Below are 57,671 nucleotides of genomic sequence, written 5' to 3' on the forward strand. Positions count from 1 at the left end.
TCTTGAGCTTCTTCTCCAATAATCGAATCAATTCGCTCACTCAACATTTTTGATTCGAGTGCGCGCGATATAGTTACTCTAAGGCGTTCTATATCTAAAGGTTTTTCGAGATAATCATAAGCTCCATTCTGCATGGCTTCAATTGTTGTTTGCATATCATCATGAGCGGTAATAAGAATCACTTTGATATTTGTATCAATTTCCTTTGCTTTTTTTAAGACTTCTAACCCGGATAAATTCGGCATTCTTATATCAGAAATAATTAAGTCGGGCTGATTTTCTTGTAAACATTTTAATCCGGAATTCCCATCCTCGGCAGCAAAAACATTATAACCAATTCTTTTTAAATAATTCGTCAATGTTTGACGAATTGATTCGTCGTCGTCAATTACTAAAATTTTTTGGTCCATTTCTAAAAGGAAGTTTTATTTCAAAAATTGTTTCACCTGCTTTTGAAGAAATCAATCTTAATGTTCCGCCATGCTGTTCAATTATTTTTTGAGATAAAGATAATCCAAGACCGGTTCCCGATGGTTTTGTAGTGAAAAAAGGATCAAAAATTTTATCTGTCTCTTCAATTCCGTTTCCATTATCTTTAACATAAATCAAAATCTCATCTTCATTTACTTGTGAACTCAAATGAATTATCCCTTCATTTACAATTGCATCGATAGAATTTTGAACTAAATTCAACAACACCTGCTTAAATTTATCTGAATCAACAAATATCTCTACATCATCGGTTTCATTTATGAATGTAATTTGTTTGTGCAGATTTTGTGCTTTTGTAAGTTGAAATATTTCTTCGCTGAACAGTTTCAAATTTACTTTGGATAAATTCAGTTCAGATGTTTTTGAAAATTGCAGAACTTCTTTTACAAGTTGAGTTAATCGATTTGTCTCTTTCTTAATAATTTCAAGGCATTCCTTATCATCATCATTTAGACTTAATGTTTGACTTAAAATATCCACATTCATTTTAATTGATGTTAAAGGTGTTTTGATTTCGTGAGCAAGTATTGCAGACATTTTTCCCAAAGCTGCTAATTTTTCTGAACGCAGCATCTCGGCTTCTAATTTCTTTTTGTCTGTTATATCTATTTCAACAAATAAATAACCCTTTAACTCAAAATTAGGTGAAAATATTTTTGTGACCGACAAAAGCAAATCCTTGATCTTTTTATTTTCCAATTCAATTTTAATTTCACCAATAAAAACATTCTTAGTATTTACCTCTTCAATAATTTTTTTGAATAATTCTGATGATTTGTGAAATTGCAATACATCAATTGAGGAATGTCCTAAGTTTTCTTTTGGTTTTTCTAATATGTTATAAAATTGAGTGTTAGCTTCAATGATTTTGAAATTGGTATTTACAATAGCAATTGCTGCTAATGATTTTTCGAATGCATTTAATAGAAGTGATATTCGTTCTTTATTCTCTGCAAGTTTAATATCGTCTTGTTTTAATTTCTTTGACATATTATTAAAAGTTTCAGCAAGTTCTCCAAATTCATCATTAGAATTAATATTTACTTTTAAGCCATAATTACCTTTCTGAATTTCTTGAGCTATGTGTTTTAATTTATTCAACGGCATTGCTATAAATCGTGTTATAATATAAGCCATGCTTATACTTACCAACACACCGCTGAATATTTCCACAATAAAATGGCGCTGCAATTCCTGTAATGATTTTACTTCAAAAATAATTCTGGTTAACGGAATTACAATCATCAAAATTATTATTGGCACAATAATAACCGCAGAATAAAACAATTTTTTTGTTACTGAAAATGACTGCAGTTTTTCAGTTACAACAGGGAACATATTAAATTTTCCTAAAGCAATTACAGTCATTGATACAACTCCAACAAGAAAAGCTAATTGACTAATTTCTACTAAATAGTAAAATCCGAGATACCATGGGAGAAATAAACCAAATATAAATGCAACAAAATTTGATAAAATCAACCCAAACATTATAGACAATATTTGCAATCTTTTTTCCCGATATTCCAAAGAAATAATTTTTTTTGTTAAGATGTAAATTGAGAAGCCGAGCAAAAACAAATACCAGATTAAAAAAGATGGATATATACTGCTGTAATGAGCTTCATAAACTGGATGATGTGCATGGGATTCAATTATTAAATCGCCATTCCAAAGCAATATCAATAATACTATCGATGGTATAATCAAAATTAGTTTCAGTGAGAGAATCATTTTTTTATTCTCTGGGAAATAATAAGAAAAGAAAGACAATGCAAGAACAATTAATAAAAGGAATGAATGACAGGACCTGTCGAACACTGTAACATCACTCGAACTTATAATAAGAAAATGAACAGCATGAGAAAAAAGATAACATACTACCAGAAAAAGAATTAAAATAAAAAGTCTGCTTGAAATAGTTCCTTCAGAAGTTGAATAAATTATAAATATTAATCCTAATGCAGATATAATTGAAGTTGCAATAAAAATGTAATCCCAGAAATTACTCAATTATTTACACCGTTATTTAATTAATAGTTAAAAAATTTATCAGATTATAATTACTACAAAAAATAAATGTCAATGTAATTTTCTTTTATTATAATTGAAGCAATATTTATCTGAACTTACTATAAAATTACAATTTTTATTTATTATAATCACAATACATATTTATTCATCAAAATAGGAGCTAAGTATTTTCTTCGGATAGAACGTAATCATAACCGAGTTGATTTTTGCAAATGTGAATTAGAGAAATAATTATTACCAATAATCAATACAAATTTGCTAATTTTATAAGAAGAGCTTAAAAGAAAGAAATGTGAAACTATTGTTCACGTAAAAAATTATATAAATAATTGTAAAGTGAAATTTATTTCGTTAATTAATGCTAAAATAATTAGCGATATAAATTTTGCATTACAACAAAAATTTTTATACATACTCATGTTAGTAATGATTGAAAATTTTTAATCATCTTATTTCTAATTCTCATTAAAGCATAATCCAATATACCTGAACAGTTTTATTTTTTGATTTTTCTGATTCAAATGTAAAATTCTTCAAATCAGAAAGAGAAAATTCTTTCTCTAAAACACCGCCGCAATTTTTAATTGTCTTGCTCGACGCAATATTGTCTTTGTAGCAAGCAAGCATTACTTTCTTTAAACCAATTTCTCTACAGTAATCCAAAGCTTTCATCAAAATTTTTGTGCCATATCCCTTTCCTCTTTCTTCAGGTCGAACCCCAAAGCCAATATTCCCTCCGTATAATCGTAAAAAATCATTCAACTCATGTCGAATATCGACAAAGCCAATTAATCTTTTGTCTTCTTTTCTAATGGCAAGAAAAGTTGAAGAAACGACCCAATTTTTATTAACGGTTTCTTTTTTCGAATTATCAACAATTTGTTTTAGCCAGGTACTATATTCCAACTTTTCAACAAGAGCTCCACCGTGAATTTCAAATTCATTATTCTCTTGATGCTCTTTTATAAAATCAACAATTATTTCTTTATGTTTTTTTTCAGGTTTTATTAGTTCTATTTCAGCCATATATTTTTAATATTTTATAAAAAATAGCTATTAACACCTAAGTATATGTGCAACAAGAATTTGTTTAATAGTTCACCGTTCACTGATATAAACAATTAATCGGGCTGTAATTTTTTATATCTATTAAAGGCTTTATAACATATAAAATTTATTATTCATTTGTGCTAATTCAGATTAAAACTTTTTTGCTAAAAAACATCTTACTTTCTTTAATTATAACAATAACAGCAAACATCATTAACAATACTGTCTGTATTACTTTGCTGTCAGGATGAGTGGCAAATATTTCATTTGAAATATTTGCAGATAAATGAAATACAATCGTTATAAAAATATTTCTATTTGTTTTGTAATATAACCAATTCATTATTATAACAAATACAAAGAGACTAAAAATAAAATTAATTGAATACAACAAACCTATAGCAACAACATTGCTATGATAATATCCTTTAATGAAAGATAAAGGAATATGCCAAATAACCCAGTATACAGAAAATACAATGGAGGTGGTGAATAAATTAAACTTACTTCTCAAAGCGTCCGTCCCATACGAATGCCATGCTAATTCTTCAACTATTGGGGCAAAAATTAAAATAAACCATGGAGATAATAACACTGAAGTAAAAGTTGGGGAACCTGAAATATAAAACTGATTAATGTTGTAACCGAATAATAATGATATAAATTGCGATACAACAATTGATGCAAAAATCAGAAAAAAAGCTAATGCGGTATAAATAGGACTGAATTCATTTGGATTGAACAATCGATTTTTGAAGTCGGAGTATAATTCGCTTTCAGATATAAGCAAATATAATGCAACAAAAAATGGAGCCAACAACCCCAAGATACCTAAAACTCCTTGTACTATAATTAAATATTGGTTAATATCCTTTAGGTGACTTATGTATGCAGCCCCAAACCATAAAGTCCATGGAATAACTAAGGATAGCCCGTAAAAGAAAATGGGTCTATTGTACCTTTCAATGATTTTAGTATTCATATTTTTTCTTAAAATTAATTGTGAAATTTCTCTTATTCCCGTAATCATTGTAAAACTTAAAATTGTGTTTTTCAATTATATCTATTAATTCTTCCATGCTCATTTTATCAGGGTCACCTGCAAGTTCAGAAATTGAAAGAATACCATCTGGTTTAAGCATTCTGTAAAATTCTTTTATATATGATTCTTTATTTTCCACTTCTCCTATTACAGCAACCATGTAAATTATGTCAAAAAAATTATCGCTAAAACTAAATGTCTCTCCATTGCATAAATAGTATTCAACATTTTCAAGTTTTCTTTTCATAAATCGTTTTTTTGCATAATCCAACATCTCTTGCTGAATGTCTGCCAAAAAAAGTTTACCGGCAATTAATTTTCTTGCAACAGGAAGACTGAAGTACCCGGGACCTGACCCCACTTCCAGGACAAAATAATTTTCTCTTAGTTCAAGTCTTTTAATTAATTGCTTTGGTGAGAGAAAGATATTTCGCAAAGGGAAAAGAAGTGTAAAAGCCCATTGGTAAGGAAAAACACCCTTTGTTGCAAATCTTTTTATTATTACCTGATTTTTATTTTCTGTTTTCATATTCCTTCGGGTCTTTCTTCAACGCTATGTTTTTGTATAGCATGGAACACAACAGCTTGCGTGCTTGAAATATTTAGTGTTGCAAGTTTCGTTCTAATCTGCTAACACAAATATGAATTGCAAAAATTCTAAATTAGTATCAACAGCATATACTTTCCCTGCTTCACCTACTATTTCTGCAAATCTTAGTCAAAAATAACCACCACCTGCACTTATATCAGCAATATTTTGTTCGGATTTTAATCCTATGACCTCTAAAATTTCATCAGGTTTATTTCTCAGGTCCGATGCTTTTTTATTAATCATTTGTGCTTTAAGATTTTTCATTATTTATCTCATGCAATTTTATTTTCAATGCAACAACTTTAACTGTTGATAATTTTTGAATTGTCATAGCTTAATTGCAAAGACTATTTAAATGAAGTTGATACAATTATGCAACAATTAACTGTCAATTTGACGCAGTAACTCCGAAATTGTTTTCTAAGAAGAAAGGTATTTCCTCAATTTATTTTAGTTATTGAGCAACCAAAATTCGAGTGAAAGAATAAGAATAACCCCTTGAGAATAAATTATATACTTTTCTTAAAACTCACTCATACCTTTATGCAATATAAATTTATTTCGTACGCAATTTCTCCCATACTTTATCTATATCAACTTCAATTTTGGGCAGATTAGGCCAGGTGTTTAAACCATCATCTTTGAATCTCGGGAGTAAATGAAAGTGGAAATGAAAAACTGATTGTTGACCATCTTTTCCGCTTGCATGCATTAAGTTCATACCAGTCGCATTGATTTTATGTTTATACTCTTGTGTCAATTTCTGTGCAACTCTAATTAGCTCACAAAGAATGTCTGATGGAATATCATATAAATCAGCATAATGCTTTTTAGGTGCAATTAGAGTATGTCCATAAACTTCAATTTTCTTAGGCAAAAAACAAATCACATTTTCATTTTCATAAATGATTTTCGCTGGTGATTTTCTATTAACAATCTGGCAGAATATACAATCGTCCATAGTTTATTACTTAATGAATAAATTTATATCACATTTCTTTTTCCAATATAAGAAATTTCCAAAGGTAAATTGGACATAACAATTAAAAGCATTTATCTATTATCATCTTTTATAAAAGTTTAACAATTTTATTCATCATTCTATAAATAAATTGCTCAGTCTTTTTACTATAATTTTTAATTGGTTTTCTATCTGTTTATTGTCTTTATAATTAATTATATGCAAGGGACAATATTCACTTACCATTATTTTAATACTATTTTATGAGCATCATCTTATTAACCAAAAATTTATCCCCAACCTGAAATGTATAAAAGTAAATTCCACTTGTGAGTTTTGAAGCATTGAATTCGACATTATACTTTCCTGGTCCTTTTATCTCATCAAGCAAAGTAGAAATTTTTTGTCCAAGTATATCATAAACATTTATAGATACTCTTTTAAGTGTTGAAATTCGAAAACTAATAGTAGTTGTCAAATTAAATGGATTAGGATAATTTGAAATAGAAAATTCATCTAATAAATTATTATTTTCTTTTAAGTCTGTTTTAATACCAGACGAAATAATTGAAGGCAGTTTTTCAGGTTCATCCAAGAAATATTTATATGGAACTTCTAAATTACACATAGCAAGAGTATAAATATTGCTGTTCATTAGGTAATTGTTAAGTAAAAATCCTGCACCAGGAATTGAACTATAATCAGAAAAAACTGCTTTACCAACATTTTCAAAGTAATTATTTTCTACATGCACACAAGCACCCATTCTTGAATTAATCGCTGTGTTACAATTTTTATAATAATTATTAAAAATATGCGCCTTGCCAAATCGTATGCTCGGAAGTCTTGATTCACAGTTGTAGAAAAAGTTATGATGAAAAGTAACTCGAATTACAGTATCTGCGAATTGCTCATCCCCTGAACTTATTAAAATTGTTTTATAATGGTCATGAAACGAAGACCATGAAACGGTTATAAAAGAAGATTCATTTTTAATATCAAGCAATCCATCGTAATAATCTGTGCCATGTTCTCTATCGGAAAAAAATTCACAATGGTCAATCCATATATTTTTTGATTTGCCATTTATCTCAATTGCATCCTGAGGAGTTACATGAGATATAGTAATATTTTTAATAATTACATTTCTTGCATTATTAATTGACAATCCAATTCCTTTCAAATATGCAACATTGCCAATACCTAATAAAGTTTTATCAGATTTTACACTAATAACATCATTGCCTTCAATTCTTCCAGAAAATTTTATTACATAAGGTTTATCACTGCCAAGATAATTTTTAAGTTCTTCAAGTGATTTTGCTTCAACTGTATCACCAAGTGCACCACCAATTACTGTGTATCGAGTTCCTTTATCATCTTGAACTGTTGCATATCCAATTAAATTGGTATCTGCTTTCATCCCAACAGGTAAAAATCTTGCAACAGCATTAACATTACTTTTAATAGCAAAAGTAAAAATTGAATCTGAGCTTGTTTCTTCACCAGTCCAGCTTTCAAAAAAGAATCCCGGCTTTGAATGTGCAATAAGGGTTACAATTGTTCCTTCATCATAATAATTTTGAATCGGGAAATATTCTACAGTGCCCCATTTTTCATTATTACTTTTTACAGAAAGAATATATGAAGGTGTACATAGTGCAGGTTCAACTCCATCTCCAATTACTTTGAAATAATCATAATTTCCCAATCCATTGGGAGAATAAGATTCTATCCTGATTTTGTGATAACCCGATTTCAAAAAAACTTGAACTGGGGTTGATTCTGTCCAGGAATCCCATTTGTCACCAGTGCGCGGAAAATAAATTGTATCTATAACAACATTCCCATTGATTAACAATTTTGCATTTCGTTCCTGAGTGCTGCCGCTTACAGCATATCTCCATATAAATAAAAAATTACCATCTTTTATTACATTAATTTGCCAGCTTATACTTTTGCCAATCCCTAAATCAGTATCTGCATAACCAGTTCCAGTATAACCGGATACACTTTTGGCAATTGTCCCATCAACAGAACAAAATCCTAATTCATTTTCTTGAATAATAATTTCCTGTTGAGCAAATAAAATTTTGTTTATCAGTAAAAATAGTAAGATGATTTTATCTTTTACTTTCATAAAACACCAATGTAATTCTATTACAAGTTTTTAAATGAAAATTTTTTCTAGAACACTGATGGCACTGCTGAAACAGATTTGAACAGATTAAATCAAATAAATTCAATAATCTGTTTTCTTTATATGAAAAAAAAATTTTGTTATTTCAAATACATTGCTTTAATTGTTTTTGTATTGTTTTCATTTTCTATTCTTATAAAATAAATTCCAGAATTCAAATTGAAATCATCTGCTTTCCATACAAACGAATATGTCCCGGCTGTTAAATATGAATTTAACAATTCTGCAACTAAATGACCGAGTAAATCATAAACTTTGATTCTTACATTGCTGTTTTTAGGAATATTAAACTTGATAATTGTCGAGGGATTAAATGGATTTGGATAATTTTGAAATACTTGAAAATCATTTGAAATACTTTCATTTATTTTAATTGAAGTTGCATTATTAAATTCGAATGCACCTAAATCAGGTGCAGTTCCATAATATGGAAGTCCCACATCAACTCCAGCATCAATGAATTGAGAATTCGAAGTAAGATGCATATACTTAATATCTGGCAAACTGCCATCTGATTTTCTTGGGGTAAATGCTTCTGATGGGTCAATACTAACAAAATCACTTTCAGAAATCTTAAATGGACTTAACCAGCTGTTCTTTTCCTGAATTGCAAAACTTCCGAGTTCAACCGAACCATTTAATGAAATACAATTTTTTACAATTAATGATTGCCCGGTATTTAATTGTCGTGTTATTCTGTAGTTTGCACTTTTATTCCCAAATCCTGTGCAGTTTAATAAAGTCATTGAACCTGCATTATTGTTTTGATCAAATCCTTTAACTTTGTTATTAAAAGCAAGACAATTTTTCAGTATAAAATGATGCATAAGATTTTGACTATTACTATTATCTCCTCCACCCATTTTAAATCCATTACCATTTCCTTTACTTGCACTTCCATCTTTACGATATCCATTATTAAAAGTCCAGCAGTTTTCAAGAATTGTTGTTACATCATTTGCACCTCTTAAATAACCATCCCAGCCATCATCGGAATTTTGCCAGGCTCTGCAGCCATAAAAATAATTATTAGTTCCTACTGTAAGTTTTGGGGCAAATCCATCCGCATCTCCTTCATCATCAGGGTCAAGATTATTAAATGAATCACAATTAATTATTTTATTATTAGAAGCACCATTGCTAAGCTGCAATCCTGAATCCCTGTTTTCATAAAAAGAGCAGAATTCAATGATATTGTAAGAACCACCATTAATTTCCATTCCATTATCACCCGCACCTTTTATATCAAAACCTTTGATATACCAGTAATTAGCTCTTAAACTTATTCCTCTATTGCTGCCACTAAAACTCATAGAAGAAAAATCAAGAATAGGTCTTTCATTTTTATATGCGAATAAATAATACATTTTTTCTGAGGTGCCAGATTTTGATGAGCCAATACTTATAGTAGAAGTAAGAGAATAAATTCCACTTCGCACATAAATAGTATCGCCAGGCACAGCAACTGAAATTGCTTTTGTAATTGTTTTGAATGGTTGTTCTTTTGTACCTAAATTATTGTCATTACCATCGGTAGATACAAAAATTTGTCCTTTTATATTAAGAGTAAAAGAGATTAATAAGAAATAACTTAGTAATAGTTTTACAAGTAAACGCATAATACACCATGTTGTTTATAAAATGTCAAATTATAAAAATTAGACCAGCAGGAAGAACTTTATTTTCTTCCATACTGGTCTAAAACTAATTTAAGCAGATAATTACTTCATCAACATCATTTTCTTTGTGCTAATAAAATTATCAGCTTCTAATTTATAGAAATAAATTCCGGAAGGAAGATTTGAAGCATCATAAATAATTGAATGAATGCCAGCGTCCAATTCGTTTGAAATGAGGGTAGCGATTTTTTCTCCAAGAGAATTATAAATTGATAATCTTACAAAACTTCTTTTGGGAATTGAGAAAGAAATAGTAGTAGATGGATTAAAAGGATTAGGAAAGTTTTGGTATAATTCAAAACCAAATGGTAATAAAATAGATTCATCTACTGAAACAGCAGTTTCCGTTTTACCAATTACTTCAATATAATTCAGGCAGAAATATTTTGTAGTACCACCTGTAGTAGAATACCAAGGAAATATCCTCATAATGAAAGAGCTGCCATCATTAATTTTTTCACCAATTTTAAAAACACGAACATAAGCAGCACTGTCACGTATATCATTTATAGGGGCAGATGTAGTATCAATAATTCTTTTTGTAGCAAAAGACGGATCAGTATCCCAGTAAACATTAGCATGCATATAAGCACGTGTTCCATAGCTACCCATTCCATATTTAACAGTATCTACAATTAAATTATTTCCTGGTTTTGGTGTAACCTTAAATTCAACATATTTATCGGAAGAAGGAGCTGTTTCATTTGGCCATTCTGCACCATCTTTATACCATAGTCTAACAGCAGGACCAAAGCTACTGCCAGTATAATCTCTAACAGTTAAACCGCCCTGAAGCACAACATCATTAGCAGTAATTTCACCTTTTAAAGTTGTGACTGCTAAGTCTACTGTAAGCTCCCACATAACATATGCTCGTTGAGCAAATAAATTTTGTGTTATAAATAAACATAAAAAACAGATTATTGTAATGAACTTTTTCATATTTCCTCCAATTTGTTTTTTTAATTTAGTTTTTGCTTCTCATATTTTATTAAAAAGCAACAGTTAAAGAAAACCTATTCACACCATCAAAATATTCAGTTGCAGAATATGAATAATTAATATCGAATTTAATTCCTCCAATTGATTGAGTAATACCAAGACCACCAGACCAGCTAAAAATGTCATGATTACTTTCGTACCCTGCACGTAAAGAAACCATATTCATGTAAGTATATTCGAGGCCGGCATTAACTCTGTCTGTATAATTATTTGGATGAATAAATTCTGTTGAAACAAGAATAGTGTGGTCTTGTGAAATATTTTTATTGATTAAATCCATAATATTCATCCCAAGTCCAACTGCAAATGCAATTGGAAGAGGTGAACTAAAACTTTGATATCGAACAAAAGTCGAAAAATTTCTCATTGACATTCCCAATCTTAATGATTCAATACCAGGGAAATATTTAATACCCATATCAAATACCCATTTGTTTGCTCGATTATCACTAACATTTCCTGCTGCATCTACAAATTGACCTAATTGCTGACCAACATATTTGGCAGTTCCACCAATTGAAAATTTTGGACTAATTTGTTTTACATATGTTAACCCAAATGCATAAGCTCCAACATTTTTTACATCTCCCGTAAGAATATAATTATCTAGACTTATACTTGCAGCATCTACAAGTGCAGTGCCTCTGATTGTTCCATAATCAACTATTAAAAAACTTAAAGCAACTGAGCCGTAACTTTCACCATTCCATGCAACTGCACCAGCAAGATATTTAATATCAGCAAACCATTGTGTTGATGAAACAAAAGCCTGATATTTGGAATCCATCTCTGTTAATCCAGCAGGATTTGAAAAAACACTTTCAACACCTTTGCTTAAAGCTGTATAAGAATTTCCTATTGCAGCTGCTTTAGGAGATACTGCTATTTGTAAAAAGTTCATAGTGGTTTGACCAGTCTGTTTAAGGTCAACTCCTCCCTGTCCTGTTGTTTTCATATCAACCTGAGCTTTAATACTCATGCTGATGAAAGAAATTATTACGAAGATTTTTATTAAACTTTTCATTAATAAATTCTCCTTTTTTATTAACGAACTACAACAAGTTTCTGATATGATACATTTCCATCTGGCGTTTGAAATACTACTATATAAATACCGCTTGCAATAGTTTGACCTCGTTCATTAGTCATATTCCATTTATCAAAACCACTATCCTGATTATGCTCGATAGTTTTTACAAGGTCTCCTGTCTCTGTAAATATTTTAATTGTTACTGTTTTTGGCAATTCATAGAAAGATATCTGCATATTAGATGGATTAGTCCATCCATAACCTCGAATCTTTGGATCATTATAATTATACGGATTTGGAACTATAACAATTTTATCCAACTCATTTCCAAGTCTCGCCTCTCCTTTTACAGGTGTATTGTTATAGAAATAAACTCTTCCACTATAAATAGTTTTACCTCTTTCAGTGGGATGTGCATTAGGGTCATTTGGTGAAATTTTTGCTGCTGCCTGTACATAATAGAAAAGATTTGCTCCTACACGAATTTGAGTATCTGTAAATGTATGAACTGCTGCTTTATCATTTGCATTAGACCTGTAGATTTCCTGATAGTAAGTTGTATCTCTATCAGATACTTTTTTCATTATTCTGTATCCATCGAAATTACTTAAAGCTTCAGCTTGTGGGTCTGACCATTGAATTGTTACTCCTGAACTCGTTCCATTTATAGTTACTGTAGTTGGAGGTGGTGGTGTCATTGGTGCATTATAATTATGCAAAAAATTATATTTTGCTCTACTTACAGTTTTATGAACTGAATCTATTCCAGTACTTACCCATCTATCCTTCTTTTTATCTGTTTCTGTTGCCCCTGCTGGAAATACAAAATTACTCGGGAAATAACCAGTAACCGGATTTGGCAAATTTGGCGGATCTTGTAAAGTATTAGTTTGATTTTTTGTATCGTTCAACCATTTTTTACCAACCTCAACTGCTTTTTCTCTGCTTATTCCTGCAACACCGGTAACTTTTACAATCCTAATTTTTTGTCCAGGTGCAAATGTATAAGGTCCATAACACTTAATCATACTTTCAAATGTATTTGCCTGTGCACTTATTCCTGTTTCTCCTCCAGGAGCTTCTTTACCAAGTTCATCAAGATTTTTTCTGTGATGTCCAGGTCGTACATCCGGTCCTGTCATATCTTCACTTTGTAATAATGTTCCATTAATTAGATTATAATAAGATGCCCCATCAGCTACAGGGTCATAAGTAGGAGTAAACAAAGGTAAGTTAAGATTATTTTGCATATTAGCTACACTTGTAACCATTGGCTGATTCATATCATCCTGATCATTAGGATCAATCGGTCCAATATAATTTGGGGTTGGATAATATGGTTGTTTTGATGCATGTATTGTTGCCATAAATGTAAAATCTTTATCAAGTAATCTTCCTCCTTGTTGAGTTAGAGGTTGACCTATTCTATCTCCTTGAACTTCAGGGTCATCTGATGAGTAACAATAATATACACGTAATGAATCTGTTACTCTTGCGCCGTAATAATGATACCACTTTCTTGGTGAATTATTATTTGCATATTGGTCTATTGTTGCTATTGATGGATTTGTTCCATCTGCTCTTTGCAACTGATATTCTCCATCATGAAGAAAAATATAAAAATTAGTGAAAGTAATATTTGTGTCGTTTGAAAATGTATAATCAATAACAACATAGTTATCATGATATTGCTGTGACCAAGCTAATACCTTTTTTTCTACAGTGACTCCACATGAATATTTATTTGTTACTGTTACAGTTTGGTCACTTGTACCTATACATTTTGAAGGGTCTATTATTACACTTCCAAGGTCATTTTGTGGCGGTGTTGTTGTACTACCTTGAGATGAAATTGTATAGTTCGGGTTTGCATAACGGGCATAATTTTTCAGTGGTACTACAATTTTGCCATTTGGTTGGTCTTTTCCTATTGGAGAAAATACTGCTGGCTTTCCATTCCAGTTATCAGTAGCTATTGCGGCAAAACCTCCAAAGTATCCTTCTGTACCTTGAAAGCGGCAACCATATGCACCGTAATCTGCAAAAAGATTTAGATTAGAAGCTCCATACGAAATTCCTTTATTACCTCCATTTGCAGCTACCGCACCCCATATTCTGTTTACTCGCACCAATGCATCGGTTTGTGAATAAATATTATTTGATATTATTAAACTTATAAGGAATATTATAATCATCCTTTTAGTAATAATTATATTATTCATTTTCACTCCCAATTTTTATTTATTATTGTTTGACATCTTTTTATTGCTCTTAGAAGTCAAACCTGATTCCAAACCAGATAGACCTTGCATATCCATATGTAAATATGTCAACATTGGGGTCATTAATCCATGGTTTATCTTTTGACCTCATATCCCCAATGTGGTCTTCCTGAACTACTTCTCCTTTTTTATGTTCAATTCCCCATTGGTCTACTACATCTTTTGTATATACGTATCCAGGATATAAATAATTTCCTTTTGTTTCGTCTCTGATTGGATCCCAGTATGGATTTGCATATTCTTTAAGATGTAATGATGCCATATAAGCTTCAAAGTCGGAACCTGATGCTGAACCATTTCCTCCATAAAATGCATAGTTATACATAAAGATTTTATTGTTGAATAAATTATTTACATCAAGATATGCTGTGGCTTTAACAAATCCAATATTAAATGTTTTACTTAATCTCAAATTAACCATCCAGAAATTAGGCCATCTAAATTCGTTATTAACTCCTTCCACATTTCGAGGGTTATATCTGAAAATATTTCCAAGTCGCCAGTGTGGCAATATGCTTAAATTCCATTCCCCCAGCAAATATCCCCATTTTGAAGGAGAACGTAAGTTAATGTTAGCTTTTACTTCAGGTACTGGATCTGGTCTTGAAGGATCTGCATATGTGAATGCGCTTGGTGCATTGTTCGATGATGGATCTTCAAACACTGCATTCCTTCCTGTATTGCCTCCACTTGCGTATGTATATTGCATGTTCAACCAGCCAGTTAGATACTCACCAACTGACTTTGTAATCTGAAGTTCTAAACCTTGTATTGTTCTATATCTGTCGTTTGTCCTAAATCTATATGTTGGAATTCCTGTTGTTGTTGGTGTATATGTTAATACTCTTACTTCCCCTGTTACATCTTTATAATATCCTGCTATATGAATTAAATATTGGTCAAGTAAATTGTAGTCAACTCCTAATTCATATTGTATTGTTTTTGTTGGTGCAAGATTAGGATTCCCTAACTGATATAATCCTCCTTTCTTATCATCATATCTAAAATCATACATGAACAATTCACTCAATGGAGGTAAACTTCTGAAATGTCCATAGTTAAAATAAAACTTTGCTCTTTCTGTAATAGGAAATGCTATCCCAAATCTTGGACTTAATACAAGATGGTCATCAACAGGTTCTAGTAAGGGTTTTTTCCCTTCAGCAATTAATTTGTTGTTTACCTCATTCCATCTTTCCCAAATAATTGACCTACCTGAACGCAGAATTTCTAAATAGTTTTGTGGTGTCCATGTAGGTGCTGCAAAAGCATCTGCGTTCCATGGGTCACCTGTAGGCCATTTCAAATCTCCAAAACCATAATAATCCATACGTATTCCAATATTCGCTACCATATCTTCAAATGTTATCTCATCCTGTATGTACGCTCCAAATGTTCGTGGCTCAACTTTGAAATTATATTCATACATACTTAGTGGACCTTGGTTTGGCCAGTATGACCATCTATCGTTCTTCAAATTAATGTAATTAAATTCTAATCCAGCTTTAATAAAATGCATTTTTGTAATCTGACTTCCAAAATTAAATTTCATTCTTAATTGTCGAGTTAATGAATTATCATAAAAACATCCACCTTTACTATCAAATCTTTCAGCTAATCCTGGCACTGAATAATACTGGTCAAAAATAAATCCATCAATCGTATCCTGAGATTGTCCTACATTTAAAATTCTTCTTCCATATGGCATTTCTGTAACTGGTATCGGCCCTATATGTGTAATTACTGATAAATCTCTTGTCTGTGTTGCATTTATATCTTCTTTAGTTGACTGATAGCTTATAGTAAAATCATAAAAAGTTTTGGAGCTTATTGCATGTGTAAGATTGGCCCCAATTAAATAATTCTTTTGAATCCATGGTTGAAGCATTGTCGGATACCAATAGTAAATAGGCCCATAATTTGAGCCATAAGCAACAAATAATGGAATATTATTTTCAGGCATTAATGCTCCACGGTCAAGACCTTGATATACTGATGAACCAAGGTCATTAGCTGTTGCTAAGTTTGGTATCTCACTATCAGCTCCTCTTGCAGGATTCATCCCTTTTTGATAAGTGTATACTCCTGTAAGCTTAAGTGTAATCGAATTAGTTATATTAGATTTTAATGCTAACATCGTTGAACTGCTAAAATCAAAATCTAATTCGAGTGGTTGTATATAGGTCTGTCTCTTTGTTACATTTGAAAGATAAAAAGTTGCATTGCCTAAAGCTTTACCAATAAATGGAACTGGTCCACCAAATCCACCATCAAAATTATAATCTCCATATTTACCTTCTTTATTTGCATGACGAGCAAATAAACTCATTAGATTCTGGTCTGTAACTTCATTACCTACATTTAATCCCTCGGCATTAAGGTCTCGTATTACTTTGTTTAACTTTTCAAAGTCTGGCATTACCATATGCATCCATGCATCATATAGATAAAGGTCTACAGGTGTTATACCTTTATTTTTCCATGCAGCTGGAAGTGATTTGCTATTTATCTGTATCCAACCTGCAAATGATGGATATTGTGTAAACTGTTGCTTTTGATAATTATCAATTATTCCTCTTTTTACTGCTTCATTTACTCCTATAAATGCTATCTCTGGGTCTAAATGTGGACGTAAATAATTATTCATTGGGTCATATAGTGATGGACCAAATCTCTTTAGATGTGCCGGTGAACGGGTGAAACTAAATGTACCATGATATCCTTCTGATGTACCATATTTTGTTGCAACATTTATTACTCCCGAACGGAAATCTCCATATTCTGCACTCATACCCCCAGCTTTAAGAGATACCTGCTCTACTGCACTTGTTGGTATTAATGATTCTGTTTTTCCTACTCTTGCATTAACAAATGTTAATCCATTAATTACTGTTCCTGTTTCCGATGGTCTTCCTTCTCTAATGTTCAAATAATCTGTTCCGGTAATACCTGCTTGCGTTGATATAAAATCCTGTAATGTTCTTACTCCTGCTGCTTCGCTTAATTGTTTGTTGTCAATTACTATCTGAGAACTTGAAACTTCTTTATGGAGAATATCTCTTTTAGCTGTAATTACAACTTCTTCTCCAACTATTGCTGTCTGCTCAAGTTGAAAGTCAACCCGGGTTGTTTGATTCTGCGAAACAATAACATTCGTCAGCGTTACTTTGTTTGTCCCTACCATCGAAGCTTGAAGTGAATACGTCCCCACAGGAACATTTACAATAATATACTCTCCGTTTTCATCTGTTGCCGCTCCCATGTATGTTCCTAATATGACAACATTAACTCCTAACAGGGGTTCACCATTACTTTTGTCAGTCACTTTTCCAATAATTTTACCTTGTGCATACATTATCCCGGAAAACATTAGTAAAAATAGTATGCTTAAGGTAAAGAGATGACATTGTAGATTTTTTGTCATGTTTACTCCTCGATTATTGTTTCAAAGTGTCATTTATTACGACAGATAACAAATTAATTCATTTAGGGGAATGACTAAGTATTTATATTTTCTATTGAGCAATATGTTATTAGCCTCAGATAGAAAGAGAATTATTATAAAAAATAGTAAAATCATCTATATTAATATATTATCAATAAAGTAAATGTTTACTTAATTGCTGACTTAACTTGCCAATTTTTTTTATAATTGTCAAGCTATTTTTATGGAGCTGTGTTTGAAGGATTAAATATGGATTAAGCGATTTTTAAATTATAAGTTAATTTTTTTGTCTAGTGAGTTCGATAGCCATTTTAATTATCATTAAAAAAATCTCAAAAAAGAATTACTCAACCTCCATGCATAGAATATTTATATTCCAGTTAGACTCGTATTTTTATAGCAAAAATAATTTTTATCTCTTATTCTTATTCAATTATTGTTATAAAATTTTTTTGAGAACCTCTTAATAAGTAAAACATTTTTATCTAATACTCGCATATAAATTCAGTTGAACTTTCAAATATCATTTTTTAATAAAAAAATCATTCAATAAATTCTCTTACATCAACGACAATCATATTTGCTTTTAATGCTGCTTCAATTCCAAGTTCACCATCTTCAAAAACCTGACATTCCTCAGGCATAACATTTAATAGCTTTGATGCATGTAAAAATAAATCTGGTGCTGGTTTTGGTTTGATTGAATCATCAGCAGTAAGAATTGCATTAAAATATTTTTCTATTCCAATAATTCTTAATTCTTCATGAACTATTTTTTTAACTCCTCCTGACACAACTGCCATTGGGAATACATTTTTATATTTTTCAACAATATCTACAACTTCTTTTATTGGTTTGATTTCATGAATGTTATTCATAAAGTATTCATGTTTTGCAATAACAATTTCTTCTGGTTTTAGATTATTATAATTTGTTTTTAGAATTTCTATGATATCTGTTTCTTTCATTCCCTTTTTTGAAAAGAAAAATTCATAATCAAAAGGGAGATTAAATTTTTTCATTGCATATTCCCACGACTTCATATGCAAAGGCATTGAATCGACTAATGTTCCATCACAGTCAAAAATCAATGCCTTTGCTTCTGGATAAACTGGAATTTTTTTCATAATCATGAATAATATTTTTCGTTCCAGAGTAATTCCTTTTTGAATTCTGAAATATTTGTTGAATCGTTTATCAATAGAAATTCAATATTTGCTATTTCAGAAAAATCTTCTAAATATTCTGATGAGATAGCTTGACTGAATGCTGTGTGATGAGCTCCGCCAGCTAATATCCAGGTTGTTGCTGCAACTTCAAGATTTGGTTTTGGAATCCACAATACTCGTGCTACAGGTAATTTTGGTAGCGGTTTTGATGAAATTACTTTTACTTCGTTGACAATCATTCTAAATCTATTTCCCATATCAATTAACGAAGCATTTAATGCTTCTCCTTCTTTGACATCAAACACTAATCTTGGCGGGTCATCTTTACCACCAATGCTGAGTGGATGAATTTCCAATCTTGGTTTAGTTGATGACAACGATTCACAAACTTCAAGCATATGAGCACCTAAGACCATCATATTATCAGGTTCGAAATGATAAGTGTAATCTTCCATAAATGATGTCCCGCCTTGAAGTCCAGCAGACATTACTTTCACAGCTCTTACTAATGCTGCAGTTTTCCAGTCGCCTTCTGCTCCAAATCCATAACCTTCTGCCATCAATCTTTGAACTGCAAGTCCAGGCAATTGTTTTAGCCCATGTAAATTTTCAAATGTTGTTGTGAATGCTTTAAAATTTCCATCCTTCAAAAAATTTCTTAAACCAATTTCAATCTTGGCAGCTTCTTTTAAGTTGGAATACTTCTTTCCATTGTTTTTTGCGTTTGGAGCAACTTCATATTTATCAAAATATTCTTCAATAAGTTTATCAATTTCATTTTCATTAACATTATTTACATATTGAACAAGATCACCTAAGCCATAGCCATTTACAGAATAGCCGAAACGAATTTGAGCTTCTACTTTATCTCCTTCAGTTACAGCAACCTCACGCATATTATCACCAAAGCGAGCTATTTTTGCACCTTGAGCATCCTGCCATGCTGCAGCAGCTCTCATCCAAATAGAAAGTTTTTTCTGAACAGATTCATTCTGCCAATGACCTACAATTACTTTTCTTTTCTTTTTCATTCTTGAACAAATAAAACCAAATTCTCTATCGCCATGAGCAGATTGATTGAGATTCATAAAATCCATATCAATTGAATCCCATGGAATGTCTCGATTAAATTGAGTATGCAGATGAACAAAAGGTTTTATTAAAACATTTAATCCGCCAATCCACATTTTAGCTGGAGAGAATGTATGCATCCACATTATCAAGCCAACACAATTTTTATTGTTGTTAGCTTCAAGACATAAATCATAAATTGCTTCGGGTGTTGTTAAAACTGGTTTAAAAATAATTTTAAATGGAAGCTTATTAGATTTATTAAGTTCATCAACAATTGTTTGAGAATCCTGTGCAACTTGTTTTAATGTTTGTTCACCGTAGAGATGTTGACTTCCGGTGATAAACCAGGCTTCGTAGTTTTTAATGTCAATCATGTTTATTCTTCCTATTTTTTGTTAAAATTTTTTTGACCATAATAAGCATTTGGTCCGTGCTTTCTTTCATAATGTTTTTTTATAATGTGATTTGGTAATGTTTTCAATTTAGGATTTATTAATAAAGAACCAAAGGCTAATTGAGCAACATATTCAAGAGTTTGTGCATTTTTAACTGAATCTATTGCATCTTTCCCCCATGTAAAAGGTGCATGACCTGCAACTAAAACACCAGGAGTTTCTGCTGAATTTAATTCTCTAAATCTTTCAATTATAACTTTGCCTGTATTTTTTTCGTAGTTTGTTTCAATTTCTTTTTTTGTTAAAAATCTTGTTACTGGGATACTTCTATAAAACGTATCTGCATGGGTTGTGCCATAGCAAGGAATTTCGCAATTAGCTTGAGCAAACATTGTTGCATACAAACTGTGAGTATGAGTAATTCCTCCAATTGATGGGAATGCTTTATAAAGCTCAATATGAGTTGGAGTATCAGAAGATGGTCTTCTTTTACCTTCAATTATTTTCCCTTCAAAATCAACAACCACCATATCATCAATTTTCATCTTATCATATTCAATTCCACTTGGTTTAATTACAATCAATCCTTTAGAACGGTCAATTCCACTCACATTTCCCCATGTCTGGCAAACTAATCCATATTTAACTAAATATAAATTAGCTTTCAGTACTTCTCGTTTTAATTTTTCAAGCATGATATTTCACCTTATTTAATTCATAATAAAATCATCATTATAAAAATGAATTTTATCATTTTATAATCTATAAGAACAACACAATGAACTATATAAAAATTCATCATCTAATGTTATAATTTCTTTTATTAATTAATAAATTTTTTTATTCTATCGAAAATATTTTATTCAAACGAATATCCTGCGATGAACTGCCAACAAGAATTTCCCATTTGCCCGAATAAATTGAAAAATCATTTGTTCTGTTACAATAAAAGGAAAATTCAGAAGCAGGGATTTTGAATGTAAGAATTTTACTCTCTCCTGGTTCTAATGTAATTCTCTGGAAACGCTTTAATTGCTTGATTGGAACTTTGAAATTTGCATTTATTGCACGAGCATACACTTGAACAACCTCATCACCTTTCATATCACCTATATTTTTGATTGTAAATTGAAGCTCTAATTCATCATTTCTTTTGATACTGTCAGAATTAAATTTCAAATTACTGTACTCGAACTTTGTGTATGAAAGTCCATGGCCAAATGGATAAAGAACAGGTTTATCAAAATACATATAAGTGCGCGGATTATTAATTAAGTCATAATCCCACATTGGTGGAAGTTGATTTGTTGAAGCATAAAATGTTACGGGTAATTTACCACCTGGATTAACATCCCCAAATAAAACATCTGCAATTGCATTACCTCCTATTTCTCCACTATACCAAGCTTCAATAATTGCTTTTGCTTTAGATTCAGTTCCTGCTAAAGCCAAGGGTCCACCATTAACTAGAACAATAATAATATTTTTATTAACCGATGCAACTTCATTAATCAAATCTCTTTGAACTTGCGGTAATTCAATTTCTTTTCTATCCAATTCTTCCTGCGAAATACCTGGTGAAATTCCAAGAACAAGAATAACAACATCATTTTTTGCAGCAACTTCCTTAGCTTTGTGAAAATCTTTTTGGCCTAAATCCCAAGTTAATCTTGCTGTAGCTCCTAAAGTATTATCAAAATATTCTAATACTATATTATATTCTTTACCTGGAATTAATTTGACTTCAGCACTGATTGGTTTTTCTCCATGTTCTGTCCAATCATCAATTATTAATTTCCCATCTAAATAAAGTCGTGTTCCATCATCACAACTTGTCCCTATATGATAAATTGTATCAGGTGGAATTATTTTGCCTGACCATCTGACTGAAAATTGGTCTTCTGGAATACCAGGGGCAGGAGAATTAGTACCAAAATTAAAATCTATTAATGAGTCAATTCTTGTAAGAACAGGTTTACCTGACAAATTCATATTATCGAAATATTCTCCTTTCATTCCTCTTTTATTTGTTCCTTCAACAATTGAAAAATATTCTTCTTCTATTGGTCTTAATAATCCACCACCAATATCACATCCTTTCACATATTCTACCTTTATTCCATGTAATGATGCTTTCTTTTTTATACCATCTAATGGACTTACTAGAATATTTGGGAACCCACTATAAATTCCTAATTGAGCTACATCGGCATTGGGACCAATCACTGCTATTGATTTTACTTTTTTATTATTTAAAGGTAATATTCCATAATTTTTAAGAAGAACAATTGATTTCTGAGCTGCTTCGAGTGCAAGTTTCCGGTTCTCTTCACTATCCAATTTATCTTTTGAAATAGTACTATAAGGTACATATTCAGGAGGATCAAATTCACCTAATCTAAATCGAGCAGAAAGAACTCTCTCTACTGCAATGTTAATATCTTTTTCATCAATTAATCCTTTATCTAAAGCTTCTTTAAGATATCTTTTGTATTCATTGCCACAACTTAAATCGCAGCCAGCAGTTAAACTTCTTGCAACTGCTTCAGCTCCTGTATTAAAGAATTTATGTCCATACAACATATCTGAAATTGCACCACAGTCTGATACAACAAATCCTTCAAATCCCCAGTTGCGTCTTAAAAGGTCAGTCATTAAAAAGATATTTGCGTTACAAGGAACTTGATTAAGTTCATTGTAAGCTCCCATTATTGAATAAGCTTTACCTTCAACAATTGATGCGCGAAAAGCTGGAATATAATATTCATACAAACTACGCATATCAACATCTGAAGAACCTGTGTGTCGTCTTTCCTCCTCATTATTTGCAATAAAATGTTTAGGAGTAGAAACTGTTTTTAAATAATAAGGATGGTCTCCCTGCATGCCTTTTACAAAAGCTACAGCCATTCGAGAAAGCAAATATGGGTCTTCACTATAAGATTCTTCATTGCGTCCCCATCTTGGGTCTCTAGCAATGTTAATTGTTGGACTCCAATAAGTTAAGCCTTTACCAATAATTGAATTCAAAGCTCGTGCTTCATCTGATATAACAGAAGCTACACGATAAATTAGTTCTGGGTCCCAAGTTGCTCCAAGTGCAATTGCTTGAGGGAAGGAAGTAGTTCCACTTGCTAAGACCCCATGCAATGCTTCATTCCAGTAATTATATTTAGGAATTCCTAATCGTGGAATTGCATCTGCTTCATTTACTAATTGTGAAATCTTTTCATCAATAGTCATTAAATTTATTAAATCAGAAAGTCTTTCTTTATAAGAATTTGGTTTAAAAACATTTACTACTACAGAACTTTTTAATAATTCTTTTCCTGATACATCTTTTGCTGAAAGATAAATTAAATAATAACCTGGCCGTGGAAATATAACTTCAGTTTCTAAGTTGTACGGATTTTTAAATACAACTTCTAAATTCTGTGGACAAGTCCATTCAACTCTCAAATCTTTTGGTAAGACACTTCCTTTTAACAAAGTTGAGTGAGTCTTTTCCCAATTAATAATTTGATTGCTACCAGCATTAATTGATATATCCTGGCTAAAAATTGGATTGTAAATTATAAATAGAAATATTAATGCAGTAGCTAACTTTTGTATTGTTTTGCTATTCATAAAACCATCTCCAATAATTTTTATATATTCTTTATAACTATTTGAACAAAAGAATGTGCTGGAAATGAATAAGTGATTTTATTTCCATTTATTTTGATTTCTTTATATATTGGTAAATAATCTTTTTGCTTATCAAAAGTAAAAGCTTCTTCGAGAGAATCAAAATTAATTATTGCAGCTTCTGCTTTACCTTTAAACAAACCTGAATTATTAATGATATCAGCAGTAATAGCTTTATCTTTATGTCTGTTAACAACATTAATATAAATTGCATTATGTTCTTTGTTAAATACAGTTGTAACATCAAGGTAAGGTATACCTTTATTTTTTTCTGTATTAAATGTATCACATTCTACGTACGTGTCAATAGAATATCCAAGACAATTGTTTGAAAATAATTTGAATGTATAGAACAGTGGTGTTTTGAAAGTACCTTTTTCTCTGTCACTTCCCAAAAGCGAGGTAAGCATCGTAAAGTTAGCCATCTTCACGATATCAGCATGTCTTATAAAAGAGTTCAAGCATTGCGCTATTGGAAGAACTGTTAAGAAATTTCTTCCGAAAATACCCCATTCATCCACTGCAATGGTAATTGGATTTTTGAATCCCTTCATGACTTTTGCAGCATCGATGAGAGAAGCTGTTACTCTGATCTTCTCTTCAAAATCCATCGCACTTTGTCCCATGAACGTATAATACTCATCCGATCTTTCCCAATAGCGATGAATGGAAATGAAATCGATTACATCACCAAGTCCCGTCAGCACCTTCCAGTTCCATTCAATCCACTGATTCGTGGGTTCGTAGTATGATGAACCAGAGGCAACAAATTGTATTGATTTATCTACCGATCTCATCGCTTTAACTGCTTCTCGTGCAATTTTGACATAATCATCTGCATTTTTATGCCCAAGTTCCCACGGAGCGCCATCTACTTCATTTCCTAAGCCCCATATTTTGACCCGATAGGGTTCAGGATGCCCGTTTTTTGCCCGAAGGTCAGAATAATAAGTCCCTTTTGGATAGTTACAGTATTCAACCCACTCACATGCATCCATGATTGTGGCAAGACCCAAATTGACGCAAATGACATTTTCACTCCCAATGGCTTTGTTTAAAGCAATCCATTCATCCGTGCCTACTTGATTGGTTTCCAAACCTCCCCAGGCTAAATTGATTTTCACTGGGCGTTGGTCTTTTGGACCTATACCATCCTTCCAGTTATAGCCCATAACAAAATTGCCGCCTGGCCAGCGGATGTTCGTGATTTTCAATTCACGCATTGCTTCTATGTAATCTTTACGAAAACCGTTCTCATCAGCAAGCGGGGATTTGGGATCATATAAATTGCCATACAATGTGCTGAAAAAAACAGTGTCAGGTAATCCCATTCGCCTCCCACTGAAGTTAATAGGTTCCATAAACACACCGTAAATTTTGGGATCGATTTCACCAATCTTTCTATCGATATCAATCTTGATTTTTGCTGTTTGAGCAAATAATGATGAAAATAGCACTAACGAAACAATAATGAATTTTTTCATAGTATGTCTCCCTATTTCTTAATGATTTTTTCTTTGTTACCATTGTCAACGAAATTTTTTCATCTTGGCATAATTTTTACTATCACTCTTTTATATCGTGATAAAGGAGGATTCCCCTTGTCCGTCACTCTCAGAATAAAATGAGCGGTTTCTTCCTTTTCAACCTTTGGAGCGATTACCCAAACATGACAGATATTCTCGGCTGAATTAATCTCAATCAATTTTTTATATGAGCCTGCCTCAGGATAATGGAACCATAAATAACTGAGATTATCTCCATCAGGATCATACGAGCCACAAGCATCCAGTTTAAAACCTTCACCTGATTTTACTGTAATTCTTTCTGAATGATTCAAAACAGGCAAAGGTGGATGATTGGCTTCTTCGTAACTTTTTATACACAAATCCATGCGTGCAGCAAAATCATTTTGAAAATCATCTCTCCATCGCCACAGCGTTACTTTATTGTCTGTAAATGTAATGGTATCTCTTCGAACCGTTCTTCCATACTCGTTAAAGATGTATGGAGTATAAGTATCGACTGCATTTGTCCAAATTTTTCTTGTCTCAGGTTCAATGGGAACTCCAGAACTTCCTTTTTTAATGTTTTTAAAATCAGGCATATATAGTTCATAGCGACCACCCCATCCTCCCCAATCTGGATGTTCGGGCTCGTTCAATCCGTTGGGTATTAATGAGAGCCATGAGGGTGTATCGCCTTCCATTCCATAGGCTACGTCTGGATATACTGCGCCAAGAGGTCCATGACCCTGTTGAATATTGTGTGATATCCAGCTATTACTTATCGTTTCGTTATTTATTCCTTTAACAAAAGTATTTATTGCATTCCAGGTTGCGTTTCCATAGTCATCGCCCGGACTAACAATGTAAAACAGATCAGGAAAATTTTTTCTAATCCAGATCCCGCTATCATCCTGATCGGATATGGTATAAACCCTGAGCTTTGCAATAAGTCTCTTTGCTTCTTTTTCGGTTTTTGTATTTTTGATTTTATACAATGCCTGTGCGAGCGTGTTAACACCGCCCCAAACGCAAATCCATAATGGCCGTTCATCGTTTTCTTCCAGTGTCTTAATGATCCATTCAGAACCTTCTGAATCATTGCCCTCACCTACTGCCAGCATTCCGTATCTAGGCAAGCCTACCTTAACCAATTTTAAAAGCGTCTCTTCGCTGGGAAAATTGAGATCGTGTTTTAGAAGGTTGGAATACACTTTCCCGTAAGCTTTTATAATTTTCTTAATAGATTCGGGATGTACCTCTGTTTTGAGCCAACATGAGGTGGTAGCAATTATTCCTTTGATATCAATTTCATTCGAATATAAAAGTAATCTTACCAACGACTGCGTATCATCAGGATCGGCTTCAATATCAGTGAGTATAATAGCCCGATGCTTTTGACTGGGTTGTGGAAATGAAGATTGATACGATAACATCAGACAAAGAAATACTAAAGTAAAAATTGTTCTCATCGTTACTGAGCTCCCTGTGCTATAATTAGTTATAAGATTAATGTACTGGGACTTTTATTTCATCAACATAAATTTTTTTATTTCAGAAAAAATTCCAGCTTGCATTTTGTATAGGTAGATTCCACTTGCCAGATTGGAAGCATCAAACTGAATCTCATAATGACCCTGTGGTTTGAATTCATTCACAAGCGTTGCAATTTCTTGTCCGAGCAGGTTATAAATTTTGATAGTGACATGGCCTGCTTCTGGCAATTTATAATTTATGTTTGTAACCGAGTTGAATGGATTGGGATAATTTTGTGATAACTCATAATTCATAATTGGTCTTACATTATTTCTTTCAACGGCTGAAGATGTTTGCTTAAAAATCAATTGAGAAAAGTGATAAAGACCATATTTCCATACTGTCCAATCATGCCCTGCACCTTGTACCAAGTTATAAATATGTGGTACATTATGCTGTGTAAGATAGTTATAGACTCCTTGGCTGATGTTAAGCAATCCATCATTGGTCCCGCAAGAAATCCAGAGTTTGAATATGCTGTCTTTTACAGCTGCAGGATTTGGGACAAGTGTTGCGGGTGCTTTTGTGTTTGGCGCAGGAGAAAATGCGCCTACCCAAGCAAATGTGTCGAGATGAGCCAACCCAAAATTAAGCGCTTGACCACCTCCCATTGAAAGTCCCGCAATAGCCCGGCTTTCCCTACCTGTTAAAACCGAATAATTCGAGTCAATAAACGGAATTAAGTCATTCAGGAGATCGAATTCGAAAGTCTCGAATGCTTTAATTTTTTCAGGGTCAAATATATTTCCTACTGGATCGTCATTCGCCATTGCACGGCCATTGGGAAGTACCACGATCATTGGCTCGAGTTTTTGTTCCGCATACAAGTTGTCGAGAATAATATGGGGGCTTCCATAATTGTACCATTCTCGTTCATCACCGCCAATGCCATGCAACAAATAGAGCACATTATATTTCTTATCTTGCGAATAGTCGGGTGGCGTGTAAATCAAAGCTTGCCTATTTACACCCACTGTTGTTGAATAATAAATTATCGTTGTTATCTTACCATGAGGAATGTCGCGTTTATATGAATCATATCCTGAAGGCGGCGGAGGATATTCATTTGTTTGCGAGTAACCATTAATGAAAAAGATTCCACAACACACAAAAGCAACTATAGCACAAAATTGAAATCTATTACTCATATTTACTCCTTTAATAATTTCTTTCTATAATAAAAATGTTTTTTGTTTTAAAAAGTCCATTACTTTTCATCAAAAGTCGGAATGCGAATAATAGTTAATGAATTCCCAGGAAAAGTTCGGTTTAAAACCGTACCCGATAATTTTACCATTTCGGTCTTTGGCAAAACTTTAGTAGGTTCTTCAAGTGAATTTTCATCCAATGGACTTTTAGAAGTTAGAAAAATAACTTTCGCTCTATTCGAAAGATTTTTTGCACCCTTTAGTTCAATTTTGGTTTTTACAGGATTATTGGCAGTATTGACTACTTTTACAATAATATCACCCGATCTTTCGTCATACGATGCACTCGCACATAGACTCTTTGTATTCGCTTGTATATCGGATAATTCCTGAACAAGTTTTCCATCGAGGTAACCTTTTGCAGTATTTCCTTGGATTTCTATTCTTACATCATACCATCGATTCGGTTCAATAGTGCCATTAATACTTTTTGAGTAGATTCCTATTTCCATGTAGTGAACTGAGTTATTCCAACCGCCTAAATCCCAGCGTAACCTTTCTGTATTGCTCCTGTTACGAAAATAAATCTGGAAACCATTTTCCCCATACAATTTGCGCGCTTTCAGTGTAACCGTGTAATCGCTCCAGTTTGTATCGCCAACAAAAGCAGTAACGTGAGGAGCAATGGCTGATTGTCGCAATACACCATTTTGAACCGACCATTCTCCTCTTCCGGTTTTTCTCCATTCATCGATGTCTGAGAAGTCAGTTTCAAACAATAACTTTCCGTCAGGAGTCCAAACTTTGAGATCCTTAAATTCTGCCGCATTATTCCATGTGCCCAGTCCAATACATCCTTTTGAGTGAGGCGGCTCAAGCGCTGGTGCATCCTCGATAGTTACCGGAAGTAAAGTCGTGCCCTGATTATTGGCAAACATTTGTTGAACATAATAGCTTGGAAGTCCATACCAACGATAGCTATCGAAATTAATTAAATTGATTGGCCACGATTTGTGATTCACATTGCAGAAAAGGGGAGCATACGATGCCATGACCACTACATCTGAATTGCGCTCCATTCCGATCATAAAAGCAGCTTCACCGATAGCACCTCGAAGGTTGCCATTTCCAGTATTTTGTGTCACTGCATATTCACCAACAAAAATTTTTGGCCCTTTTCTGTCATAGCTATCATATCGATTTGCATTCCATATGAACCAGTCGGGATTACTGTAATAGTGCTCGTCAACTATGTCAGGCACTGGATCGGTTGGATGGCTTCCTGCCCACTCGTTGGCTATGATTTGGATCTCAGGATATTTCTCACGAATCGCTTTTACAAAAAGCGCCCATCGTTCAGCATAAGGTTCCTGCCCATTCTCATTTCCGATTTCAATAAATTTTAGATTGAACGGTTCAGGATGTCCATTCTTTGCACGCAAACTTCCCCAAACTGAAGTGATTGGCCCATTGGCATATTCAATCGCATCCAGTGCATCCTGTATCCATTGTCCCATTTGATCCATAGGAACAATTTCTTTGTGAGATATACCTGCATTAATGCAAAATACAGGCTCAGCACCAAGATCCTCTGCCAATTGCAAATATTCATGGAACCCCAAACCATTCGTTGCATTGTAGCCCCACAAATTCCATAGGGAACTGCGCGTATCAATATTGCCTATTGTATGTTTCCAGTTGTTCATGTGCAGGAAATCATCGCCTTCCACCCAGCAACCTCCAGGGAAACGTAAAAATCCAGGCTTCAACGCATTCAATGCTTCCGCAAGGTCAATGCGCAATCCATGATTCTTCCAAGTTTTATCTGGCATCAAAGAAATCATGTCCAAATAGAGCTTGCCAGTTGCCTGCGATGAAATCTCTAAATGGGCTTTTGGATCGGTTTTCGATGGGATTAATTTGAGTGAATAGTACTTCCAATTCTCATCAAAACCTTCTATTTCCCCCAAAGCCAACACACTTCCATCTTGAGCTACAATTCGAACAATGAGTGAACCCTGGAAATTATCAGGTGAACGAGCAGACAACTTAAATGTGTAGCTATCACCTTTAATCAGGTTCATTCCCCAATAACCTTCGTTCTTTAATGTAAAGGATCCATTTGCTTTAATAAGGAGTGATTTTCGATTAAATGGATTAAGTGGTGGAACGGGTGGTCTTGCCTGAACATTTGCGGTAATAACAGAAGCTGTACTTTTTCCATCGACACTTTCGAACTTCCAGAACTGAAGCGTGTCTGCATCTTCGAAAGACCGATTCCGAACCATCTCAGGATAAAGCCCCCCATCAGCAGAAAGATTGATGTCTTCAAAGAAAATTCCAAACAAAGTAGGAGGAATACGATGACCTGGCTTATCGACTTCTACAATGATTTTGGGTTCTTTTGCATTAATTATTTGTGTACTAGAAAAAAATATGATTGAAAATAAAACCAAAAATACCATTGAATGTTTTTTTCCGTTCATTGTTCGCTCCTTTTTAAGATAAAGAATATTATCAAGACCTGTTTCATAAAATATTATTCTATTTCTTCAAAAACCATTTTGTCTACATTAAAGTAATCGCCATCAAAAACGAGCCTGAGCACATGTTCTCCGGCATCGAGTTTTACTTCCTTCCTTATTACCTCCCACTTCTGAAATCCTGATGTGTTGGGAATTGAAAAAGTGCCTGTGATGTCTTTCCCAGCGCATTCAAGATGCATCTTTCCACTGTCAAAAGCGGATGCCACATAGAATGAAACCTGATAGGTTGCTGATTTTTGAACAGTGACTGTGTACGATAAAAACTCTCCTTTGCTTATCCACCCAACATTGTAACCACCCTCGGAGCATTTTTCGATATCAACACCTTCTTTGAATCGATACTCCCCACCTTCGTTTGCATCATTTTTATCGTAGTAAGCATCCCCTGGACAACCAGTATCAAAATCTTCTGCTTCAATCATACCTGGAATTGTGTGTTGTTTAAACGGCTCTTGTTTTTGCTCACATACTTCCAGCAGCTTCCAACCAAAAAAGGAACCATCTTTTGAATCAAGTAAGTTTGCTTCTCCTCCATCCACTACGGAAGCTTTAACGGATAGCATCAGATTTGGAAATTTTTTATTTGTAATTTTCAGCAGCTCATGATACGAGTGGTCGATCTTCCAGAGCTGATTGTCTTTGCCTGTAAAATCGGAAATCATCAGCTGTTTGCCATCTGCAGCGCACTGGAGTACTTTATTTTTTTCTGCCCGATTTGAAATTTTATAGATGCCCTTTCCGACTGATTCTAATTTCCATTGGTTTGCAGTATTTTTTCTTTGTGTTGTAAGTTTGAGTTCTGAACCAAGCACTAAACTTCCTGCGTTGCTTTGAGGAATGAGATAATAATGAGGTGTACAATCAAACTCGGCATATTTATCAAGCGGAGGGATTTGACCTTCGAAGTTGAATTTTATGACATAGGCGAGTTCATCGAACCAATTTTCTGGCAAATCGATTATCAGTCCATCCGGGGTTTGCCTAAATTGTAATGGAATGTATTTATTCTCTTCACTCTGCAACATGACAACTGACTTTAAATTTTTGAGGTTAATCCTATCCGAACCCAAGAGAGCGAGCTTTATTTGCTTCTGGTTTTTCTCCCAGCCTAGGAGAATGGCATAAAGTGTTGTGTGATCCTTTGAGCGGGTATAACGAATGTCTTGTGCTGTTCCTTGGGCTGGAGCTAAAAATACCCCATGAGCAGCTCCCATTTTTGTGGGACCTTCGCCATACATCTCCCATGCACGCGTGGAGTAAATTGCTTCGCCGTATTTTTTTAACCAATTCCCAATGGTCAAGAGTATATCCTTTTGTTCCTGAGGTATAGTGCCATCTGCTTTGGGTGAAATATTGAGGATTAGATTTCCATTTTTGCTCACTTTATCGATAAGTGAATGAAGAATTTGTTTGGCTGAGTAATACGTCAATCCTTCAGTATAGCACCAGCTCGAAGCGCTGATGGCATCATCAGAAAGCCAGTAGTAATCGGTAAGATCACGTGGACCTCCTCGCTCGTAATCTAATAACGCGCACTTTGTATTTAAGCCATCTTTAAATGTAGCAACCACTTGCTTGTTCCATTCGATAGCTTTGTTGTAGTAATAGGATAAAAATTCCAAAAGAATAGGCTGGGAAATCACATGCAAATTAAAGTCCTGATAAAGAATATCCGGCTTATAATTGTCGATAATCTCTTTGTGTTTTGCTAACCATAAAGCTTCGTTTTTTTCTTTGCCCTGCTGTCCGTAGAGTATTTGAAGCTTGGGGTCGTCTGTTTTAGGAACAGGATCGTAGTAACCTGTTATGTTATAAGCATGATGCATAGAAAGGAACAGTTTCATGTTTCTTTTACGGATAGCTTCTGCCAGGAGTTCTACCAAATCGAGTTTTGGACCCATCTCTTTTGCGTTCCAGGGATTCACGTTGCTTGCCCACATGGAAAAGCCATCGTGGTGTTCAGCTACGGGCCCGGCAAATTTGGCACCAGCATCGGCAAATAATTGTGCCCATTCTTCTGGATCGAAATTGCCACCTTCTGATTTCAGTTTCGGTGCAAATTGAACAAAATTGCCCTGTTTATCTTTTGCTCCCAAAATAAAGTAATGATATGGCCACTCGCTAATATCACCGTACTTTTCTTTATGATGTTTATTTTCGGCAGAGCCTTGAATATACATACTTCTTGGATACCATTCATTTGCAAAGGCTGGCACTGAATAAACACCCCAATGAAAATAAATGCCAAACTTTGCATCTTTGAACCATTCGGGAACTGGATTTACTTTCTCTAACGATTCGAATGTTGGCTGATAATACCAAGTTGTATTAACAAATTGATTCGATGGTTGAGAAACAAGATGGACATAAAAAAGAAGTAGGAGAGAACAAAGTTTCTTTGTTTTCTTCATGTGCTTTCTCCAAATTAAAAAAGATAACTAAGAATATTATTTAATTGCATTCATTTTCAGAGTAATGTTATGGTTATAACTTCAATATTCAATGCATTGCTCTGTCCAAGTCGGTCCATTGATGTAGAACATACCATTCTTGTAATGCAAAGGTTCGATTCCCATTTGAGGGACTAGCTTTTTCCATGACTCTGGTTCATAAAGAGTTGAATCGCTCAGATCATTACAAATAGTATAATGGCACGAAATCCATTGTTTGCCATCTGGACCTTCAAATATGGCAATATGTCCGGCTTCGCAATAAGGATCTTCGCTATCCTGAAACTGTAAATGATCATAACCTCCTTGTTTGGCTAATTCTGGCCTAAAGTTCTTTTTCCTTGCACCAAATATTGGTTCACGTGTAGCAAATTCCCATGGGCCTAAAGGTGATTTTGCTTTCAACAACCCTACTTCATATCCCCGCGTCCATGAGGAAAAAAACATAAAGTAAGTGCTGTCTTTCTTTACTACAAACGGGGCTTCAATACCGCCAATAAGCCAATCAGGATTCCCTGGGCTTCTTTTATCTAAAAATTTTTGAATGGGAGTGATCAGTTTACCATTTTCTAAATCTATTTCTGCCTGAAATAACCCATTTCCACTGCAATATAAATATGTTCTTCCGTCTTCGTCTTCAAATAAAGTAGCATCGTTATTATATTGTTGTGTAAGAGGTCCATTAACAAGTTTATACGGCCCTGTTATACTATCGGAGGAAAAAAGCCAGATGCTATGTGTATTCATTCCGCTGGGATCTTCAGGAGTAACTTTCCCACTATTTACGGTTAGCCAGTATTTATTTTTCATGAAATGAATTTCAGGCGCCCAGAATCTGCCGTTGTATGGACAATCGGCAGGAAGTTTGGAAGCATCAATAATCCACGAATGATGTTTCCAATGGATTAAATCATCGGATACCAATAAGCGTACTCCTGGATTGGGACCTGTCCATACGGGATGAGAAGTGCCTGTACAGTACCATTTGCTTCCAACTTTAATAATAAAATAGTCTCTCATGGAAAGTGATGTATCTCTTGTTATCGGATTCGTATAACAAAACACTTTCTTCTCTGACCTGATCTCGTCAGGTTGAGCAACACATAATTGCAAGAAGCCATACCACAGAATTAGAAATGAGAAAATACGTTTACATTTCATTTATGGTCTCTCCATTTATTCAAAACGCAACCAGTCAACTTCAACTTTTTTATTTTCGTCTGATGTCACAATGATATTGTGAATACCTGGTTGAACTTCGATCAAATTTGATTTAACAACCTGCCATCTTTTTCCTGGCGGTATAGCAATTTTTGCTATCGGCTGATTCTTTTGACTATCTAATCGTATTTCCACAAGTCCACCTTTTTCTGAATATGCATTTACAACAACATTGCTCAAATCCGCTTTTCCGAAATCCACAGCGTTATATTGAACCCACGCGCCTTCCTTGGAAAAAATTGTTTTCCATCCATGGAAAGTATTTGTCGTATCAATAAAATCAATCGTCACACCTTCATTGCTTATTTGGCTGTAACGATCAATTTCTATTTTCTTTGTTGCATCAGTGATTCCAACACCTCTATAGGTTGGTTTCACTTTGCATATTGTTCCATCCTCGTTAAAAAAAAGGCTATCAATACAAGCAGATCTGTTTTTATCGAAGTGTGGGGAAAGATAACTCTGATGATAGAACAAATACCACTGACCTTTATATTCAATAATAGAATGATGATTTGTCCAGCACGTAGGTGATTCGTCCATAATCACTCCAGTCATCGTGAAAGGTCCCATTGGATGGGGTCCCATTGCATATTCAAGTCGCTCCCTATCATTTTCCACGTGGGGGAAAGTCAGGTAATAAATTCCATTTCTCTCGAAAACCCACGGACCTTCTTTTAGTCCTTTTTCAGGCAAGTTTGCTATGATCTGAGGTTCAGAATCAAGTTCTATCATATTCTCTTTCAATTTTGCAACGAAGATGTGCCTCAATGACCAATAGAGATATGCCTGTCCATCTTTGTCGATGAAAACATTCGGATCAATTCCTCTGACTCCTTTGATGGGTTCTGGTAGGGGCGTGTAAGGTCCTTCTGGTTTATCTGCTATTGCTACACCAATTGAAAAAAGCCTTCTCCCTACTGAGTCTGGCTTATTACAAATTGCCGGAAAATAAAAATAATATTTCCCATTTCGTTCGATACAGTCAGGTGCCCACATACTGTACGTATTGGTATCAACCCATGGCACGTCGTATTGCGATAGTATTTTCCCGTGATCTATCCAATCCACAAGATTCTCTGATGAGAAAACATGATAATCCTCCATGCAAAACCAATCTTTGCGGAGATTTTTCCCTTCGGGCACAGGGATGTCATGAGAAGGGAACACATACACCCTGCCATTGAAAATTCTTGCAGATGGATCAGCAGTAAATTGGTTATGAATGATTGGATTTTGGGCCTCACTTGGAACAACAAATAAATGCAAAAGAGAAATTAAAGAAAAAATGTATTTTAACCAATTTTTCTGGTTTTCTAAATTAATTTTTATTTTCGACTTGATTTTCATTTTCTGGATTTTGTTAATTGAATTTAACGATTAGCTTTTTATAATGTCAACAATTTCTTTTTTACTTTCTTTGAAAACTCTCTTTACAAATTCAAAAGTAGCGAGGCTATCTCTATTTAAATGCAAACTAAAGATTGCCTCGCCGTCATATCCCCAACAGCAAATATGTGATTCTTTCAACGAGCACACCTTTTTACATTTTTAACTTAGTCCTTAAACAACAGCATTGCAAACTCACGCAGGCTTCTTCGCCATGTTAAAAATTCATGCGCTGTATTGGGCGAAATATAAAGCACGCAATTAATACCAGCCTTCTTTAAATCTTCAACATTTTCCCGGGGATCGCCTCCAGTCAATTCTCTTCCTCGCTGTACCATCCAATCAATTTCTTTACTACCATAGCTTACAAAAACAAGTTTCACTTTATCTTTGAAACCGGGAACGCTATTGACATCATTCATCGATATGGAGGCACCACTAAACAGGCCGATGTATGAAAATTTATCGATATTGGCTAATGTAATCATTTTTGTTTCCATACTCCCCATAGATAAACCAGCCATTGCACGGTGTTTTCGGTCAGAAAGTGTACGGAAATTTTCGTCAATATACGGAATAAGTTCATCCACAAGAACTGTCTGGAATGGCTTTATGTCGAACTTCCGGAGCTCACCAAACTTGACTTCATTGGTCATTCCGTACGTCATCACAATGATAAACGGCTTTACCTTACCTTCAGCAATCAAGTTATCCATGATGAGATTGGCGTGTCCTTGATTCCACCATGCAGTTTCGTCCTCGCCCCAACCGTGCTGTAGATAAAGCACAGGATAACGTTTTTTTGTATTTTTGTCATAATCTGGTGGAGTGTAAACAAAAGCACGACGAATGCTGTTCGTACTCTTGGATGGAAAAAGAACCTGCTGAACACGACCATGCGGAACATCTTTAAGTGCATAAAAATCCTGATCGAAAGCAGGCACCTCAATTCCACTCTCCCATCTACAGGAACCGTAAAAATTCAATGTTCCAGGATCATTGAATGTCCCACCATCAACTATAAGACGGTAGTAGTGGAATCCTTCATCCAACGGTTCGGCGGTCGTACCAATCCAAAAGCCATCTTCGGTTTTTGTGAGAGTTGTACCTTCACGTCCACCTAAACTCACCTTAACACTTTGGGCCTGTGGTGCGTAAATTCGAAACCGGGCATAGCCTTGCGAATTTACTTGTGGATATTCTTGACCTGGTTGATTCAACACTGAAGGTTTAAAATCTTCTTTAATTGTGACTTGTAACGTCTGCGATAGACACGGTGAAATTGCTCCAACCAACGTCAATATTACTATAAAAATATGATACCGTTTCATTCTTCGATCTCCTTGTCTGAATTAATGCTGTTAAAATTATCCTTAGTCCTTGAACAAAAGCTGTGCAAATTGATAGAAACTCCTTCGCCATGTATGCCACTCATGATGTGTATTTGGTGAAACATAAAAATGCGCATTCATACCTGCCTTTTTGATTGCCTCAATATGTTCTTTAGGATCTCCACCAAAATTGAATCTTCTACTTTCCAATTCTTTACTGCCATAACCCACAAATACAAGTTTTATTTTCTCTTTAAAAGTTGGATTGTTGTTTATATCCTCAAGACTAATACTGCCACCGCTAAAGATACCGACATAGGAAAATACTTCGGGATGTGCAAGAGTAATAACTCGGGTTTGCATGCCACCCATAGACAATCCCGCCATGGCTCGATACTTTGCATCAGCCAAGGTACGATAATTTGCATCAATCATTGGGATAATATCGTTCAGTAACGTATTCATGAAATTGTCTGCCCAGCCTTTTGGTGGCCATGGACCGCTCGGACGTTCTCCGGGCTTTGGCCTTGGAACTCCTTCTGGCCAGGTCCACGTTCCATTGTCCATCACAATAATGAAGGGCACTGCTTTACCTTCCGCAATTAAGTTATCCATGATAAGGTTCACTTTCCCTTGATTGGACCAGCCTGTCTCATCTTCTCCACCTCCATGTTGGAGATAAAGAACAGGATACCGTTTGGTTAGATCTTTGTCATAGTCAGGTGGTGTGTAAACAAAACAACGCCGAATGGTATTATTAACCTTTGAATAATACAAATGCTGACGCACTTCGCCGTGCGGAACATTTTTCAGTGCATAGAAATCTTGATCTTTGGCTGGTACTTCAATACCACTGCCCCATCGACTTGCTCCGTAAAAGTACAAGCTATTTGGATCGGGCACCGCTGCTCCGTCTATCCAGAGCTGGTAATAATGAAAACCTTCATCCTGCGGATCTGATTCACCCGTCCAAACACCGCTTGTATCTTTTACCAAATCGTATTTCACAGCGCTTATGTCCAATTGAACTCGTTTTGCCTCAGGAGCTGAGATCCTAACACGCACCCGTCCTTCAGAATTCACCTGCGGATACTCTCTACCTGGTTGATTCGTCGATGCAGGTTTGAAATCCTCAATTACCGTTTTACTCGTCTGCGCAAAACAGACACCACTGATTAAAGAAGCAACCAGCCACACAATACATCGTTTGTACCTCATGTAAATTCCTCCTTGCAATTATTTATGTTTGTTGTGAATTATATTGTTGAATATCTATCAAAAATAGATCTTCTCTTTTTTCCCTTTATACACAATTTGTTTATCTGTATGAATTGCTTCTTCACACCCGATTCCATGTCCTGGTGATACAAGTATAATTCTAAAAGTCCTTGTTTTAATCATTCCCGGGAAAGAACCTTTTCTATCATGGATGATTAAACTCTTTTCTCTATCATTCCATTGAAATCTAATCTCCGAATATAATCCTTTTTCGTAGTTGTAATTATTGCCTTCATCCTCATACAACGTGAACTCACCATCTGCCCCTCGGTAAATACGGATTTCAAGAGTATCCCATTTTTTCTCAGTAGCATATTGAACATTGGGCCCAATAGGTAAAATAGTACCGGCTTTTACATATAATGGGATAATATCAATTGGTGTTTCTTTTGCAACAGTCTGTCCACCTTGAAATCTATCGCCTGTCCAGAAATCGTACCAAACTACACCTTGTGGCAAATAAAGCTTCTTTGATTTGACATTGGCAAAATCCTCATTCGAATACATCGGTTCTGTGACAGGACAGACAAGGACTGACTTTCCAAACATATATTCATCGTTAATATCGAGCACCTTTGGATCATCTGGGAAATCCAGCATCAGGGCGCGCATCATGGTTGAATAGTTTGCTGTCACATCCCATGCAGTCGAATAAATGTAAGGCAAGAACCGATATCTCAACTGAATAAACTTCTCAATTGCATCGTAAATAGGTTCGCCTTTTTTGCCAAACTGATAAATTTCGCGTGGTGCATCAGTACCATGCGAACGCATCATTGGACAGAGAGCCCCAAATTGCAACCAGCGAACATACAGCTCACGATAGTTAGGATCCTCCAGTTTCTTCGGAAAATTCCAGAGGAAGAAGCCACCGATGTCGGAATTCCAGTAAGGGATGCCCGACAGTGAAAAATTCAAGCCAGCGGGAATCTGAGCTCGCAATGCCTCCCAAGAGGCAATCACATCACCAGACCACACAACTGAACCGTAACGCTGTTGACCAGCAAACGCAGAACGTGTCAAAATGAAAACACGCTTTTCCTGAGTTTCTGTTCTTTGATGTTCATAGATGCCACGAACCGACATCAAAGGAAAAGCATTACGGACTTTTCTGAATGATCCTAAGAACGTTTTATTATCTAAATCGCTCTCTTTGTATTGAAGATGATCAGGCTCTGAGGAATCAAGCCACCAACCATCTATGCCGAGCGAAAATAGTCCGCTTTTTAGGTATTTCCAGAATATATCACGAGCCTGCGGATTAAACGGATCATACACTCTGACTCCTGAGGGATAATCAAGTCGTGGAGGCCATTTATCCGAACCAGATTCAGGCCAGGTAATAAAATCCATTAAAGCATTTATTTCGCTTAATTCTTTATACTGTTTTGTATGCGGACCGAATGAATTCCAGATAGAAATAATGATATGAGCATTCATTCTGTGAATGTCGTCAACCATTTTTTGCGGATCGTAAAATTCAGCGTTTAAAAATTCCATGGCGTTCCAGAGATAATTATTCCCCCAGTATTGCCAATCTTGAATAATACCGTCAAGTGGGACACCTAACTCACGGTATTTTTTAACAACACCTACAATTTCATCCTGACTCTTGTAGCGTTCCTTGCTCTGCCAGTAACCGAAAGTCCAGAGCGGAAACATCGGCGCTTTGCCTGTCAGTTCACGCATTTGCGCAATCACACCATCTGCATTACCTCCATACATAAAGTAATAATCGATACATTCGCCCACCTCTGAAGCAAACAGAGTTTCATTTAGCGTATCGGAAAATATTGTTGGCGAATAATTATCCCAGAACAAACCATATCCTTTGCTAGATACAAAAAACGGAACATAATCGTCTGTGTTTCCCTGTATCATGCGTAATCTGATGTTACGGCGATTGAGCTTGCCATCCTGCTGTTGACCCAGTCCATAAATCGCTTCGTTATTTTCCAGGACAAAAGATTGAGATACACTATAGGTTTTATTCCCTGCATCATTAAAATCCGTAAATGTTGCACTTCTCGATTTTTCAGATAAAAGCAATTTACCACTTACTCCATAAAAGGAAACACTTCCATCAAGAAGATCAAGACAAACCTGAATGGTTTTGGTTTTTACGGTTAACTTATAATCAGATTCCTCCTTAGTAAATGGAACTTTTCTAGGAATCGCAATAACTGAAAGACTTTTCTTTTGAAATTTGTGTCCTGTAGGATATTTTATCATCCTGACTGTGGATGGATTATAAAATTGAATTTCAATTTCAATCGAATCAACAACTGCCTTTATACCAAGTTCTGTTTCTCGATACGATTGAGCATTCAAGTTAATGAAAAAGGCAAAACTGATTACAAGGCATATAAAAAATCTTATTTTCATATACTCTCCTACCTATTTAAATTAGGTTTAAACACTTCTTAACATTATTCTAAATTGCGTATTCATTTCTATGCCTAATTCCTTATCACTTGAGCAAAACAAGTTTCTTCGTTTCGACACAGGATCCAGTTTCCAAACGGAAAAAATAGGTTCCGCTTGAAAGATTTCCTGGATTCCACTGACGCGTATAAGTGCCCGGGCCCAGCTCCTCAGAAACGAGTTTGGCAATTTCTCGGCCTAAAGAATCAAACACGGTTAAAGTAACAAACGATTTCTTCGGAAGCGTGAAAGTAATTGTTGTTGTTGAGTTAAATGGATTCGGGTAATTCTGAGAAACAGAAAACTTTATCTCATCTTTTTTATCTATTTTACCTACCTGTGTAACTTCCAATTGCTGGAGGAAAAAATCTGTCATCATTTTAAAGTACTTATCCTCAAATACGCCGGGACCATGTTGACCACCTGGAACCAGAACAAACTGGCTTGGTACCCCAGCATTCTGAAGCGCACGAAAAAGCATCACGCTCTGACAATACGAAACCAACGGATCTTTATCGCCATGAAAGATAAGGAAAGGCGGATCATTGGCATCGACATAGGTAATTGGATTCGCCAGTGTTGCTTTCTCTTTATTCTCCTGAACCGGCCCGCCAATGAGAACTGCTTCGGGTGCAGTAGCAGAATTATGATCTATCATGCTGGATGTTTCACAAGAATCCATCTTCAACAAATCCGTAGGACCAAACCAATCGACAACAGCATCCACTGAACTCGAGTATGATGTATGCTGACCAACATTACCTTCGATGTCCATTGTCACAGAGCCTATAGTATATTCTTTGACTCCTCTGGAAGTCCCTGCCAAAGCAGCAAGATGTCCGCCCGATGAAAAGCCAGTGATTCCAATAAATGATGTATCAAGCTGATATTGGCTTGCATTTGCTCTGATGAATCGAATCACAGCTTTAATATCATGAATTTGTGCTGGATATTTTGCATCGTAGCTCGAACGATGATTTGGGGTAACCACAGCAAAACCTGCATCGAGCAACGCTTTCCCCAACGTTGAAAAAGCAGATTCTTTCAAATTATTCCCGAACCATGCACTTCCATAAATGGCAACCACAACCGGATAGGCTGATTTTTCAACTTGTGGAAGATAGATATCTAGTCTGTGATAGACCATCGCATCGCCAGCATAATTTATATCCTTCCAGCTTTTCGAATAGGATTGGCTAAATGAATTAAACGAGCCAAGAAGCAAAGCAATAGTTAAGCTAATGTACTTCATTATTGACTTCCTTTTTCTGAATGTTATACACAAAATCAAACATCCTCTTCAATTTTTTTCGATTCCATTCTGGACACCAATTTAGCTATCATATTCCATATTCTAAAAAGTTTGAATCACAAATCCGCCGTAAGGGTGAAACTTTATTTTTAAAGGTTTCGATAGATTCACATTTTTCTTCACAAAACGGTTTCCATCTTCAGAATCTGTAATCATAAAACCTTTTGACTTTTTGCCAAGGAATGAAACATTCAGATCAACAACACGTTCGGAGTTTTCACCGTTAATTCCAGCAATGTACCACGTATCTCCTTTCTTTCTTGCCAGTACCACAAACTTGCCCGGATATCCATCGATAAATTTCACATCGTCCCATACGTTCGGGACAGTGCGTATGAATTCTATAACAAAATCCTCCTGCTTTGCCATTCCATCCGGTGTTTCAGCTATGTGCTGTATACCCGATGTATACAAAACAGAGAGAGCTATTTCAAAACCTCCTGTGGTTCTGCGCTGGATATTCGGAATGCCTGAGAAATTCACTGGCGTAAAATCCATCGGGTCGAAAAGATTTCGGGTAAACGGAATTACTGTGCAATGCCACGGCTGATTATCTGCAAAGTACTGTCCGAACGTCACATACTCTTCACCTCTTATTCCTTCCATACTCACCAAATTAGGATAGGTTCTGTGCCATCCTCTGGGATAGTTGCACCCGTGGAAATTTACCGCAAGTTTAAATTTTGCAGCATCTTTTAATATATCGATGTAATATTTCATCATCGATTGTCCGTCGCCGCCGAAGAAATCGACTTTTATGCCTGCAATTCCCATCTCTTTCAATTTCTGAAACTCAGCGTATCTCTGTTCTTGAGTAAGCAACTTGTCGCGTGGCGTAAGTGTTGTTGAATTCCAGTCGCCAGATGAGTTATACCACAACAAAATTTTCACATTTTTCGTCCTTGCATAATCTGCGAGTTCCTTTATTTTTTCATAGCCAATTTGTTTGTCCCAGAATGCGTCAATGAGGCAATATCTCCAGTTCATGGAAGAAGCAAAATCAATGTATCGGCGTTGAGCGCTGTACACAGTGGAATCATCTTTCAGAATCACCCAGCTCCACGAAGCAATGCCAGGCTCGAGCCACGAGGAAACATCATACTGAGCAGGATTTGCTAAATCTGTTCCTAAGGTTGATTCAACCAACCCAGCCAAATTCTCCGCAAGAGCAATAATACGCCATGGCGTATACCACGGCAACTTGGATTCTGGCAAATAGGGTTCGCCGGACCTGCATTCCTGTGGTTGAGGAAATTGAATCGTATACTCACCGTCTGGAGAAAATTGACTCAAGCGTGAGCCGCAATAATTCGTATCTACAGCTGTTTCTGTGATACACATCCAGAACTTACCATAATGAAAAAGTGCCGGCATGACCCATCCAGCTTGATACGGCGCGATTGTACCTACTGGGATATTTATTTGGTAATATTCTTCATACGATGGCTGCGTAAAACACCAACCTGTACGAGCATCTGGACAGGGCTGGAGAAAAGCTTTTGTCGAAAGATCAAAGTGAAAGGATGTAAGCTCTTTAAATACCTTGACTACCGTATCGCTCTTTTCAGGGAAATAATATCTAAAAGCAACCCCATCATTAGAAACCTGAAAGATAATTTCAATTCGTTTTGAATCCTTGTTCTTCAAATAAAACGTCCGCTTGTTTGCAACGTAACTGCATTGCCGTCTCTTCCCGTGGTGCAATGTGTAATTATCAGAAACAGTCATTTCATTTGAGACGGAATCAAGGGAAAGGCTTCTTGAAAAATCCCCATCATTCCTGACAATACCTAATTTTGATTCTTTCAAAAATAGAGATCCTGAGTGAGAAACAGAATAAACAGGCTCACCTTGCGGAGTGAGCCAGAATGCAACGGATATTTTTTTATCCGGGCTTTTCACAGTGTAAGGTTCTGAGTACAAATTTCTACTTGAGCATAAAATTATCGGAATTACAAGCACCCATTTTATATGTCTTCCTATCATTTTATTCTCCCTTATTTAAAAATTAATTGCGCAAAATTATAAAGATTATTTCTCCACACAGGCCAGGTATGTCCACCTGGATATTCGCTGTACTGATATGCTATGCCTAGCTCATCAAATTTTTTGAGCATCATCTGGCAATTTTGCCATGCGATGTCTTCTTTGCCACCCATTCCAATCCAGAGCAGTCTCAGGTTGGATTTAATTTTCTCCTTATTATTCGCAATATACTTGTATTGTCGATCGGCAAGATCCTTTTGCATTGGCATAATCCAGCCAGAGCTGAATACGCCAAGATAAGCAAACATATCGGTATTTCGCATACCAGCGTATAGAGTTTGAATTCCTCCCATGGATAAACCTGCCAGGGCTCTGTATCTTGCTCCACTTTTCACTCTGTAATTTTTTTCAACAAAATGAATGACACTTTCTTTTAACTCAGTTTCGAAAAGTCTCAATCCATCTTCTCCAAATGCCCGTATCGGCATATTGCCATCCACCATCACAATGATCATTGGAACTGTCTTCTTTTCGGCAATGAGATTGTCTATAATCAAATCAGTTTTTCCTTGTTGAGCCCATCCTCGCTGGTCTTCTCCACCACCATGAAGAATGTACAACACAGGGTATTTTTCTTTGGTATTCTGATCATATCCAGGAGGAGCATACAAATAAAAGCTTCGCCAGGAACGAGTCAATTTCGAATAGTACCTTTTTATTCGAATGTCACCGTGCGGAACATCTTTTACTTCGCAGTAGTCCCAATTTTTATAAGGTACTTCAATTCCGCTTGCCATGCGTCCCATGCCGTAGAACGCCTCACTTGAAGGATCACAAACAGCTACTCCATCGATGATTATTGAATAGTAATGAAATCCTTCAGAGAGAGAGTCGGTAGTTACTTCCCAAGTGCCATCACTATTTTTTATCATATCGTATTTGTGCCCTAAATCAAGTTGTACTTTCTGTGCTTCAGGAGCTTTTATACTGAAAGTAGCTTTCCCTGATGAAGATACACTTGGATATTTAGCCCAGCGAACCGTTGTCTCAGCTGGTTGTGTCATTTCCTGTGCATTGACAAATGGTGTAAGAAAGCATAGGACTATATATAAAAAGATTTTTTTCATCAACAATAGACTTACTTAATATTAAACTTAATTCTTTTGATATGTATTTGATAAATCAATGAGTTTATATACTATCGGTTTTGGCTGATTATTCCTGTCGAAAAGCAGTGGGTAGTCGGTACGTCCTCTGACAGGGAAATTGTTCTTCCATGAATATGCATCGTTGACTCCCCACAGAGTTACACGAGTAATGTAGTCATCGTATTTTAAAAACAGTTTAAAAAAGTCGAGATAACGGTTTTCAAACGCAATGCGTACTGAATCAGGTAATCCCTTAGTGAATGGATTAAACTTTTCTTGATAGACAACATTGGTAGCTATGTCGGCACCCCGGCCCCATTCAGGAGTTGGGAGCACACTAATATCCATTTCTGTTATCATCACTTTAACTCCTAGCGATGCGTACGCCTGAATGGCTTTTTCATAGTCATCAAGATTAGGGTAATCGAGCGCCGAATGACACTGTAAACCAATGGCATCGACTCTTATACCTTGATCTAATAATTTTTTAATCATTCGAACTATTCCGTCTCTTTTCGCAGGTATAGCTTCTGAATAATCGTTATAGTAAAGTTCACAATCAGGGTCAGCTTCGTGGGCATATTGGAAAGCATATTTAATGTAATCTTCTCCAAGTATTTGATAAAACTTGCTTTTTCTGAACGAGCCGTCATCTTCAATAGCTTCGTTAACAACATCCCAGCCTTTAATTTTCCCTTTATAACGTCCTACTACAGTATAGATATGTTTTTTCATACGTTCTTTCAGTACTTCCGGAGTAACATCTTTTCCCAAACTATCGGTAAAGAACCAGCGAGGTGCTTGTGAATGCCAAATAAGGCAGTGTCCCGTTATGTGCATGTTATTTTTTATTCCAAATTCAACAAATTTATCGGCAAGAGTAAAGTCGAAAACTCCTTCCTGTGGTTGCAGAGGACCGCTCTTCATGCAATTTTCGGCTACAATTGCGTTAAAGTGTTCTTTGATGACCCTCACCGACGCCGTATCTTGTTCAGTAATCTGAAATGTATTCATGGCGGTGCCAATGAAAAATTTTCCAGCAAAAGCATCCTTTAGCGTTTGAGATTTCTTCGATGTAGATTTTGGTTTGAAAAGTAATTGAACAAATTGATATAGGCTTTCTTTCCAAACATTGAAATCGTGATTTCCATCCGGAATGATATAATAAAAATGTGGAATTTGTTTTGATTGAGCGTATTCATGAGTTCTTTGACTAAATGGTAACAAGTTGTCTTTATCACCACACGAAATGAAGAGCAACTTTATTTGATGTTTAGCTTTTTCTATGTCGGGGAAAAGCTCTTCAGGTTTTTTTGTATTTGGTGCTGATGAGAAACCACCAATCCATGCAAACTTATCAAGATTGCCCAACCCAAAATTGAGCGATTGACCTCCACCCATAGATAGTCCAGCAATTGCACGATGCTCACGATCTAAAATCACTGGAAACGTTCTTTCTATGAATGGGATTAAATCGTTGAGCAAATCTTTTTCGAAATTGGCAAATGCTTGAACCTTAACGCTATCAAAAATATTCCCGGTGGCTCGATCATCTTTCATGGCTCTACCATTGGGCATCACGACAATCATCGGTTCCATTTTTTTGTCTGCATATAGATTATCGAATATGACTTGCGGTTGAGCACCTTTCAGCCATTCCGTTTCATCTCCTCCAATACCATGCAATAGGTAAAGGACAGGGTATTTTTTATCATTTGAGTAATCGGGAGGAGTATAAACAATTGCCCTTCGTGTAGTTCCAACGGTTTTTGATTCGTAGTAAATAGTGTCTATTTTACCGTGTGGGATATCTTTCCTTTCACTGTCATAACCTGTAGGAGGAGCTTGTCTTTCTAAATTTTGAGCATTAGAAATAATATTGAAAATTATAAAAGCACAAATAAGAACAAACTGTTTCATAAATCACCCTTTGTTTTTTAACAATTCCAGGGATGGATAAATTATTAAAAATATATTGCTAATGCAGAATACTTAAATCGCAATACGGAAATCTTAAATATTACTTATACTTTTTATAAATATTCACTCAAAATTTCTACAAAATGTTATTACATCATAGTATACTAATGTTGAATTAGTGTTAACATTATTTTCAAAAACAATAATTATATTTATTTAATTATAACAGAAATTAACATGACCTTTTTCAATTCAATAGCCTTTGTTACATTAAACTATCAGTCTTGAGTGAACATTATAAATTATCATTAATATTGTGTTAGTACTTGCCTAAGTATTAAAAACCCTTAAAATAAATTTAGAATTATATTTACTTCGTATATTTTACAAAGCTAATTTTTATATCTTTTATAATTTCTTGTTTTAACTGAAAAAATTTTGCCCACATTTTATATGAATATTTTTCATGCATGAACTCAATTTACATTATATTAATATAAAGAAAGAATAAAATGATGTGTAACCATACATTGTCAAAAACAAACCAGATAGCGACAATTAATTGTGCTGATGATGTTAGCGAAATTTTTTATCTAGGTATACTTACTGATTTGCTGATAAAAATTTAACCGCAACAGTTTTTTATAATAACAGAAACAAGGATGACAACTAGAAGCAAGATTATTTATTAAAATAATTATTAAACAAAAAAACTCACTTAACTATGCAAACTTTGCTACACAACAATTACATAAAATCATCAGAGAAAACTCTGAATATATTGTTCAACCGGTTATTGTGCTTTTTCTGTTTTAGATAACTCTATGCAAGATATTTTTAGTATAGAAATAAGTAAAGCTAATAATGTTAAAAGAAGAAGAAATATTTAGAATAATACCATGACTAAATTTATTTTCTGAACTACTTAATAGCTCAACAATTATCACTAATAATCCAATAGTTCTATATTGGTTAGCAATACTGCCAGTTGCTGTGTACAATCTTATGAAATTTTATATCATGAAGTATTAAATATGTTCAGGTCATAATATAACAGCCCAAATATTATGAAGAAAAAAAGCCGTTCAGGCAATATAAAATATATCTTTAGAATACTTTTAATGATTACCTCCTTAAGTTGTATATGATGATGTTTTTAAGTCGACTTTCGAAATAGCTCTGTAGTTCTTGCATTAGTGACTCCTTTTTAGTAAAAATGAGTACCAATAATTATTACAAATTTATTTTGTATATTCAAATAATAACTAAATTTTATCAACCAATTAAGATTAACTCTAACGACTGGATTGAAGATGCAGTCAGCTTGTAGAAAGGGTTAAACACATTTAATCAGTTAACTCATCGATAATTTGCAGGATTGATTGTGGCTCTGCGGTACGCATTCCGAAACTAACCTTTTAGTTTCAGAGAATATTTTGTCCCAATCTTCCTTGAATTCATAAATAACTTGTGCTGCATATCTGCCAGAAAATTGTATTTGCATATTTTACCTCATATGTTATAATTGTGTTGTTTTTCACCTGTCCAACAGAACATTACCGACGAAATGGAAAAATAAACCCTAAATCTTATAATAAATTTATTTAATATAACAAAGTTAAATTCAATACCTTATTTTTTTTAACTTAAACCGAAAACTTGGCTCTGCCACAATGAAAACGCGGCTGGGTGGTAAGGCAGGTTAGAAAATACTTTATATTTTTTTAATTATAAAATTCTTTTCTTTGGTATATAAATAATGAAACTGATAAAGATATTAATAATGATGTTAAGGATCTTAAGATATTTATAAAGAATTCTCGTTCCATATTTTCAAGAGTTTGTGAAATGGGAGGTACGATGAATGACAATATATTTATGAGTAATGTGGAAGAGACGCCAGCATGACTGAATAAACCACTTACCACAAAAACATAAATTACATATAGAAGAGTTGCATTGCCAATAGAATTAGTTATAATAATTAAAGCACTTAAAAAAGTAAATGAAGAAAGAAATAAAAAAAGAAAAGGTATAAATAAAATAAATATATTTAGGAATTTTATCCCAGTAATTACCCAGAAGTATATCATTATAATTAAAACAAATAAAAGGGTTAATAATAAAAAGACAAAATAAAACGCTAATAAGATACCTAAAAGTAATTCAACCCTTGTAATAGAACGTGATAGATAAATATTTGCATAGTCGATTGTCGTTATATTATGAATATTATGGGCAAATGCAATCGGGAAAACAATAATAAAAATGACTAAAAAAATAAATGATAAGTATAATTTTAAAAAATCACTTTCAAAGTTGACTATTTCATTACCCCATACCGATAAGATATATCCATTTTCTAAATTTCTACTAGTAATGCCGGATAAAATGATAGATAATATTACCAAAAGAGAGAGTATAAACACTTTAAAATACATTGAATTAATTAATATGCATATTTGATTTACCATAATTTTATAAATATTAATCATTTTTCACCCTTATCTTTTTTCACCCTTATCTTTCAAATAATTAAAATAAATCGATTCCAAACTATCTTTCTTAGATATAATTTCTGTAACTGTAAATTTATTTTGAGCTAATGCTAACAGAAGTTCTGATAATTCGGTTTCATTAAGCGCAAATGCTTTTCCTTCATGACCATCATATTCAATAACGAACCTATTAATAATATTGCTTATAGTATTGTCATAATTCTGATTAATAAATTTCACTTGAAATCCATTGTATTCAAATTCTTCTTTTATACCCTCATAAATAATTTTACCTTTTTGAATAATCGCAAATTTATCGCAAAGTTTTTCTACTTCTGTAAGTATGTGTGAACATAAAAATACGGTTCCACCATTGCTTTTAAAATCTAAAATCATATTCATTATTGTTTTTCTTTCCATAGGATCAAGACCATCGGTAGGTTCATCCAGAATTAATATATCTGGATTAGTAAGTAAAGCGTAAGCAATACTTAATCTCTTTTTCATGCCTTTAGAAAAGTTGTTAATTGAATGTGTACTTTCCTTAAGATTGAGTTTATGTAATAAGTATAGTATATGTTCTTTGGGAGATATCAATTCAGAACCGCTGACTCTTACGAATTGCTTAAGGAACGAAAAAGCACTGAACTTAAATGGAAATTTAATTTCTTCAGGAACATATCCTAAATATTTTCTTGATGCTTTTGATGAAACTGAATAATTATGAATAAAAATATTTCCTTTAGTTGGGAAAATAAAATTCAACATCAACTTTATTAATGTTGTTTTTCCAGCCCCATTTGGTCCGATTAACGCAAAAATTTCTCCTTTTTTTATCTTTAATGAAACTAGATCTAAAGCATTTATGATAATGTTTTTCTTTTTAAAAATTTTACTTACTGATTCCACTCTTATAATGAATTCATTCTGCATCAGTGCTCGCTTACTCCATCCTTATTATTTAATTAATATTTTTGTGGGATTAAAAGGCAAAGTATAATAGCTATTAATTCTACCACCTTCATATATTAACAATATTGAATTAAAAATATTTGTTTCTTTTATCTTTTTAAAGTCAATGTATTTTATTTTGATATTTTGAGGTTGGTTTTTTATCCATCCGATACAACGTCTTTCACCAAAAATCTTATCAGGATGAGTTACTAAAACTAAAGTTCTACTTGCTAAGTTTTCATTTTCGGATAAAATATTAATAAAAGTATCTATTGTCATTACACAATTCATGCAATTTATGTCAGATAGATTTATAAGAAATAAATACTCAATTTCAGTAGAAATTATTTTCTCATCAGTTAATATACTATTTAATTTGTGAATCTTTACAAAGGAAAGCTCCGAAGTGTTTACTTCCTTAAATATCGAAAGTGATAAAATATTAATCATAATCAAATAAAAAACCAAAAATAAAATTATTTTTCGAGTGGTTACTTTGCTTAGAAGCAAAAAATTAACAGAGGATAAACATGAAAGTACTATGTTTAACTGAATGTGTAAAACCAAAGGCAATTCAATATTCCCTAAACAAGGACAATTATTTATAAAATTCCCTTGCTTCGATTCTATAATAATAATAACAATAAATACACAAAACAAACCAAAGCTAAACAACGATGTAATTTTTTTCTTGTAAAAAAACACTAAAGAAATTGCAATTAAAAATTCAATTATAATTATAATAAAAGCTATAAGAGTTGGATAGGGTAAAAAATTAAAAATAAACATATTCTGAATAGAAATATTGTAATTAGTCCAAGAATGGATTTTAAGTAATATCGAAAAAAATAGTGTAAACGCTATTATATATGAAGATATCTTTATAAAGACACTTTTATATTTATTATAATTTATTTCATGTGTTAACATCTTTGAGGGCCTATTATAAAAGATTAAAACAGTGAATAAAAATTTTGTTTTTATCTAAGCAAAAAATTTTATGTGAATTAAATATTTTTATTGATTTTGACTCGTAATCTAGTATAATCTCCTTGAGTTCATTGCCACTACTATCAAAAACTTTAATTAATCTATTTGGATATTTGCTGTTTTCTCCAAAAAGAACATATATATTACCTTTATTATCATAATCAATATCTTGTATTAGTTTTTCTTCAGGAAGTAGTATGTCCCCGCTCTTTATATGTTTTGAATAATTAGGTAGAAAATCAAAAGTCTTTTCCCAGCTTATAGCTCCATTGTCATAACACATTAGTTTGTTTTGATAGTTATATGCGAGAAATAATTTGTTACCTAAAATTGCTAAGTTAACTGATTTCCAAATTAGTTCTGTTAGTTCGTCTTTCTTTTCAAATTCTATTTTGTAAGGCATTTGTAATGGAATTTGAGCTTCTTCGATTTTTAAAGTCTTCATTGAAAATCTTCCTATTTTTAAGTTGCTAGAATTTGCTTCTGTACCCAAAATGATTACTTCATTATCATAAGAACCGATTTCGATTGGATGTAGTGGCAATATTATATCTTTAACATATTGATAATCTTTATCAAACAAGTGTGCTACCGGAATAAACTGCTCTGTAACTATAATATAATCGGTTGTATTACTACAAAATACTGGGCTCATAAATTCACTGGGACCTCTTCCTTTATTACCAATTGACTTTAACAGATTCCCTTCTAGATTAAATATGTGTAGTTTATAACCTCCTCTATCCAAGATTAGCAACGTTTTATTGTTATTATTTATATGAATAGAACTAACATTATAAAAAACAACTGCTGAATCATTCCCGATAGAAAATAAGTATTTAACATTTTTCCCAGTATACCTTTTATGTTCAATTGAATCATTTGATCTGGTATATATTTCATCTTTTTTGTAGTCAACGCAAGAATAGAAGAAAATTAAAATGAAAATTGCCATTAACTGGATTTTCATATAAGCCTCCTTGATTAAAATTAACACCAACAGCCGATTTTTGGATTTAATTGATTCACGATAATAAATATGATAATTTTGATTTTAACAAGTTATATATCCAATTGCACATCCAGTTTTACAGCCAACTCTCATTGGATACTCAAACCAGTCATACTGTTCTTCACACCAAGCATTTCAATTTCCAAGTGCAGTCAAACAATATGCAGGTTTGGCATAATTAACTGTTGCAAATAAACTAATAACTAGTATTAATACTATCTTTTTCATTTTACACCTCCTGTAAAAAACAATTGTATTTAATCGGCTGTTGGTTTTTAAATTTCATACCAATTAATTATACTGCAGGAATTAATTATTTAAGGAACAATATCTTGAATCGTAGTTGCAGGATATCATTCCAATTTTTTTAAATAAATTTTATTAATCAATAACTTACTCTGACACACATACTTTGTCAAGCTATTTAACTCGATGATGTTGGAAGAAATAATTAATCGTAATTAACCAAATTTTTGTAAAAGTAGTATATGCTTTTTGATTTTTCAAAAGTACCCTCAAATACTTGCTAAAAACTTATTGAATAATTTTTTTTTGTCAAGAAAAATTTTATCAAATTATTACCCGAGGATTCTGCACTTGAAATAAAAAAATAATTACTTAATAGAATACGCAAGAATTTGATGGGATTGTAAAAAAGTAAGATTTATTTAAAAAAATTGCACACAGAAAAACACTTATTTGTACATATTCGCAAAGATACTGTAATTATAAAAGTAATCTTAAGATATTACCACTTGATTCTTATAAAAAATCACAGAACTCTAATATTAATTAAGAATTCTTAAGCATCTTCCTCTATTACTAAAAGTAACAACACATCCTTAAAGATTAATTTTTCTTTAACACAAATTTTACAGCTATGGAAGAAATTGATTTTGCATAACAAATTATTTATGCTACTAAGTAATGATTAATAAATCAATTTTTATGTGAGTGTTACTGTAAGTTAAAACATGAAAAGATTTTTATAAATCGATTTATTTGTAAAATAAATTTTTAAGTGAGACTAATGTGGTTGATGAAGTTTGCGAAACTCTCTTAATCCAATTCCTTTTTCTCTCTTAAAATATCTTGAAATATGTTCTGCATCGGTAAAACTAAATAATGAAGTAATTTCACAAATTGGGAGGTCTGTTTCGATAAGAAGTTTGGAAATTAATTCTATTCTTTCATGTTGAATTTGATTATAAATTGTTCTATTGATAATCCTCTTAAATCTCCTCTCAAGTGTTCTTCTGCTCAAACATGTTGAGTTAACAACATCTTTCACCTTGATTTTATTTTTTGCATTAATTTTAATAAACTGAATTGCTTTTGCTACTTCACTATCATCAACTGCAAGTATATCAGTTGATTGTCTTTGAACGATATGAGTTGGAAATACTAAAATATATTCACTATAAGTCTTTTTATTTTCAATCATGTAATCCATTAACTTAGCAGCTTCAAAACCTGCCGCTTCGACATTTAATGCAATACTTGTAAGCGGCGGGTCACTTAATTCACAAACCATTGGGTCATTGTCTACTCCAACAACTGCAACATCATCAGGCACTTTGATATTTATCAACTTGCATACTTCAAGAATATGCTGTCCACGGTCATCATTACATGCAAATATTCCAACAGGTTTTGGTAATGATTGAATCCATTTGATTAAATGTTGTTGCTCAATTTTCGAGTAATTATTTTTTGTTTTTTTGGGTGGCGTGTAGTTATAAGTTTTGAAACCTGCATCGTTAATAAATTTATTAAAATAAAATTTGCGTCCGATTGACCAGTCATAATTATCAAAACCGCAGAATGCAAAATATTTAAATCCTTTTTCTATAAAATGCTCTGCTGCTATTTTTGCAATTGAGTAGGAATCAGTTTTTATCACTGGTAAATCTTTCGGATATTTCGAATCATGAATTGCAAGTATAGTAGGCTTTTTCAGTTTTAAAAGTTCTTTCGTAATTAAGGAATCCCTCATAATTATACCATCAGGATTCCAGTTTTTTAAATGTGGCACAGATGATTTTAAATCAATTGGTTCTTTATAAAATGACCAGGGACCATGTAATTTTGAATATCTTGTGATACCAATAATTAATTGTCTACCAAATGCTCTTGATGTTTCAAGAAGTAATAGAATTCTTTTCATCTTCGAACTGTCTCACATAATCAAGACCATTTTAATAATGTTTTTGTATCTATCAAAATTGATGTGAATAATTTCTAACATAAAAATAAATTTTTATTTTCTATCAAACCATACTTTCATCTTTCCAATTCCCCTATTTGACCATACATAATAAGGTATTAGTTTAATCTCAGATTCATCAATCTTTGTTTTTAATGAAATAAATTTTTCTCCTGAAATATTCATATCTTCTTTATAAAAAATTAAATTGCTGGGAATGTAAATTTCATCAATATTTTTATTATCAATTTCTTCGGCACAATATACAATCGGACCATATTCAAATGCCACTTTGTTGCTGTCGTCTTTAACTTTTTCATTTGCTATAACTTTCCGAACCATCATTGGTAAATTGAGTTCTATATTATCTCCCTTATGCCATTTTTTTGATATTTCGATATAACCTTTATTTAATTTAATATCTTCTTCTTTACCATTAATTTTCATTTTAATGCCATTAGAAAAAACATTCAAGTAAGAATATAAATCTCCAGGCAGAGGTTTGTTTAATGCCCAACCTGGCAAACGAATTTTCAGTGTAAAAGTTTGTTCTTCATCTGGATTAACAAAAATACTTATATTTTCATCCCAAGGATAATTTGTTTGCTGGTCTAAATTAATTTTTTTGCCATTAATTAATAATTGCACAGAGCTTGCGACAAATAAATTTATGTAAAGGCTATCATTATGCTTTGCATAAATTAATTCAGGAATTGAAGGGATAAATCGAATTAAATTTGTTGGACAACATGAACAATCAAACCATGGTTGTCTTGTACAAGAACCCATGTTAAATTCAAATTTACCATCTGACTCAAGAGGATTGGGATAGAAAAAATTTTTGCCGTCTAAAGATATACCTGCAATTAATCCGTTATAAAGAGTTCTTTCAATGATATCATAAAATTTTGATTCGCCTGTTAAAAGAAATAATCTATGATTCCAGTAAACACTTGCGATTGCAGCACATGTTTCGTTATAAGCTGTGAGATTAGGAAGTTCATAATCTTTACCAAAAGATTCTCCTTCATGTCTTGAACCCAGTCCGCCAGTGATATACATTTTTTTATTAATAATATTTTCCCAAATCTTTTTAACAGCATTTAGATAATCAGTATCATTATACATTACAGCAATGTCAGTCATTCCCGCATACATATATAAAGCTCTTACAGCGTGTCCCACTGCTTCTGTTTGTTTTGTAACAGGCAAATGGTCCTGACTATAATCACCATATAATTTATGTGTAGTAGAATCTCCTCTAATGTCAAGAAAAAATTTTGCAAGTTGAAGATACTTAGCATCACGAGTAATTTGATAAAGTTTAATTAGGCCGGTCTCAACAATTTGATGCCCAGGTGGTGTTCTTAATTTACCAGGCCCGAAATTATCAACTAACAGATTAGCATTTTTAATTGCAATATCTAAAAAATTTCGTTTACCAGTTGCCCAATAATGTGCTGCAGCAGCTTCAAATAAATGACCACTATTATATAATTCATGACTGCTGATTTCATTTTCCCATCTTGTTTTGGAAGGTTTTACCCACCAAGCAGGTGGCTTTTCACGATTAATTGTAAACCATGTTGTAATATATCCATCTTCTTCCTGACCAACTTTAATTATAGCAATTATAGAATCTAAATATGCATCTAAATCTTTGTCATACTTATTCATTAAAGAATACGAAGCACCTTCAATAATTTTATATAAATCTGTATCATCAAAAGGCATTTTACCCTTATATGTTCCTTTCTTTTTACCACCTGCAACTAAAAAGTTTTCTATGCGTCCTTCTTTATCACATTTGTCAAATGCATATTTTATAGTAGTATCTTGAATAACTCTAATTTTAGGCAACCAGAAATTATCATGAAGAACAATATTTTTAATATTAACAGGTAATATCGGATAGTGCAAATATTTTGAATAATCCTGAGAAAAAATTAATGATGTTGAAATAACAAATAATGATAATAATTTTTTCATTTCATATCTTGTCTCATTTATAGTTTTTAATTTCATTTGTAAAAGTCTTTTTACAGGATTTAAGAAGAACTGATTTGTAAGATAGCTTACATAAATTTTTCTAAGAACTATTTATACTGGGCACAAAAAATACGAGGATAAAAAAAAGAACAATTTGCGACTTTAAAAAGACTGTATTGGTTCAATCAAACTCTCATTTACGAAAATAGATATACAGATAATTAAACATATATTTAATACAACAAATAATAATAACTTCTAAAAATAGATTTCGAATTGACTTTTATTTTCGCTGCTATATGAAATCCAGCAAGAATTTATTTAATAATCAATGGATTTCTGTATACACAAAAATTAATACATTAAATTTTTCAGAAGTCTCAATTAATTATTTTTTATTTTTTCATTCTTACTTCATCACGAATATCGAGCAATTCTTTCATTACATTGAACAATGAGCCATTCCAATTTTTAGTACCAAAGGCATCGTGAAGTTGACGATATAATGCATAAAGTTTTTTATAAGTTTTATGATATTCTTCATTTGGGTAATAAGTTTTACTTAAACTGGTCATTGCTGCTTGAGCATCTTTTACAGAATCATATCCGCCATTTTGTTTTCCGGCAGCCACAGCAGCAAAAATTGCTGCGCCTAATGCAGGAGTTTGTTCGCTCTTAGAAATTTTCATTGGTC

The 57,671-nt window shown here is 33.6% G+C and carries 37 protein-coding genes and 2 pseudogenes (2 of these 39 cut by a window edge); 1 reads left to right on the plus strand and 38 read right to left on the minus strand.

From position 1 onward, the window contains the following. The 31 genes and pseudogenes from VJY32_RS02230 to VJY32_RS02380 all read right to left on the minus strand — a co-directional run. A protein-coding gene (locus tag VJY32_RS02230) for a sigma-54-dependent transcriptional regulator (protein ID WP_353676246.1) crosses the window boundary here: on the minus strand, positions 1 to 410 show its beginning. Its footprint begins 943 nt before the window's first position; 410 of the gene's 1,353 nt are visible here — the first part of the coding sequence; the start codon lies at positions 408 to 410; its stop codon lies off the left edge, out of view. Then, positions 385 to 2,505: a sensor histidine kinase gene (locus VJY32_RS02235; RefSeq protein ID WP_353676247.1), complete on the minus strand. Its 2,121-nt coding sequence runs from the start codon at positions 2,503 to 2,505 to the stop codon at positions 385 to 387. The genes VJY32_RS02230 and VJY32_RS02235 overlap by 26 nt, the downstream gene beginning before the upstream one ends. Before the next feature lie 486 nt (positions 2,506 to 2,991). After that, entirely contained in the window at positions 2,992 to 3,552 is a 561-nt protein-coding gene (locus VJY32_RS02240) for a GNAT family N-acetyltransferase (protein WP_353676248.1), read from the minus strand. Between the two features lie 169 nt (positions 3,553 to 3,721). Beyond that, entirely contained in the window at positions 3,722 to 4,558 is an 837-nt protein-coding gene (locus VJY32_RS02245) for a CPBP family intramembrane glutamic endopeptidase (RefSeq protein WP_353676249.1), read from the minus strand. Continuing rightward, positions 4,548 to 5,147, minus strand: coding sequence for a class I SAM-dependent methyltransferase (locus tag VJY32_RS02250; RefSeq protein WP_353676250.1), 600 nt, complete (start codon positions 5,145 to 5,147; stop codon positions 4,548 to 4,550). Before VJY32_RS02250 ends, VJY32_RS02245 begins: the two co-directional genes overlap by 11 nt. 189 nt (positions 5,148 to 5,336) lie before the next feature. Next, on the minus strand, positions 5,337 to 5,474 hold the full coding sequence (locus VJY32_RS02255) for a hypothetical protein (protein WP_353676251.1): 138 nt from the start codon (positions 5,472 to 5,474) through the stop codon (positions 5,337 to 5,339). A 292-nt stretch (positions 5,475 to 5,766) separates the two neighbouring features. Then, entirely contained in the window at positions 5,767 to 6,171 is a 405-nt protein-coding gene (locus VJY32_RS02260; RefSeq protein ID WP_353676252.1) for an HIT family protein, read from the minus strand. Positions 6,172 to 6,427: 256 nt separating this feature from the next. Further along, the gene (locus VJY32_RS02265) at positions 6,428 to 8,311 is read right to left on the minus strand and encodes a pectate lyase family protein (protein ID WP_353676253.1); all 1,884 of its coding nucleotides are present in this window, start codon (positions 8,309 to 8,311) and stop codon (positions 6,428 to 6,430) included. A gap of 140 nt (positions 8,312 to 8,451) precedes the next feature. Then, positions 8,452 to 9,990, minus strand: a complete 1,539-nt coding sequence (locus VJY32_RS02270) for a right-handed parallel beta-helix repeat-containing protein (RefSeq protein WP_353676254.1) — start codon at positions 9,988 to 9,990, stop codon at positions 8,452 to 8,454. Between the two features lie 102 nt (positions 9,991 to 10,092). After that, a complete protein-coding gene (locus VJY32_RS02275) occupies positions 10,093 to 10,992 on the minus strand; it encodes a T9SS type A sorting domain-containing protein (protein ID WP_353676255.1) in 900 nt (299 codons plus the stop codon). A gap of 49 nt (positions 10,993 to 11,041) precedes the next feature. Further along, the gene (locus VJY32_RS02280) at positions 11,042 to 12,076 is read right to left on the minus strand and encodes a PorV/PorQ family protein (protein WP_353676256.1); all 1,035 of its coding nucleotides are present in this window, start codon (positions 12,074 to 12,076) and stop codon (positions 11,042 to 11,044) included. A gap of 20 nt (positions 12,077 to 12,096) precedes the next feature. Further along, a complete protein-coding gene (locus VJY32_RS02285) occupies positions 12,097 to 14,304 on the minus strand; it encodes a T9SS type A sorting domain-containing protein (RefSeq protein ID WP_353676257.1) in 2,208 nt (735 codons plus the stop codon). 49 nt (positions 14,305 to 14,353) lie between these two features. Further along, positions 14,354 to 17,788, minus strand: a complete 3,435-nt coding sequence (locus VJY32_RS02290) for a TonB-dependent receptor domain-containing protein (protein WP_353676258.1) — start codon at positions 17,786 to 17,788, stop codon at positions 14,354 to 14,356. A 563-nt stretch (positions 17,789 to 18,351) separates the two neighbouring features. After that, a complete protein-coding gene (locus tag VJY32_RS02295) occupies positions 18,352 to 18,936 on the minus strand; it encodes an HAD family hydrolase (protein ID WP_353676259.1) in 585 nt (194 codons plus the stop codon). A 2-nt stretch (positions 18,937 to 18,938) separates the two neighbouring features. Further along, positions 18,939 to 20,426, minus strand: a complete 1,488-nt coding sequence (gene araA, locus VJY32_RS02300) for an L-arabinose isomerase (protein WP_353676260.1) — start codon at positions 20,424 to 20,426, stop codon at positions 18,939 to 18,941. A gap of 11 nt (positions 20,427 to 20,437) precedes the next feature. Beyond that, positions 20,438 to 21,142: an L-ribulose-5-phosphate 4-epimerase gene (locus tag VJY32_RS02305; protein WP_353676261.1), complete on the minus strand. Its 705-nt coding sequence runs from the start codon at positions 21,140 to 21,142 to the stop codon at positions 20,438 to 20,440. A gap of 145 nt (positions 21,143 to 21,287) precedes the next feature. Continuing rightward, positions 21,288 to 24,074, minus strand: coding sequence for a glycoside hydrolase family 3 protein (locus VJY32_RS02310; protein ID WP_353676262.1), 2,787 nt, complete (start codon positions 24,072 to 24,074; stop codon positions 21,288 to 21,290). Between the two features lie 20 nt (positions 24,075 to 24,094). Next, positions 24,095 to 25,618, minus strand: coding sequence for an alpha-L-arabinofuranosidase family protein (locus VJY32_RS02315; protein ID WP_353676263.1), 1,524 nt, complete (start codon positions 25,616 to 25,618; stop codon positions 24,095 to 24,097). A 59-nt stretch (positions 25,619 to 25,677) separates the two neighbouring features. Further along, positions 25,678 to 27,075, minus strand: coding sequence for a DUF1593 domain-containing protein (locus VJY32_RS02320; RefSeq protein WP_353676413.1), 1,398 nt, complete (start codon positions 27,073 to 27,075; stop codon positions 25,678 to 25,680). 90 nt (positions 27,076 to 27,165) lie between these two features. Then, the gene (locus VJY32_RS02325; RefSeq protein ID WP_353676264.1) at positions 27,166 to 28,323 is read right to left on the minus strand and encodes an alpha/beta hydrolase-fold protein; all 1,158 of its coding nucleotides are present in this window, start codon (positions 28,321 to 28,323) and stop codon (positions 27,166 to 27,168) included. A 59-nt stretch (positions 28,324 to 28,382) separates the two neighbouring features. Continuing rightward, on the minus strand, positions 28,383 to 30,809 hold the full coding sequence (locus VJY32_RS02330) for an alpha-L-arabinofuranosidase family protein (protein ID WP_353676265.1): 2,427 nt from the start codon (positions 30,807 to 30,809) through the stop codon (positions 28,383 to 28,385). A gap of 53 nt (positions 30,810 to 30,862) precedes the next feature. Further along, the gene (locus tag VJY32_RS02335; RefSeq protein ID WP_353676266.1) at positions 30,863 to 33,280 is read right to left on the minus strand and encodes an alpha-L-fucosidase; all 2,418 of its coding nucleotides are present in this window, start codon (positions 33,278 to 33,280) and stop codon (positions 30,863 to 30,865) included. Positions 33,281 to 33,361: 81 nt separating this feature from the next. Then, positions 33,362 to 34,480 (minus strand): glycoside hydrolase family 43 protein, encoded by a 1,119-nt coding sequence (locus tag VJY32_RS02340; RefSeq protein WP_353676267.1) that lies wholly within the window; start codon positions 34,478 to 34,480, stop codon positions 33,362 to 33,364. A gap of 15 nt (positions 34,481 to 34,495) precedes the next feature. Next, entirely contained in the window at positions 34,496 to 35,890 is a 1,395-nt protein-coding gene (locus VJY32_RS02345) for a family 43 glycosylhydrolase (protein WP_353676268.1), read from the minus strand. 206 nt (positions 35,891 to 36,096) lie between these two features. Then, the gene (locus tag VJY32_RS02350; RefSeq protein WP_353676269.1) at positions 36,097 to 37,260 is read right to left on the minus strand and encodes an alpha/beta hydrolase-fold protein; all 1,164 of its coding nucleotides are present in this window, start codon (positions 37,258 to 37,260) and stop codon (positions 36,097 to 36,099) included. 42 nt (positions 37,261 to 37,302) lie between these two features. Further along, positions 37,303 to 38,478, minus strand: coding sequence for an alpha/beta hydrolase (locus VJY32_RS02355; protein WP_353676270.1), 1,176 nt, complete (start codon positions 38,476 to 38,478; stop codon positions 37,303 to 37,305). Between the two features lie 57 nt (positions 38,479 to 38,535). After that, positions 38,536 to 40,923 (minus strand): glycoside hydrolase family 31 protein, encoded by a 2,388-nt coding sequence (locus VJY32_RS02360; RefSeq protein ID WP_353676271.1) that lies wholly within the window; start codon positions 40,921 to 40,923, stop codon positions 38,536 to 38,538. 85 nt (positions 40,924 to 41,008) lie between these two features. Further along, a complete protein-coding gene (locus VJY32_RS02365) occupies positions 41,009 to 42,214 on the minus strand; it encodes a prolyl oligopeptidase family serine peptidase (protein WP_353676272.1) in 1,206 nt (401 codons plus the stop codon). 102 nt (positions 42,215 to 42,316) lie between these two features. Further along, positions 42,317 to 44,260 (minus strand): glycoside hydrolase family 97 protein, encoded by a 1,944-nt coding sequence (locus tag VJY32_RS02370; protein ID WP_353676273.1) that lies wholly within the window; start codon positions 44,258 to 44,260, stop codon positions 42,317 to 42,319. 11 nt (positions 44,261 to 44,271) lie between these two features. Next, positions 44,272 to 45,342 (minus strand): annotated as a pseudogene (locus VJY32_RS02375) (alpha/beta hydrolase-fold protein); the annotation flags it as partial. A 72-nt stretch (positions 45,343 to 45,414) separates the two neighbouring features. Beyond that, positions 45,415 to 47,328 (minus strand): endo-1,4-beta-xylanase, encoded by a 1,914-nt coding sequence (locus VJY32_RS02380; RefSeq protein ID WP_353676274.1) that lies wholly within the window; start codon positions 47,326 to 47,328, stop codon positions 45,415 to 45,417. Between the two features lie 1,959 nt (positions 47,329 to 49,287). Between VJY32_RS02380 and VJY32_RS02385 the strand changes: the two genes are divergently transcribed. Continuing rightward, positions 49,288 to 49,467 (plus strand): hypothetical protein, encoded by a 180-nt coding sequence (locus VJY32_RS02385; protein ID WP_353676275.1) that lies wholly within the window; start codon positions 49,288 to 49,290, stop codon positions 49,465 to 49,467. A 365-nt stretch (positions 49,468 to 49,832) separates the two neighbouring features. On the opposite strand, the gene VJY32_RS02390 is transcribed toward VJY32_RS02385, so the two are convergent. The 7 genes and pseudogenes from VJY32_RS02390 to VJY32_RS02420 all read right to left on the minus strand — a co-directional run. Continuing rightward, positions 49,833 to 50,759 carry an ABC transporter ATP-binding protein gene (locus tag VJY32_RS02390; protein WP_353676276.1) on the minus strand — a complete coding sequence of 309 codons (927 nt, stop codon included), beginning with the start codon at positions 50,757 to 50,759 and terminating at the stop codon, positions 49,833 to 49,835. Positions 50,760 to 50,783: 24 nt separating this feature from the next. Beyond that, positions 50,784 to 51,059, minus strand: coding sequence for a hypothetical protein (locus tag VJY32_RS02395; RefSeq protein ID WP_353676416.1), 276 nt, complete (start codon positions 51,057 to 51,059; stop codon positions 50,784 to 50,786). 249 nt (positions 51,060 to 51,308) lie between these two features. Continuing rightward, positions 51,309 to 51,710, minus strand: a pseudogene (locus VJY32_RS02400) (MauE/DoxX family redox-associated membrane protein); the annotation flags it as partial. A 13-nt stretch (positions 51,711 to 51,723) separates the two neighbouring features. Further along, the gene (locus tag VJY32_RS02405) at positions 51,724 to 52,740 is read right to left on the minus strand and encodes a 6-bladed beta-propeller (RefSeq protein WP_353676277.1); all 1,017 of its coding nucleotides are present in this window, start codon (positions 52,738 to 52,740) and stop codon (positions 51,724 to 51,726) included. Positions 52,741 to 53,809: 1,069 nt separating this feature from the next. After that, on the minus strand, positions 53,810 to 54,949 hold the full coding sequence (locus VJY32_RS02410) for a XylR family transcriptional regulator (RefSeq protein WP_353676278.1): 1,140 nt from the start codon (positions 54,947 to 54,949) through the stop codon (positions 53,810 to 53,812). A 93-nt stretch (positions 54,950 to 55,042) separates the two neighbouring features. After that, positions 55,043 to 56,977 carry a glycoside hydrolase family 127 protein gene (locus tag VJY32_RS02415; RefSeq protein WP_353676279.1) on the minus strand — a complete coding sequence of 645 codons (1,935 nt, stop codon included), beginning with the start codon at positions 56,975 to 56,977 and terminating at the stop codon, positions 55,043 to 55,045. Between the two features lie 395 nt (positions 56,978 to 57,372). After that, positions 57,373 to 57,671 carry the end of a ribulokinase gene (locus VJY32_RS02420; RefSeq protein WP_353676280.1) on the minus strand. Its footprint extends 1,402 nt past the window's final position, so the window shows 299 of its 1,701 coding nt (coding positions 1,403–1,701); its start codon lies off the right edge, out of view; it ends in the stop codon at positions 57,373 to 57,375.

The organism is Rosettibacter primus (assembly GCF_036860675.1).
In the GTDB taxonomy this organism is placed as follows: Bacteria; Bacteroidota; Ignavibacteria; order Ignavibacteriales; family Melioribacteraceae; genus Rosettibacter; species Rosettibacter primus.

Coding starts and splice junctions, on each gene's coding strand:
- VJY32_RS02240 (WP_353676248.1), bottom strand. CDS start 3,552: ATGGCTGAAATAGAACTAATAAAACCTGAAAAAAAACATAAAGAAATA.
- VJY32_RS02245 (WP_353676249.1), bottom strand. CDS start 4,558: ATGAATACTAAAATCATTGAAAGGTACAATAGACCCATTTTCTTTTAC.
- VJY32_RS02250 (WP_353676250.1), bottom strand. CDS start 5,147: ATGAAAACAGAAAATAAAAATCAGGTAATAATAAAAAGATTTGCAACA.
- VJY32_RS02255 (WP_353676251.1), bottom strand. CDS start 5,474: ATGAAAAATCTTAAAGCACAAATGATTAATAAAAAAGCATCGGACCTG.
- VJY32_RS02260 (WP_353676252.1), bottom strand. CDS start 6,171: ATGGACGATTGTATATTCTGCCAGATTGTTAATAGAAAATCACCAGCG.
- VJY32_RS02265 (WP_353676253.1), bottom strand. CDS start 8,311: ATGAAAGTAAAAGATAAAATCATCTTACTATTTTTACTGATAAACAAA.
- VJY32_RS02270 (WP_353676254.1), bottom strand. CDS start 9,990: ATGCGTTTACTTGTAAAACTATTACTAAGTTATTTCTTATTAATCTCT.
- VJY32_RS02275 (WP_353676255.1), bottom strand. CDS start 10,992: ATGAAAAAGTTCATTACAATAATCTGTTTTTTATGTTTATTTATAACA.
- VJY32_RS02280 (WP_353676256.1), bottom strand. CDS start 12,076: ATGAAAAGTTTAATAAAAATCTTCGTAATAATTTCTTTCATCAGCATG.
- VJY32_RS02285 (WP_353676257.1), bottom strand. CDS start 14,304: ATGAATAATATAATTATTACTAAAAGGATGATTATAATATTCCTTATA.
- VJY32_RS02290 (WP_353676258.1), bottom strand. CDS start 17,788: ATGACAAAAAATCTACAATGTCATCTCTTTACCTTAAGCATACTATTT.
- VJY32_RS02295 (WP_353676259.1), bottom strand. CDS start 18,936: ATGAAAAAAATTCCAGTTTATCCAGAAGCAAAGGCATTGATTTTTGAC.
- araA (WP_353676260.1), bottom strand. CDS start 20,426: ATGATTGACATTAAAAACTACGAAGCCTGGTTTATCACCGGAAGTCAA.
- VJY32_RS02305 (WP_353676261.1), bottom strand. CDS start 21,142: ATGCTTGAAAAATTAAAACGAGAAGTACTGAAAGCTAATTTATATTTA.
- VJY32_RS02310 (WP_353676262.1), bottom strand. CDS start 24,074: ATGAATAGCAAAACAATACAAAAGTTAGCTACTGCATTAATATTTCTA.
- VJY32_RS02315 (WP_353676263.1), bottom strand. CDS start 25,618: ATGAAAAAATTCATTATTGTTTCGTTAGTGCTATTTTCATCATTATTT.
- VJY32_RS02320 (WP_353676413.1), bottom strand. CDS start 27,075: ATGTTATCGTATCAATCTTCATTTCCACAACCCAGTCAAAAGCATCGG.
- VJY32_RS02325 (WP_353676264.1), bottom strand. CDS start 28,323: ATGAGTAATAGATTTCAATTTTGTGCTATAGTTGCTTTTGTGTGTTGT.
- VJY32_RS02330 (WP_353676265.1), bottom strand. CDS start 30,809: ATGAACGGAAAAAAACATTCAATGGTATTTTTGGTTTTATTTTCAATC.
- VJY32_RS02335 (WP_353676266.1), bottom strand. CDS start 33,280: ATGAAGAAAACAAAGAAACTTTGTTCTCTCCTACTTCTTTTTTATGTC.
- VJY32_RS02340 (WP_353676267.1), bottom strand. CDS start 34,480: ATGAAATGTAAACGTATTTTCTCATTTCTAATTCTGTGGTATGGCTTC.
- VJY32_RS02345 (WP_353676268.1), bottom strand. CDS start 35,890: ATGAAAATCAAGTCGAAAATAAAAATTAATTTAGAAAACCAGAAAAAT.
- VJY32_RS02350 (WP_353676269.1), bottom strand. CDS start 37,260: ATGAAACGGTATCATATTTTTATAGTAATATTGACGTTGGTTGGAGCA.
- VJY32_RS02355 (WP_353676270.1), bottom strand. CDS start 38,478: ATGAGGTACAAACGATGTATTGTGTGGCTGGTTGCTTCTTTAATCAGT.
- VJY32_RS02360 (WP_353676271.1), bottom strand. CDS start 40,923: ATGAAAATAAGATTTTTTATATGCCTTGTAATCAGTTTTGCCTTTTTC.
- VJY32_RS02365 (WP_353676272.1), bottom strand. CDS start 42,214: ATGAAGTACATTAGCTTAACTATTGCTTTGCTTCTTGGCTCGTTTAAT.
- VJY32_RS02370 (WP_353676273.1), bottom strand. CDS start 44,260: ATGATAGGAAGACATATAAAATGGGTGCTTGTAATTCCGATAATTTTA.
- VJY32_RS02380 (WP_353676274.1), bottom strand. CDS start 47,328: ATGAAACAGTTTGTTCTTATTTGTGCTTTTATAATTTTCAATATTATT.
- VJY32_RS02390 (WP_353676276.1), bottom strand. CDS start 50,759: ATGCAGAATGAATTCATTATAAGAGTGGAATCAGTAAGTAAAATTTTT.
- VJY32_RS02395 (WP_353676416.1), bottom strand. CDS start 51,059: ATGACAATAGATACTTTTATTAATATTTTATCCGAAAATGAAAACTTA.
- VJY32_RS02405 (WP_353676277.1), bottom strand. CDS start 52,740: ATGAAAATCCAGTTAATGGCAATTTTCATTTTAATTTTCTTCTATTCT.
- VJY32_RS02410 (WP_353676278.1), bottom strand. CDS start 54,949: ATGAAAAGAATTCTATTACTTCTTGAAACATCAAGAGCATTTGGTAGA.
- VJY32_RS02415 (WP_353676279.1), bottom strand. CDS start 56,977: ATGAAAAAATTATTATCATTATTTGTTATTTCAACATCATTAATTTTT.